This window comes from Rhizobium sp. 01T444, assembly GCF_056398305.1.
Genome location: NZ_JBFTPD010000015.1, coordinates 114,190 through 166,392 on the forward strand (window position 1 = coordinate 114,190; position 52,203 = coordinate 166,392).

Here is a 52,203-nt window from a genome sequence, read left to right on the forward strand (position 1 = left end):
CAGCGAAATATCCTCATTGGCCTGGATGGCGCCAAAGCGCTTGCTGATGCCGGCAAGCTGAAGCACGGGAGCTGATGTCATGGGGCAAGTCCCGCAATGGCATGGGGATGGATCCAACGTTGCTCGGCTTCCAGCCGCGAGGCAAGGGCAAGCAATATGGGTTCCCCGCCCATTGGTGCCATTAGCTGAAGGGGAAGCGGCATTGCGTCCGCATCGTGTCCATAAGGCAGGGTCAGCGCCGGAAAGCCGGATATATTGGCAAGGCAGGCGAGCGGCGCAAAGCGCGCCATGCGGTTCAGATGCAGCTCCGTGTCGTGATGATCGGTCGGAAAAGAGCCGATCGGCAGCGGCGCTGTGGCAAGCATGGGTGTGAGCAGGCAATCGATGCCGTCGAACAGCCGCCAGAGATCATGGCTGACTTGCGGCATGGCGCTGAGGGCCTGCCAGAGCGCGGTCGGCTCAAGGCCTGCGCCACGCGCCGCAAAGGCGGCGGTCAGCGGCTCGGCTTTCGAAACGTCGAGATGCAGGCTTTCGACGAGCCATGCCAGATTGATCGAAATGATATCTGCGAAAATGGCGGCACTTGCAGCGACGCTTGCTGCAAGCCGCTCCCATTCAACGGTGACGATCTCATGCCCGTCCTGTTCGAGGCTGCGGGCCGCGGCTTCGACGGCTTCCTGGCGTGCCGGCTCGGTGGGGAAATCGCTGCTGGTCTGCGTCAGCAGGCCGATGCGCAGGTGGAGTTTTTCGTTCTTCTCGAGGGCCGGTTCCGCATAGGGACCGGCGGGTTTTCCGCGCAAGGCTTCGAAGATCGCACCTGCGTCGCGAACGGAACGGCAGACGGCGAGCTCGCTGGCGATGCCGCCGAGATGATTGCCGAAACTCGGACCGCCGGGAATAGCGCCGCGGCTGGCTTTCAGGCCGACGAGCCCGCAGCATGCCGCGGGCACGCGGATCGAGCCGCCGGCATCCGTTGCGTGGGCGATTGCGACGATACCGGCTGCGACGGCCGCAGCCGCACCGCCGGAAGAGCCACCCGCCGTGCGGGAGGGATCGAGCGGATTGCGACAGACGGGCCCGCGCACCGGCTCGCTTGCAAGGGAAAGGCCAACTTCCGGGCTGGTGGTAAGGCCAAACAGGCTGAAACCGGCCTGCCGGAAGCGCGCCGCGAGGTCGGAATCGGCCGACGGATCGAGCATCCCGTCGAAGAGCCGCGAGCCGGCACGAACGGCCAGCCCCTTGAATGGGCCACCGAGATCCTTGGCAAGCGTCGGCACGCCGGCAAAGCGCCGGGCGGAGAAAGTGGCGGGATTGTTTCTGAATTCGTGGTCGAGCGCAGCGGCATCCGCCGTGCCTAGCGCTTCGTCGATATGACAGATCGCGCCAAGCGCCTCGTTGGCCCTGGCGGCTGAAATCGCCTGCTTCATCGCCTCGGCACAACCAAGTGCACCGCTCCTGATCCGGGCGGCGAGCGCTATCGCGTCGCCGCCCGGTATCGAGCCCTTGCTTGCATCAGACCCGTTCATGCGGCTGCCGGCTTATTTCGGCTCCTCGGGCATGATGGGCACTTCGAAGGCGCCGGACTTGATGGCGGCGCGCTTGGCCTCCATCGCCGCTTCGGCGTCCGCCGGTGCGACGCCCTTGACGTAGACGATATCGCTGCCGCCTTCCTTCATCAGGCCGAAGCGCGTGTAATTGTTGCCGGTCGGCTTGCCGGCCTTCACATCGGCGATCGCGGCATTGAGGATCGGRCGGAAGCCCCAGATGGCGTTGGCAAAGACGGTGTCCGGATAACGCGGCGTATAGTCGATCAGCGAGCCGACGGACTTGATGCCGCGCTCCTTGGCGGCGTCCGCCGTGCCGATACGTTCGCCGAACAGGATGTCGGCGCCGGCATCGATCTGGGCGAGGCCCGCTTCGCGCGCCTTCGGCGGATCGAAGAAGGTACCGATGAACGCGACCAGATGCTTTGCGTTCGGGCGGACTTCCTTCACGCCGGCGGCAAAGGCATTCATCAGCATGTTGACCTCGGGGATCGGCAGCGCGCCGACCGAGCCGACGATGCCGGACTTCGTCATTTTACCGGCGAGCATGCCGGCGAGATAGGCGCCGTCATGGTTCCAGGTGCCGAAGACGCCGAAATTGTCGCCCGATGCTTCGCCGCTCGAACCCAGCATGAAGGCGGTTTTCGGATAATCGGCAGCAACCTGGCGGGCTTCCCGCTCTACGGCATAGGCCTCGCCGACGATCAGCGCGTTGCCCTGTTCGGCATATTCGCGCATAGCGCGGGGATAGTCGGTGCCCGAAACGCCTTCCGAGAAGACATAGTCGATCACGCCTTCGGAAGCGGCATCCTGCAGCGCCTTGTGCAGACAGGAATTCCAGGCATTTTCCACCGGCGAGGCATGGATGCCGGCAACTTTGAGTTTTTCCTGCGCCCAGAGCCTGGGTGCAAAGGCGGTCGCGCCGAGTGCCATGCCGGAGGCGAGCACCGTGCGGCGGGAGATAGTGATCTGATTTTTCATGAGTTCCCCTCTTTTTTACCAGATGGATAAAACTCTATGGATCGCCCAAAATTGTGTCAAGTAATGCTGCTGCGCAAAAACTAGACAATGGGTGTGAGCGCCCGCGCTCTGAGGCCAGAGAGAGGAGAAAAGGCCCGCTATTATTGGTGCTGCATGACACTCAAGCCGCCGTCGATCGTCAGGCAAGTGGCATTCATGAAGCTGCATTCGTCCGAGATCATGAAGACTGCGGCCATGGCGATTTCCTGCGGCGTGGCGATACGCCCACCAGGATGCAGCTTCATCGTATCGGCCTTGGCCTTTTCCGGATCAGGGAAACTGTTCCAGTAATCGATGACCTTCTGGGTCGAGACGTAGCCGGGAGCAATCGCATTTACCCGCACGTTTTGGGGGGCATATTCGATGCCGAGAGACTTGGTCATGCCGAGCAGCGCATGTTTGGCGAGCGGGTAGGGGAAGGTGTGGGGAATGATGGTGAAGGCGTGCGTCGATGCGATGTTGAGGATCACCCCGCCGCCTTCCGAAATCAGGTACGGCAGAACCGAACGGCAGCAGTGCCAGGCGCCCTTGAGATTGATGTCGAAGCAGCGCTGCCACTCTTCGTCCGTCGTCTGCAAGGGTTCGGCAAAGACGTTGACGCCGGCATTGTTGACGAGGGCATTGATGCTGCCGATCTGCTCTTCCGCCTTGCCAACGGCCGCCTCTATAGCCGAAGCATCGCTGATGTCGGCCGCCTGAAAGCCAAGTACAGTGCCCTTTGATGCGAGTGCTGCGGCTGTCTCTTCGAGCAGCGTTTCATCGCGGTCGACGAGGAAGAGGCGGGCATCCTCGGCGGCATATGCTTCAGCGATCGCCTTTCCGATCCCTTGCGCGGCACCCGTGATGAAGACCCGTTTTCCGGAAAGGCGGTTTGTCATCGTCTGTCTCCTCTTTACGCTCGTTCTCTTGTGATCAGGATATGGCCTGCGGCTGCAGGCGGATCGAGCCTTCCAAGCTTTCGCCCGGCTGCAAGACCTTGAGATCGCCCAATCCGGGAAGATTATGCCCGTTGGCGAGATGGGACATCGGTTCGAAGCAGAAATAATCCTGGCGGAATCCGGGGTCGAAGCGCTCGTCCGACAGGAAGACGACCGCGTGGCGGAAGATCGGGTCTGCCGCCAGGTCAAGCGCGGCACGGCTCTCGGGCCAGGTAATGCGCGCATTACCGCTCCAGCCCTCGAAGCCGTTATTGATCCAGCGCCGCGGCAGGGGCGCGGGCTGCGAGAAATCGAGATCGGCAGGGATCTCGGCCGGTTCGCCTGGCAGCCAGCCCTCCGTCTCGGTCCAGAAGCGCTGTGCCTTGGCAAGAAGCGTCGTCTGTTCCGTTAGCGGAAAGAACGGGTGCCAGCCGAGCCCGAAGGGCAGGGCGGCCTCACCGGTATTCTCCACGCTCATATGCAGCTTTAGCCCCTTGCCCGACAATCTGAAGCTCTGCTTCGCCTTATAACTGTAGGGCGAACCGTCCGCCCGGTGGCGGAAACCGAGCTCAGCCTCTGTGGCACTCTCGGAAAGAAGCGCCCAGTCGGCAAGCCAGCCATCTCCGTGGAGGTAGTGTGGGTCCCAGAACGTGTTCGGCTGAAGGCTGTAGTCGCGTCCTTCGAAACTGAAGCGATTGTTCCTCATCCGATTGCCGAAGGGCACGAGCGGATAGCAGGCCGACGACAGTGCATCGACGTCATCGGCTGCCGACCTCAGAAGCGGAATTTTCCGGCCATCCCGCATCCAGGAGAAATCAAGGAGCACACCGCCGGCCGTCGAGAGACGGGCCGAAAGTGCACCGTCCTGCAAATCGATGATCGCCATGAAACAATGCCTTCCCCACGGATCGAGGCTGATCCGGACTGAGGCGGCACCCTATAATCGGTCGATTGATTGTCAATATAGATAGGATTTATTTTGCATACCCGGCGGCGTTCGAGCCTAAGTTTCTGGTGATTTCGACGAGTTGAGCCGCGCCAATACGAATTTAGTCGGCTTTTCACCCGCTGAATCGCATAAATAATCATACACAAATCTTGACTGGTATGATGTTTCTTTTTATTCAATGGCTGCTGCCGAGTGAGCGGCAGATCGAGATTTTAGGGAGAGAGATTATGCGCTTCTTCAAAGCAGCCATCCTCGCTGGCGCCTTTGCCGTTCTGGCCGCCGGCTCCGTCCTGGCGGAGGATGTCAAGATCGGTTTCATCGTGAAGCAGCCGGAAGAGCCCTGGTTCCAGGACGAATGGAAATTCGCCGACCAGGCCGCCAAGGAAAAGGGTTTCACCGTCGTCAAGATCGGTGCCGAAGATGGTGAGAAGGTCCAGTCGGCGATCGACAATCTCGGTGCGCAGGGCGCTCAGGGCTTCATCATCTGCACGCCTGACGTCAAGCTCGGCCCCGGCATCGTCGCCAAGGCCGCCGCCAACCAGCTTAAGCTGATGACGGTCGACGACCGTCTGGTCGGTGCCGATGGCAAGCCGCTGGAAGACGTGCCGCATATGGGAATTTCCGCTACCAAGATCGGCGAAGGCGTTGGCCAGGCAATCGTCGACGAAATGAAGAAGCGCGGCTGGGACATGAAGAATGTCGGCGCAATCCGCGTCTCCTATGACCAGCTCCCGACCGCCGTCGATCGCGTCGAAGGCGCGATCTCGGTGCTGAAGGCCGCCGGCTTCCCGGCTGAAAATATCTATGACGCGCCGCAGGCAAAGACCGATACGGAAGCAGCGCTCAACGCCGCGACGACCGTTCTCAACAAGCATGCCGACGTGAAATACTGGGTCGCCTTCGGCCTTAACGACGAGGCCGTGCTCGGCGCCGTGCGTGCCTCGGAATCGGTCGGTATCCCCACCGACAACATGATTGGCGTTGGTATCGGCGGTGCGGAATCGGCGATCAACGAGTTCAAGAAGCCCTCGGCCACCGGCTTCTTCGGCACGGTCATTATCTCGCCGAAGCGCCACGGCTATGAGACCGCGCTCGACATGTATGACTGGATCGCCAACGGCAAGGAGCCGGCAAAGGTGACGTTGACCTCGGGTTCCCTGGCGTTGCGCGGCGATTATGAAAAGGTTCGCAAGGACCTCGGCATCGAATAGTCATCCTCCCCTGGCGATTTCATCCCGGCGGCATTTTCGGCCGCCGGGCATATTCTCGACGGAGCGATGATGGCTTTCTTCGAATTCAAGACCATTTCCAAGGGCTATCCGGGCGTCCAGGCGCTCTCCAACGTCTCCTTCGGCGTCGACAAGGGTGCCGTGCACGGGTTGATGGGCGAAAACGGCGCCGGCAAGTCCACCCTGATCCGCGTTCTCTCGGGCGACCAGTCAGCCGACGAAGGCAGCATTCTCATCGATGGCCTCGAGCAGAAATACAGCTCCGTCCGCGATGCCTTCCACGCCGGCGTCATCGTCATCCATCAGGAACTTCAGCTCGTTCCGGAACTGACGGTTGCCGAAAACCTCTGGCTTGGCCGCTTTCCAGGCAAGGCCGGCGTCATCAACGGCAAGACGCTGATCGAGACGGTGAGCGCCAGGCTCGACGAGATCGGCATCGACGTCGATCCCACGGCAAAGGTGTCTTCTCTTTCGATCGGCGCCCGCCAGATGGTGGAGATCGCCAAGGCCGTCATGCTCGATGCGCGCGTCATCGCGCTCGACGAGCCGACCTCGTCGCTATCCTCGCGCGAAAGCGAAATCCTGTTTTCCCTGATCGGCAAGCTGAAAGCCAAGGGCATCGTTATCCTCTATGTCTCTCATCGCCTCGACGAGATCTTCAGGCTCTGCGACAGCCTGACCGTCCTGCGTGACGGCAAGCTTGCCGCCCACCATCCAAAAGTCGCCGAGACGACGCGCGAGCAGATCATCGCCGAAATGGTGGGGCGTGAGATCAACAATATCTGGGGCTGGCGCGAGCGCCCGCTTGGCGAGACGCGTCTTGAGGTCAAGAACCTCGCCGGCTCGAAGCTCCGTAACCCCATCAGCTTTTCCGTCCGCAAGGGCGAAATCCTCGGCTTCTTCGGCCTGATCGGTGCCGGGCGAAGCGAAATGGCGCGCCTGCTCTACGGCGCCGACCGCCGTCATCAGGGCAGTGTTGCGATCGATGGCGTTGCTGTTTCTCCCAACAATCCGAAGGCGGCGATCAATGCCGGCATGGTTCTCTGCCCGGAGGACCGCAAGTTCGACGGCATCATTCAGGGCCGCTCGATCGAGGAAAATATCGCGATCTCCTCGCGCCGGCATTTCTCGCCCTTCGGTGTTCTGAACCCGAAGAAGGAGGCCGCCGTCGCCGACCAGTTCATCGCCAAGCTTCGAGTGCGTACGCCCTCGCGCAAGCAGGACATCATCAATCTCTCCGGCGGCAACCAACAGAAGGTCATTCTCGGCCGCTGGCTCTCGGAACAGGGCGTCAAGGTGCTGGTCATCGACGAGCCGACGCGCGGCATCGATGTCGGCGCCAAGTCGGAAATCTATGAAATCCTCTACGAACTCGCAGCCGGCGGCATGGCGATCGTCGTCATCTCAAGTGAACTGCCCGAAGTCATGGGCATTTCCGATCGCATCATCGTCATGTGCCAGGGCCGCGTTGCCGCCGACGTGGCGCGCGCCGATTTCAACGAACGCAGCATTCTGACCGCGGCCCTCCCCGACAAGAATGCCGCCGGTACCATCTAATTCAGGAACAGCAGTGATGAACGCGTTGAAAAAAGTCCTTCTCGGCGAACAGGGTCTGGTAGTGATCTTCGCGATCGCTTTCGTGATCGTCTCACTGACCGTGCCGAGCTTCCTGACCGAACGCAACATGCTGGGCCTGCTGCAGTCGGTGGTAACGATCGGCATCGTCGCCTGCACCATGATGTTCTGCCTTGCCTCGCGCGACTTCGACCTTTCGGTCGGCTCGACCGTCGCCTTTTCCGGCATGATCGCCGTCATGGTATCGAACGCGACCGGCTCCATTCCGCTTGGCCTGCTGGCAGCGCTTGTTTGCGGCAGCATCGTCGGCGTCGTCAACGGCGTCGTCATCGCCCGTTTCCGCATCAATGCGCTGATCACGACGCTCGCGACCATGCAGATCGTCCGCGGTCTGGCGCTGATCGCCTCTGACGGGCGCGCCGTCGGCATCAACGATCCGGCCTTCTACCAGCTGGCGCTGTCGCGCTTTTTGACGGTGCCGACGCCGATCTGGATCATGGCTCTGCTCTTCATCATCTTCGGCTTCGTCTTGAACCGCACCGTCTTCGGCAAAAACACGCTGGCGATCGGCGGCAATCCGGAGGCTTCGCGCCTCGCCGGCGTCAATGTCGTCACCATGCGCATCTGGATCTTCGCACTGCAGGGCTTCGTCTGCGCCATCGCCGGCATTCTGCTCGCCTCGCGCATCACGTCCGGCCAGCCCAATGCGGCGACCGGCCTGGAACTCTCCGTCATCTCGGCCTGCGTGCTCGGCGGCGTGTCGCTTGCCGGTGGCCGCGCGGCGATGACCGGCGTCATCGTCGGCGTGCTGATCATGGGCATTGCCGAAAACGTCATGAACCTGCTCAACATCCAGGCCTTCTATCAATATGTGGTGCGCGGTCTTATTCTTCTGATCGCCGTCCTGCTCGACAATATGCGCTCGTCGGCTGCCGGGCGCGGCAGTCGCGCGTGATGACCAGATTTCTTGGGAGAAGCCCACTGAGCCTATTGTTGCACATTGATGAGAAAGCATGGCGCTGCTCATGGTGACAACGAGACCAGCGGTACGGGGGACGTTATGAGCACGCGATCAGGACTTCTGCGAACGGGGACTACGTCAGCCAACCTGGAACAGGGGCGGCGCACGGTGCGCGAGGAGCTGTTGAAGAAGCTCATCGGGCAGATCGTATCCGGTGACATTGCCGAAGGCTCGCTGTTGCCGAACGAAGCGGAGCTTTCCGAGGTCTATGGCGTCAGCCGCACCAGCCTTCGGGAGGCGATGCAATATCTGTCGGCTCTCGGCATGATCCGCTCCCGCACGCGTGCCGGCACCAGCGTGCTGCCGCGCGAGAACTGGAACTATCTTGATCCGATGGTCCTCGATGCGACGCTCGAATTCAGCGACGACCGCAGCTTTTACGATTCGCTCCTCGATGCCCGTCAGCTTCTGGAGCCCGCAGCAGCCGCACAGGCGGCTGCGAACGCCACAGCCAAGCAGCTCGCCCAGATCGCCGAAGCCTTCGAGGACATGGTGGCCGCCAACGCCCGTGACAACGAGGCCTGGAGCCAGGCCGACCTCGAATTCCACACTGCCATCATCAATGCCAGCGGCAACTGGGTGTTCCGCCAGTTCGCCACCGCCATCCGCGCTGCCCTGCTCGCAAGCTTTCGCCTGACCAACCGGGCAAGCCAGAGCCATGACTATGCCATCGCCCGGCATCAGGATGTGCTCGACGCCATCCGTATGCGGCGGCCCGATGCGGCGCGTTTTGCCATGCAGCAGCTGATCGGCACGGCGCGGATGGAATTGAGCGACGCCTTGCGCGTCGGCAAGCCGGGCAAACAGGAATAGGCGCCCGTCTCCCGCCGAGGTAAAGGGAACATTCAAAATTCCATCTGCCGACAGAAAGTATATTAAGTTTGAAGTCCTTTTGCGGATTCGCTAGTAACTGGGTGTAAACTCGGCTGCTTGAAAGGACGATGGGCGCGTGGACGAGACCGAAAAACTGCAAACGCACAGGCGCGGCTCCGGCGTATCGACGGTCTATGAGACGCTTCGAAACGAGATCATCGAGCTGAAATTGCCGCCGGGCAGCCCGATCGATGAACAGCAGCTGTCGGATCGTTTTGCGCTGTCGCGCACGCCGATCCGCGAAGCCTTGGTGCGGCTTGCAGCCGAAGGTCTGATCACCACGCTCACCAACCGCGCGACGATCGTCTCGAACATCGATTTCCTCGGCCTGCCGGAATTTTTCGACGCGCTGACTTTGATGTACCGCGTCACGACGCGGCTTGCGGCTGCCAATCACGCCGAAGGCGATATCGCCGCCATCCTTGTGCAGCAGAAGGCTTTCGAGGCTGCGGTCACCAGCCGCGATGTGCTCGGCATGATTTCGACCAATCGCGACTTCCATATCGCGATCGCCCAGGCCGGCCGGAACAGATATTACGTCGAGCTTTTCACCCGGCTGCTGGATGAAGGTCGCCGCATTCTGAGGCTCTACTATTCCTCCTTCAACGATGTGCTGCCGCGCCAATATGTCGGCGAGCACGAGGAGATGATCCAGGCGATCATCAATCGCGACGTGACGCTGGCCGACAGGTTGGCATCTGCCCACGCTGATCAGATCGTCGGCCAAATCCGCTCCTACATCACCGCCGATTCCCGACACAACGCTAAGCTGGCGCTCTAAGCCGCCGGCAAAATTCTCGCACCACAAGAGCAGTGCCTCGTTCAGCAGTGAAGGAAAATTGCATCCTGTATTTTTCTTGTCGACAAGAAGTCGGCAAGATGCTACATGCCTCGTCAACCCCGCTGTCCGGGGAGTTTTCCAGAGAACGAGAGATTGGCGATGACTGGTTCCGTATTCCAAGGCTGCATCCCGGCGCTCATGACGCCATGCAATGACGACCGCACCCCAAATTTTGACGCGCTTGCCCGCAAGGGCAAGGAACTGATCGACCTCGGCATGTCCGGCGTCGTCTATTGCGGTTCGATGGGCGACTGGCCGCTCTTGACCGATGAGCAGCGTCAGGAAGGTGTCCAGCGCCTCGTCGAGGCAGGTGTTCCGGTTATCGTCGGTACCGGTGCCGTCAACACCAAGTCGGCCGTCGCCCATGCTGCGCATGCTGCGGCTGTGGGCGCCAAGGGATTGATGGTCATCCCCCGCGTGCTGTCGCGCGGTTCGTCCGTTTCGGCCCAGCGGGACCATTTCTCGGCGATCCTCGAAGCGGCCAAGGGCCTGCCGGCAGTCATCTACAACAGCCCCTATTACGGCTTTGCGACGCGCGCCGATCTGTTCTTCGATCTGCGTTCGCGCTTTTCGAACCTCGTCGGCTTCAAGGAGTTCGGCGGCAAGAGCGACATGACCTATGCCGCCGAAAACATCACGTCCGGCGATGATGCGCTGACGCTAATGGTTGGTGTCGATACCGGCGTCTACCACGGCTTTGTCAATTGCGGCGCGGGCGGGGCCATCACCGGCATCGGCAACGCGCTGCCGAAGGAAGTGCTGCATCTCGTTTCGCTCTGCGAACAGGCAGCCAAGGGTGATGCGGCCGCCCGCAGCGCCGCCCGCGAGCTCGAAGAGGCGCTGATGGTTCTGTCGACCTATGACGAAGGTCCAGATCTCGTGCTGCACTACAAGTATCTGATGGTGCTGAACGGCGAGACTGAATACACGCTGCATTTCAACGAGACCGACAAGCTGAGCAACTCGCAGCGCAGTCACCTCGAAAACCAGTATCGCCTGTTCAAGACCTGGTACGCTGCGCGTTATCCGAACGCCGCCTGAAGCTGTCAGGAACGCTTCGGCCTCGCAGCTTGCCTGCGAGGCCGCTCAAAGAAGGCGCGCCCCACCAGGTGAGCGCCGCGCGCAGGCAAATGGATTGCTGTCGGTTTTGCCGCTGGAGACGGGGTCAGTTCGCCACATCGGTGGCGGCCAGGGAGTGGATCAGCATCGTCAGATCGCGTCGGATCTTCAGATCCGTGATACGCTCGATTTCCCTGGCAAGATAGGCTGCCTCGTCCTCGACGCCAGCGCTCGCCTCGGTTTCGATGCCGTTGATGAACCAGCCGGCATCCACCTTCATGAAGTCGCATAACCGCAGCATGACCGCGACGGACAGGCGGTTTGTACCATTCTCGTATTTCTGGATTTGCTGAAACGCGACGCCGATATGCGCAGCGAGTTCGCTCTGGGTGACACCGCGAGCGGCGCGCACGGAGCGTAATCTCTGGCCGATTGCCAAATTCAGTTCCTGATCTTTCATGCCTCTCCTTGAGAATACTTCCGTCGACTGCAGATCTTGCAGGTTCTCTTTACATGATCGGCTTTTGAGATCCACCTCCATCTGTCAAAAGCGTCAGTTGTTCTTTGAGTTGGCGCTGTTCTCTCTCGGACAGATGCGCGATCTCATTTTCGACGAAGCTCGCAATGGCGCGTGGGTCGTCGCCATACCGGCGTGCCCCTTCCGCGCAGAGAGCGATGATGGTTGCCATCGGATTGGCAGGGTCCGTCATTTTTGAAATCCCCCCTGAAATCTTCGTCCTTCGCGCCGTAGTCGTTCTGCGGTTGAAGTGGGTTGTGCAGCAAAAGAGGCCGACCGATGGTGAACAAATATCCCAATCTTCGATGCCAAGTCGCAACGACCCCGGACCATGTTCGGGATGCGATGATCTTGAGAAGCATCTGCTTTGTCCATGAGCACGGTATCTCGCCCTCCTTCATCTTCGACGGTAATGATCACCAGGCCACGCATTTCGTCTTTTATGATGGCGAAGAGCCGGTTGGTTCGCTTCGCATCCGCTGGTTCGCCGACTTTGCCAAGTATGAACGAACCTGCTTCCGCGAAAAGTACCGACACCCTTTTACGGTTAAGCGTTGCATTCAGATGACCTTCGATCATGTCGCGCGCAAGGGCTATACGAAGGTTCTGACCCAGGCCGAGCAGCGTCTCGCGCGGCTGTGGACCATTCTATTCGATCTGGAGATCGTCGACAGCCCGCCGGTGGAAATCGCCGGCCATCCGGAGCCCTATCTGACCGTTGTCGGCACGATCCCCGCGTCATCTGATCCGATTACCATGGAAAGCAGCAGCGCCATGCTGTTGCGCATCGAAGGTCAATGGGACGCCCCGAGTTCGTTTGAGACAGCATAACAATGGCAGGTTTTGACAACGCGGGCGACATGTCTGCAACGGCTGCGCTGCAGGAGGAAATTCTCACGCGCACGAAACTACACACCGAAATGGTGCGTCGTCTCATCAATGATCCGACAGTGCAGCCGCTCGAGCTCGCCGGCTTCCTGGAAGATGTCGCGAATGCCTATCTTTCGATCTCCGAAGAGCTCAGCCAAATTGTGAAGGCGGCGGAGGAGCGATAGTTTCGAGCATTTTGCGCAAGCTCTCTTCCTGTTCGTGCCGCCCGGACGGGAAGGTCAATCTGCTTTCGAAAGACGGGTTGGTCCTGAAAATATCGACGATCCAGTCATAGACGGCGGCCACCGGTCTCGATTGCCGGCGATTGGCAACCGAGGTCAGGTAGACGGGCAAGGCGACATGAACGCCGAGTTCGAGCGGCACGAGTTCGGGATCTGCGAGCACGTAATTGCCGAGCAGCCCGACGCCTGCGCCGTTGCGAACGAGAGCAAAATAGGCAAGCGAATTCTCGCAGTTGTGGGTCTGGTGGCCGGCTTCGACGAGGCCGCGCCAGCCATCCCAGATCTCGCGTTCGGAAGCATAATAGTTGCACTGCACATAGACATGCTGGGAGATGAACTGGCGCTGCGGAACGCCGGATTTCTTCAGATAATCACGGCTCGCGATCGGAATGAGATGAAGAGTGCCGATCTCGACGCAATCGACATCCGCCCTCGAAATCGGAGAGAGCGAGATCATCAGATCGGCCTGGTTCTTCTCGAAATTGACGAGCGACACCTGTTCGCGAATATCGAGATTGAGGCGCGGATAGTTGTCGTTCAGCCGGGGCACAGCGGGAGCGACGATCGCGACGGCAAGGCCGGAGGTCACGCTGACGGCAACCCGTCCGGTGACGGCGTCCATCTCATCCTTCAGGTCGTTGGAAAGGGAAAACAGCTGGAAATCGAGCTCTGCAACCTGGATTGCGAGCTTGCGCCCGGTTTCTGTCAGCGTGACGCCGGAAAAGGTCGAGATGACGAGTTGCGAACCGATCTGGTCCTGAAGGCGCTTCACATCACGGCTGACGGTCGGCGCACTGGTGCCGAGAAGCTCAGCGGCTTGAGCAAAGGAAGGGCTTTTGGCGACCGCCAGAAAGGTCCTGAGTTCGCGCCAGATCGGCCGCGAAAGCAGGCCTCTGATTTCAAGTGGCGATTTATCCAGATCGGCGCGTTCGCTGCCGAATGGAAGAGGAGGGAAGGCTTTGTTCACGACCGCCTCGCGTATAAGTGGAGACGCAACAATATACTTAATCGGGGATTACGGGCAATTGTGGAAGAACGATAGCTTATAGGCCTTGAGAAGTCGCAGTTAACGATCGCGACGTCCATTCCGCTCGCTGGTTCCTTCGAAATACTACTCATAAGGTGTTTCTTTCAATTCCAATATTTCAATAAAGTGACGTTCACTTAGTGGCTTAAATCGATCTAATCTGGTCATTTACGCAACTGATGGGGTGTGTTAGCGTTTTTGCGGCGGGCAAGATTCGATTTCAACATTCCGTTTCGGGACTGATGCAAGGCGGACCTGCCCGATTGCGAAACTTTCGCCAAGCTCGGAGGCAAATCAAGGCGATGGCCGATGGAATTTCTGATATGATTGATAGCAATGGGCCGGTGGGATTCCTGCGGCTCTTCCGTCTTGTTTCTGCGGCAAGAGATAGTGCTTCATCACTGGAGCGCATGGATCTCGTGCGTCTGATGGATATGGCGCTCATGCAGACGGCGCTCGACTGGGAAGGGCTTGATGCCGAAAACCTGGATGAGCGCGCCTTCCTGAATCTCATCCGGGAGAAGCAGCAAATCGCTCACCAGACGCATATCCATGCCGTTCAAATTGAAATGGCATGATTACTGAGGGGATTGCAACGCCTATAGCCAGGTCGGAATTCCGTCAGACAAAAGACTAACGAGAGCATTCGTGGCACGGTTGAGCGAACCGAAATGGAAAGTCTGATGGTGCACCGGGTGATCCATTCTCAGGTTATTCCGAGGGCTCGGCGATACCAAACTCGATGAACGAGGCTCGATGATTGAAGAGGTTCGAGCGATTTTGGAGGCTGGCGCGCCAACTGTAGTGCCGCCTGAGGTCGGCGGCTTCAGCTAGGCGATTGGCTTTTTCTTACCCTGTCTCGTAATTCTTTATCCCGGCATGGCGATTGATTGATCGCCGGTCGAAACGCGGACGTAGCCAATCAGTTTTTTGGCGAGGGGAGGGGATAGACCTTCGTTGCTTCGCCATCGATTTTGCGGACCATTTTGGTGGCGTTCACAGATAAGGATGCGTGAAAAGGACCAGTTGCAAGCGTGTTTTATGCTCTGAATAGAAGGCCGCCAGACTCAAATCATCGCCCGAGACGCGCAACGTTGCGTCCATATAGACAAGCGCGTGCCAGCGGGCTTCTGTGGCGGAAATGCCGGAAACGCGGGGGTTTTGGGGACTGCTGTGGAAGCAAGAGCCTGCTGCGAGGCGCGGGAAACTCAATTCCGCAGAAGAGGAGGGCCATGCGCGCGGCCAGCGGCCGTCGAATTCTGCTTGGGGCAGTCCGGTCATCCCGGGTGAAGTCGCCCTAGAAGCCCGGAAAACCGGGCATTTCCGGTGATCCAGGACGACCGACAGCGTGATTTGCGGCGCGAAATCGATCTACCATCGATAACCTATACGGAAATAAGCGGGCCGGCGGTCGAGCCCCTTCAAGAGCAGCGATCTGAATAGCGCCTAATCAGTTGCTGTCGCGGAGAAGCAGACGCTTAATAATGAGTCGACTGAATCGACCCGAGAGAGGTCACCAAGTTGATCAAATCCCGCATGTTTATAGCTCATCTGCCGCCATGACAGGCAGTTGGCGAATTTTATTCGCTTCTGCTCGGAAGTGAGCGGCATCTCCATCGCGCCATTGGCATGCAGCCGTGTCTTCTGGAGCACGTCGCCATTTCTTAACGACAGGGTGACGATGTGTGGAAGACGTTCGTGCCCACGCTCCTCTTCGGCCGTGTAGGCGTGCATGCTGATCCTCTGCATCAGGGCCTGACGGCCGGGATTTTCGAGTGCAGCCGCTGTGAAATCCGCAAGCGAAAGTGAGCCTTTCTCCAGCGCGGTCGCTAGGCAATATTGCATCGAGAAACGCGCCTGCATCGAATCTGCAGGAGAGGGGTAGGCAAGGTTTTTCACGGCTGAAATGCCGACCTTGGTGTCGATCGCTGCGATGTCCTCAGGGTCAAGCGCGTGCTCCTGGACGAGATCTAGAAGCGCATCGATCGCCCGATGTGTCGAGGCGCAGCACGGATGAAGTTTCGTGACGAGGCCGCGGCTTTCTATGACAGGCGTCTCGTCAGGCTGCCAATCCGACCAGCCCCGTGCCTCGTCACCGCCGAATAGGTCGAGAAAGCCTTGTGGCCGTTCCAGAATGTCGAGACGGCCCGCGACTCCCGATAGCGCCAGCATCGCCGCCTCGACCGCGTTGCGGGCGGCGAGGCCTGCATGGATCGGTTTGGCGAGTGTTCCGAACTGACCTTTCGGCCCGCCCGCCATCGATGTCGCAAGGCTCATCGCCTGCGCCATTTCATCGATGCCGGCCCCGAGAAGATGCGCCACGCCGGCAGCCGCGCCGATCGCGCCGACGGTCGACGTGCCGTGCCAGCCCCTGTTGTAATGGGATGGATTGACGCCGTAGCCGACAGCGGCCTGGGCCTCCAACCCGACCAAATAGGCGTCGAGGAATTGAATGCCGCTGACAGCGCGGTCGGCGGTCGTCACGGCCATGAGCGCGGGAACCAGAACGGCAGATGCATGCGCCCGCGCCGGGTGAAAATTGTCGTCGAAATCAAGTGCATGGGCGGCTGTCCCGTTGACCAATGCGGCGATCGAAGGCGTTGAATGCTCTCCAGTCACCAGCACGCTACTCCCTCCTGGACCTGCACTTGGAAATGCCTCGGTCACCGCAATAACGCTGTTGTCCTCGGCGCCAGCGATCATGCATCCGAGTGTATCGATAACGGCATCTGCGGCCTTCTTCCGCGCCGAAGTCGAAAATGTTGCCCGCCGGGAAAGCGCGCCTGCGATATTAAGAAGAATGYCGGTCATTGACGAATGTCTCTCGCTGCGATTGCTTGAGCGCAAAATGTTCGAAGCCGGATCAAACCGCAATCTTATGCGGTTTCCGGATAGGTCTAGCGAAGGTGATGCAGTCCATGGTGAAAGCGACAAGCGCGGCGATTAGCCTGAAGCATATCGAGGCATATGACGCGATCGCTGCCACTGGCTCCACGGTCGCGGCCGCGCTCGAACTCGGCGTTTCCCAGTCGAATGCAAGTCGACTCCTGCAGCAGCTGGAAGATTATCTCGGGGTTCGCCTTTTCGAGCGCGACAAGAACCGGCTTGCCGCCACCCGCGAGGGCCTGCAGCTCGGGCCGGAAATCCGCGCCATATCGGATCGTCTGCGGGCCTTGAAGACGGCGGCGATCGAGCTGGAGAACGGCCGGTCGCGCGACATGCTTCTGAGGATCGCATTTCCGGGCAGCCTGTCATCCACGCGGGCGCCAAAGATGATCTGCGATTTTATGGTCGCGAACGGTCCGGTTCGCGTCGAACTTGCCTCGGGAAGCTATCTTGCGATCGAGCGCATGGTGGCTGATGGCGAGGCCGATATCGGTTTTGCGCGCCTGCCGCTTGCCACGCCTGGCCTGAAGCAGGAGCGGCGCTTGCCGTCACGGATCGTCTGCGCCCTGCATGAAGATCACCCCCTTGCCGGTCGCCCGTCGCTGACGATCGCCGAGCTGAAGGGCCACGATCTCATCGTGCTCAACCGCGAAAGGCCGGTCCGCCACCAGATCGAGGCGCTATTCTATCAGCATGGAATCCGGCAGCGACCCTTGCTGGAAGCCCATTCGGTGGCGAGCGCCTGCGCCCTGGCCGCGGAAGGACTGGGGATCGCACTGGTCGGCGAGCTGATCGCACGCGAATATGCCCACAAGCCACTACGCTTCTTGGCGCTTGAGCCAGATCTGCCGGTGACCTATTGCCTGATCAGCGGCGAAAAACACCCGCTTTCGAAGACCGCTGCCCTGTTTCTCGAAAACATCGCCGGCTGGTCATGAGGGCGAGATTTGAAATGGGGGCGAGCGGGCAATGAACATCAGGCAGCTGGAAGTCCTGCGCACGCTTCTTGCGACCGGCTCGACGATCGCGACCGCAAAGGCGATGGGGCTCAGCCAGTCCGGTGTCAGCCGCATGCTGCAGCAGCTGGAAAGCGATCTTTCGATCTCGCTTTTCGTGCGCGACCGGGGACGGCTGATCGCGACGCCGGAAGCGGCGGTTCTGGCGCGGGATGCGGAAAACGTACTGCTCGCCGTCGAGCGCATGGCCGGCCATGCCGAGGATTTGCGCAACGGCGCACAGGGGCCGGAAATCGTCCGGATCGGCCTGCCGAGCAGCATGTGGGAAAATTTCGCGCCCGCCATGCTGATCGATTATATCCGCGATTTTCCCGGCGTCCGCATCGAGACATTTTTCGAAACGACGACGGCGATCAACCGGCTGGTCGAGGAGCGCGTCATCGATATCGGCTTTTTGCGCATGGAGGGTGAAAGCGGGCCGGGCATCGAAATCGACAGGGTGGCGACCGGGGAAAGTGTCTGCGTCGTGCCGCAGGACCACCCGCTGGCCGAACTCGAAGAAATCACCGTCAAGGATTTGCGCAACGTGCCGCTGATCCTGATCGGCCGCCAGCGGCCGAACCGCATGGCGCTGGATCAGGCGTTCAAGCGGGCGGGCGTCAAACAGATGGTCAAGATCGAGACCCATACGAACAGCTCGGCCTGTTCCTATGTCGCCCATGGTCTCGGTGTGACGATCATCAGCAGCTTTTACGCCAATCTCTACCGCGACCTGCCGGTCGTGCAGCGGCCCTTCCTGCCCCGTTCGAAACAGGAATTCGGCTTGGCGCGTGCAAGCGGCGTTCCTTTGTCCATTGCCGCGCAGGGGCTCAGCGATGCCTTGAAAAAGCAGATACTGCTTTCGCAAAAAGCCGTTTGATATCGTGAGTATGGTGTTCTGATTCACGGTACGGGCCTTGCCCGTCACGGCTGCGGACTCTGCATAGACATATGACGAAACTGCATAATATTGCGCGCCTTTCTTCAAACCATCATAGTCTCATTCAACGAAACCGATGGTGTCCGAGGGAAAAGCGGGCGCCAATCGTGGGGATAAAATGCTGAGATTCATCCTGAGCCGTCTTCTGATGGCGCTTCCGACGATCGCGCTCGTCTCCGTGACGGTCTTTGCGCTGATCCGCTTCATTCCCGGTGATCCCGCAGTGCTGATGCTTGGCGACATGGCGCAGCCCGACCAGATCGCTGCCATGCGCACCGAGCTCGGCCTGGACCAGTCCCTCCCGCAGCAATTTGTCATCTGGGCCGGCAATGTCCTGCAGGGGGATTTCGGCAAGTCGATCGTCAATGGCGAGGCGGTTTTGCCGCTCGTCGCGTCGCGCTTTCTTGTCAGCGCCGAGATTGTTGTGTTTGCGGTTCTGCTGGCGAGCCTGATTGCGGTGCCGGCCGGTGTCATCGCCGCCTGGAAGCAGAACAGCCTGACCGATCTTGCGCTGGTCGGCACGGCAACGGTGCTTCTGTCGATCCCGACCTTCTGGCTCGGCCTGCTGCTGCTCCTGTTTTTCGGCCTTTCGCTCGGCTGGCTGCCGGTCCTCGGTTACGTCTCGATCGGCGACAATCTAGCGGGTGGCCTTCTCTATCTCGTGTTGCCGGTGATGACGCTCGTCATCCACGAAATGGGTGTGCTGATCCGCATGGCGCGGGCCTCGACGCTGGAAGTGCTGCGTCTCGACTATATCACCCATGCCCGCGCCAAGGGGCTTTCCGAAGGCGCTGTCCTCTGGCGTCACACGTTCAAGAATGCCTTTGGCCCGACCTGGACGATGATCGGCCTGATCCTCGGCAACCTGCTCGGCGGCATTGCGGTCATCGAGACGGTGTTCACCATTCCAGGCCTCGGCCGGCTGATGGTCGACAGCATTTTTGCGCGCGATTACCCGGTGATCCAGGGATGCCTGCTGTTCGTGTCGCTGTCCTATGTCTTGGTCAATCTCGTCATCGACCTGCTCTATCCCCTGTTCGATCCGCGCGTGGTGGCCGAATGAAAAAGTTTGCTCTCAACGGGCTGATCGGCGGCATTCTCGTCGCGGTCCTGCTCATCACCGCCGCGATCGGTCTCGTCTGGACGCCCTTCGATCCGATGAAACTCTCCTTCACGGCGCGCCTTGCCGCGCCGAGTGCCCAGCACTTGCTCGGCACCGACGAATTCGGCCGTGACGTGCTGAGCCGCCTGATGATCGGCGCCCGCGCCAGCGTCTGGATCGGCGCCCTGACGGTGTTCTTCGCTACGCTCTTCGGCGCGCTGATCGGCCTCGTCAGCGGTTATGCCCGCGGCTGGGTGGATGGCGTGATCATGGCGGTCAACAACGCGCTTCTCGCCTTTCCCGGCATCCTTCTGGCGCTCGGACTGCTCGCGGTGTTCGGTGCCAATCAGTACGGCATCATCTTCGCGCTCGGCATTGCCTATACGCCCTCCATGGCGCGTGTCGTGCGTGGAGCGGTCCTGTCCGTGCGCGAGCGGGAATTCATCGAAGCCTCGCGGGTCATGGGCAATGGCGAGCTCTATACGATGTTCCGGCATGTCCTGCCCAACTGCCTTGCGCCGATCACCGTGCTCGCCACCTCCATGTTCGGCTGGGCCATCCTCTCGGAAAGCGCGCTGTCCTTCCTCGGCCTCGGAGTTCCGCCACCGGCGCCGACCTGGGGCAATATGCTGGCGGCGGGCCGCCCGCTCATCCAGCAGGCTGTGTGGCTCGGCCTTTTCCCCGGCCTCTGCATCGCGCTGACGCTGCTCGGCATCAATCTTCTGGGTGACGCGCTCCGCGACAAGCTCGACCCGCGCATGAGGGGCTTGAAATGACCAACGAACCGCTCATCACCGTTCGCGACCTGTCGCTCGAAGTCGCAGGGACAGGCCATCAGGTGGTCAAAGGCATCAGCTTCGACATCGCTCCCGGCGAGATCTTCGGCATTGTCGGTGAAAGCGGCTCGGGCAAGACGCTGGCGACCCGCGCCCTGATCTCGCTTCTGCCACCGGCGATCCGCGTCACCGGCGGGTCGGTCACCTACAAAGGCAAGGATGTCATGTCCATGCCGGATCGGGCGCTGCGCCGCCTGCGTGGTGCCGAGATCGGCGTCGTCTTCCAGGAGCCGATGACTTCGCTCAATCCGTCGATGACGATCGGCCGGCAGCTGGAGGAGGGGCTTGTCCTTCACACGAAGCTTTCGCCGGAAGAGCGCCGGACCCGCATTCTCGACATGCTCCGGCGTGTCGGCATCCGCGATCCCGAGGGCGCGCTTACCGCCTATCCGCACGAATTTTCCGGCGGCATGCGCCAGCGCATTATGCTTGCCTGCGTCATGCTGCTCAAACCGGCGCTGCTGATCGCCGATGAACCGACGACAGCGCTTGATGCCGTCATCCAGCGCGATGTCATGGAACTGATGGTCGAGCTGACGCGGGCCGAAGGCGCGGCCGTGCTTCTGATCAGCCACGACTTGCCAATGGTCGCACGTTACACGAGCCGTATCGTCGTCATGGAAAAGGGCACGATCGTCGAACAGGGCCGCACCGAGGATCTGCTCGATGCGCCGCAACATCCCTATACGAAAAAGCTCCTCTCTTCGCTGCCCTTCCGCRGTGCTGCGCGTGTGATCGAAACGGCAAAGGCGCCGATGGTCTCGGCGCAGAATATCGTCGTCGATTACCCGGGCCGCAAATCGCTGTTCAAGACGGCAAAGCCGAAGCGCGCCCTGCATGGCGTCAGCATCGAGATCCATGAAGGCGAGGTCGTGGCGCTGGTCGGGGGGTCCGGTTCCGGCAAGACCACGCTTGGACGCACGATCGCCGGCCTCGTCCGGGAAAGCGAAGGCGAGATCCGCTTCCAAGGCCGCACCCGCGACGCGGACTGGACCGATTACCGTCTGAACTGCCAGATGGTGTTTCAGGATCCCTATTCCTCGCTCGATCCGCGCATGACCATTCTGGCCCTCGTCGAGGAAGCCCTGCGGCTGGTGCCGGGCCTCGACGCGGCTGCCAAGCGTAAGCGCGCACTGGAGACGCTGGAAGAAGTCGGGCTCGGTGCCGATTACGCCCAGCGTTATCCGCACGAACTTTCGGGCGGCCAGCGCCAGCGTGTGGCGATTGCCCGCGCCGTTGCGCGCCGGCCCCGCTTCTTGATCGCCGACGAGCCGGTGTCTGCCCTTGATGTCACGGTGCGGGCACAGGTTCTCGACCTCTTCTCCGACCTGCAGAAGCGCTACGGCTTTTCCTGCCTGTTCATCAGCCACGATCTCGGCGTCGTCGAACAGGTGGCCGATCGGGTCGTCGTCATGCAGGACGGCCGGATCATCGAGGAGGGCGACCGCGATACGATCTTCGACCAGCCGAAAGAGGCCTATACGCGCCGGCTTCTCTCGGCCATTCCCGCCCTCGATCAGAACGACAAGGGCGGCGTGACACTGAAATGGCGCCTGGAGAACTGAGATGCGAGCTGAGATGGATACGATATCCAGTGCCAAACCGGTCGCTGGGATGCTGGCGGAAATCTGCGACGCACAGCCGTTCGTGACGCGGTTTTCGGTCCGCAACCTTCTGACCGGCGAGACGATCGAACGCGGTGCAGACGAGGAGACGCCGTCTGCCAGCACGCGAAAAACCTCGATCATGATGGCGGCCCTGAAGGCTGTCGAGGACGGTCGTCTCGATCTTAACGAGGCGATCACCTACGAGGCGCGCTTTGCCGAGGAAGTGGCAAGCGGCATGTTCCGCTACCTGACGCCGGGTATCGTCATTTCGCTGCGCGACGCGATTACCGGCATGATGGTCTTGAGCGACAATGTCTGCACCAAGATGGTGTTCGAGCGGTTGACGCTGGAAGAGGTGGATGCCTATTGCAAGTCGATCGGACTTTCCGGCACCCATCACCGCTTCCTCATCCCGCCGCTGGCATTGTCGCCGGACCATACGCTGAAATCTGTGACGACGACGACGGCGCGTGACCAGACGGCCCTTCTGCAGATGATCCTCGATGCACAGTCCTCGGGGGATGTACGCCAAAAACTAGGCGTCTCCGGTGAGCTGGCGGCCTATGCGTTCCAGACGCTGAAGAACCAGATCCTGCGTTATGCCATCCCCTCGCGCCTGCCGTTCGGCACGGTCGTCGCGCATAAGGGCGGCACGGGCAAGCGCGGGCGGATGGATGCCGGCATCGTCTATCGGGATGGCGCGCCCTTCTACATCATCTCGGCTTTCACCGACGATGTACCGCAGGTGATGCCGGGTGGCACGCCGGGCTACACGATATCGCTCGAAACCATCGGCAGGCTGTCGCGCGCCTGCTGGGACGGATTCTCCAGATAAAGATGAACGATCAAAAAGAGGGTAGAACAGTGAAAAAGCTTCTTCTCGCAGGCGCCGCCCTGCTCGCCTTGGCAAATGCATCTGCCGCGCGTGACATTACGGTCGCCCAGAGCTCGGACCTGCGCAGCGCCAATCCCGGCGTCAACCGCGACGGCAATACCGATGGCGTCATCCTACACATCGTCGAGGGCCTCGTCGGCTACAATAACAGCGGCGAGGTGAAGCCGCTGCTCGCAAAAAGCGTCGACATGTCGGCTGACGGCCTGACCTATACGTTCAAGCTAAGGACGGACGTGAAATTCCACAACGGCAAGCCGATGACGGCCGACGACGTGGTGTGGAACTGGAACCGGTACCTGAAGCCGGACACGAAATGGACCTGCCTCAGCGATTTCGCCAAGGGCGGCGCCGCGGCTGTGGCCGATGTGAAGGCGACCGATGCCTCGACCGTCACCATCACGCTCGAAAAGCCTTCCGCCGTCTTCCTCGGCCTCATGTCACGCCCGGAATGCGGTTATACCGGCATGATCTCGCCGGAAAGTGTTGCCGCCGATGGCAGCTTTGCCAAGCCGATCGGCACCGGCCCCTTCATGTGGGACGAGTGGAAGAAGGGCGAATATATCCACCTGAAAAAATTCGCCGACTATGTCTCGCCGGAAAATGACGGCAAGCCGGACGGAATGGTCGGCTCGAAGCGGCCGCTCGCCGATGGCATCAAGTTCATGGTCATTCCTGATCCGTCGACCATCAAGGCGGGCCTTGAATCGGGCGTGCTCGACACGGCCGAAGTTTCGCCGGACCTGATCCCGGAAATCAAGACGAACCCGAAAATGCAGCTCATTGTGGCGCGCAACAACGGCAAGAACCTCTTCTATATCCAGACGCGCGACAAGGTTCTGAGCAATCCGCATATCCGCCGCGCGATGGCAATGGCGCTCGATCTGGACGAGCTCGTCGCCGCCGCTTCGAACGGCACCGGCGAGGCGAACGGCTCCATGGTTTCGCAGGACAGCGTCTATTTCGACGAAACCCAGAAGAAGCGCCTGCCTTACGATATCGAGGCGGCGAAGAAGGAACTGGCCGCTGCCGGCTACAAGGGCGAGCCGATCTCCATCATCGCCAACAAGCGCGGCAACGTGCCGAGCTTCCCGGCAGCCGTGATGGCGCAGGCCATGATGCAGCAGGCCGGGCTCAACATCCAGATCGAGGTTCTGGACTATGCGACGCAGGTGGATCGCCGCCGTTCCGGCAATTACCAAGTCATCTCACAGTCCGTTGCGCCGCGCCTCGACCCGGCACTGATGTATTCCTTCTATGTCGGCGACAAGGACAAGAATGCCTCGCTGATGTGGGATGATCCGAAGGCCGTCGAACTGATGAAGACCGCCTATGTCGAGGCCGATCAGGCCAAGCGGCAAAAGCTGTTCGACGAATTCCACGAACTGATGCTGAAGGAAATGCCGGGCATCTTCCTCTATGACATGGTCGACGTCTGGGGCGCGGCGAAGACGCTTAAGGGGCAGCCTGTCTGGCAGTCCAACGCCCGCCTCTGGGAAGTCTCTGTCGACTGACCGCATGTCCGCGCCATCGGCAAACGATGGCGCGGCTTCTTTTCTTATCGCCAGAAGCAGCAGCGGCGGCATCGCCACTGAGCGAGAACCTTTGCCCGTTTCAGGGCTTCGTTTGAGGAAATGCCATGAGCCACGACTCCGTGAACGCGATTGCCGCCCGGATCGAAGAGATGAAACCCGACTTTGCCCGGCTGAGCGACAGGATATGGGATTTCGCCGAGTTGAAGTTCGAGGAGCAGCGCTCTTCGGCGGTTCTGGCCGAGGTTCTGGAGGCAAACGGCTTCTCGGTGTGCCGCGGCGTTGCCGAGATGGAAACGGCATTCATCGGCGAGATCGGCTCAGGCAAGCCGGTGGTTGCCTTTCTCGGCGAGTTCGATGCGCTGGCCGGCATGAGCCAAGTCGCGGGCCTCGCAAAGGCTCAGCCGCTTGACGTCGATGGCACGGGCCATGGTTGCGGCCATAATCTTCTCGGCGTCGGATCGCTGATGGCGGCAATCGCATTGGCGCAGCACCTGAAGGAAAACGGTCTGTCCGGCACCGTGCGTTATTATGGTTGCCCCGGAGAAGAGGGTGGTTCCGGCAAGACCTTCATGGTGCGCGCCGGCCTTTTCGATGATGTCGATACCGCGCTCACCTGGCATCCGGCCCCCTTCAACGGCGTCCGCTCTACGAACAATCTCGCGGTCATCGAATACTATTACCGTTTCAAGGGTATGGCGGCGCATGCGTCGAATGCTGCTCATCTCGGCCGTTCGGCGCTGGATGCCGTCGAACTGATGAATGTCGGGGTCAATTTCCTGCGTGAGCACATGCCGCAGGATTGTCGGGTCCATTATGCGATCACCGATGCGGGCGGCAAGGCTGCGAATGTGGTTCAGGCAAAGGCGGAAGTGCTTTACTTGATCCGGGCACCGGAAATGCCGCAGGCATTGGATCTCGTCGAACGTGTCCACAAGGTGGCACGCGGTGCCGCGATGATGACCGAGACCGAGGTCGAGATCGTCTTCGATACGGCAGCGACCAATCTCCTGCCCAATATCGCCCTTGAGACGGCCATGCATGAAAACATGGTTTTGCTTGGCCCGATCCGTTTCGACGAGGCCGATATCGCTTTTGCCCGGTCGATCCAGGACACGTTTACCGACGAGGCGATCAAGAGCAGCATCCGGCTTTACCAGATCAAGGGCGATGCCTTTTCCCACGCAAGGGTCGATGGCTCCACCCCGCTGCATCTCGGCCTCAGGGATTTCGAAAGGCAGTCGCATTTTCGCGCAGGTTCGACCGATGTCGGCGATGTCAGCTGGGTTGTGCCGACGGCGCAATGTTGGACGCCGGCCTGGGCGATCGGCACCAATCCGCACACATGGCAGGTTGTTGCACAAGGCAAGAGCCCGGCGGCTCACAAGGCGATGGCACACGCCGCCAAGACGCTGGCCGCGACGGGGCTATCTCTGATTGAATCACCTGAGCTACTGGCTGCGGCGAAACACGAATGGGCCGAGAAAGCCGCGGGAAGGGCATATGTCTGCCCAATTCCACATCACATCAAACCGGCAAAGCCGTGAGTCATAATTGGTCCAAGATACATTTGACGTTGGCTCTATGATCGGCTTTCAAAGCACATGTGCTAACTAATGACACAGTACCCTGGGTGGAGGTTGAAAACACCAGAAATTCAATGATTTCCTTTTCTTGTCTCGAGATTTCAGGGTCACATCCGTTCAAGGCGAAGGCGGCGCCTCTCAGGTGCGCGCGAATTCTAGCAGCGGCGCGATATTATGGTTGTCGGCTGCGCGAAGGGCCGCGGCGTAGCGAGTGCTTAATTCACCAACGTCGGCGAGCGTTCCACCGCCCCAACTGAAACGCTCGCCGCCAAGACGTTCGACCAGAAGGTCAGCTGCCAAGCGAGCGTGACGACCATTTCCGTTTGGAAAGGGGTGGATGGCGACCAGGCGATGGTGAAACCTGATGGCCACCTTTATTGGGCTCAGGTTTCAATCGGTCATTCCTTGACTTTCAATCGGTCATTATCATAGTTTCAAACGGTCATCAAAGGAATGAAGCTATGCCGCTGTATCCAAGGCTCGTTGAGCAACGCATTGCCGACGCCATGTTAGATACGCGGGTCGTGCTGATCGTGGGTCCTCGCCAATCCGGAAAAACGACGCTGGCCAAGAAGATGGCCAACGAGGGGATGGAGTATTACACGCTGGACAATGCGACGACGCTCAACGCCGCGCGACGGGATCCAGTTGGCTTTGTAAGAGGAATGGATCGCGCCATTCTCGACGAAATTCAGCGCGCTCCCGAGCTGTTGTTGGCGATCAAGGAAAGCGTGGATACCGACGAGCGTCCAGGGCGTTTCCTCCTGACCGGCTCAGCCAATCTCATGACGCTGCCACGCGTGGCAGACTCGCTCGCAGGGCGCATGGAAGTCGTCCGATTGCTGCCGCTCGCTCAAAGCGAAATTCGAACCGCCGCTGGAAGCTTTTTGGTCGACGCCTTCCGAAACGAAGCTAAAGCCGGAGAACCAATCATCGGCGGCGACCTGATGGCTGCGGTTCTGGCAGGTGGGTATCCCGAGGCACTAGATCGCAAAAACTTAAACCGCAGACAGGACTGGTATGCGGATTATATCCAAGCGATCGTTCAACGCGACGTTCGCGATGTTGCGCAAATCGAGCAGATCGCGCAGATGCCGCGTCTGCTACGCATACTAGCAGAACATTCGGGACAACTCGTGAACTATTCCGGAATTGGCTCCGTCATCGGGATGAACCACATCACAACGCAAAAATACGTTGGCATATTCGAGAGCCTATTCCTCGCCAGAACGATCCAACCCTGGTTTTCCAACAAACTGAAGCGCCTGACCAAGACCCCCAAAATACATTTCCTCGATTCTGGTCTTCTCGCCTCCCTTCGTGACCTCTCTCTCGAGAGACTCCGGGATGACAGGGGGCCGTTCGGAGCGCTGCTGGAGACTTTCGTCTTTGGCGAGATCCTTAAACTCGCAAGCAGCGGACAAACCCGCTTTGAGTTTTCGCACTTTCGTGACAAGCAGCAGAACGAAGTCGATATTGTCATCGAAGACAGAAGAGGGAGGGTCGTCGGTATCGAGATAAAAGGGGCAGCATCCGTCTCAACTTCCGATTTTTCCGGATTGCGAATGTTGGCCGAAGCATGTGGGGAGCGGTTTGTTTCAGGCATTGTCCTGTACGACCATGACAAGGTGGTCCCGTTCGGGGAACGCCTGTCCGCCGTACCAATTTCGGCGTTGTGGCGTTAGCGCGTGGGAATTTCTCTTCAGTTCCAGACTCGAACATCCATGAAGCTTCGACCGCTTCGATAAAAAATGGGTCTCCGGTTCATATCCCTGCAAGGCGACGTATCGGCGTCTCAGGTCCCACCAACAGCCTTTCAAGACTGAGGTCGACGCCTTGGACCCGGTTATGACGAGGAGCCCCGCACTTGCCGGGACATTCCTCGCCGTTCGAAAATGCCGCTTGAGGCGGATGGGCCGGCGTCCATCGAAAGATGCGGCTTGTATGTCGGCCGGATGCGAACAGGATTCCATGGTCGGCGGTGGTATCCCTGGCCGAGACCGCTATCTGCGTTCTCGACGAAGACGGAATTATTGTTCGGGAAGGAACCGCACCTTCTCATCCTGAGGACATCGCGGCATGGCTTGGGAAGCTGGACGTGGATTTTTCGCGGGTCGGTTTGGAAGCCGGAAGCACCGCCTCATGGCTATACAACGGGCTCAAATCACGAGGCTTGAACGCGATCTGCATCAACCCTCGACGGCTGCGAGCCATGACCAAAACCATGCCGATCAAGAATGACCGAAATGATGCCAGGGCGATTGCAAGCTGCATGCGGGTCGGCTGGGTCTCCATCGTTCACGTGAAGAGCGACGAGAGCCAGGAAATACGAATGCTTCTGACCAATCGACCTACCCTTCAGACGAAGCAGATTGATATCGAGAACGAGATTCGTGGCACGCTCCGGGGGTTCGGGATCAAGCTCGCGGGACGGATTACAGGCGGTCCGTTTGAAGCCCGTGTCTTGGAGGCAATCGAAAATCTGCCCCGTCTCGGCGCGATGATCAAACCTATGTTGATCGCACGAGCTGCTCTCCGCCAGCAGTGTGCTGTCCTCCACAAAATGTTGCTTGAAACGGTTAGGAAAGATCGTACCTGCCGTCGATTGATGACTATTCCCGGCGTTGGAGCAATCACGGCGGTCACCTACGTTACCACCATCGATGATCCAGCCCGCTTTGAACGATCTCGGGATGTCGGGCCACACCTTGGTCTCACGCCCAAGAAGTACGCCTCCGGTGAGACAGACCGAAACGGCGGCATCTCGAAAACTGGCGATTGTGATGCATCGCGTATGGGCGGACGGAACTGAGTATCGCTGGGGAGATGCCGCTGCATAAGCCAGATACTGCCGTGCTACGTTAGGCAGGATGATGTCCCGCAAGGACCTGGTGGAAGTGACTGCGCTGCAATCTTTGTATGAGACTACGCGCTAGGTAGACAGCAGCCTTCGACTATCGGACCACCATCTTGAGGTGATCAAGCATCGACCTCGTAGACAAGGGCGAGCCTCGCGGGTTTCAGCTCGCCTTCTATGCAGTTGGCAATATCTGCGCAAAATGACGGCCATCGTGCCGAACGGCATTCCTCTGCCTGCGCTGGCAAAGTTTGGCGGCACTCCTGAAGCGGCCGCTGTGAGAAACCGGGTTGAATAGCCGTTCGCAATCAGACAAAAGATTGCACATAGTGGCTATCTACTCGCTTGAGCTCGAACGGCGGACAATCTAGCGTATGGCGCTGATTGCGCTAGTCGAGCCGGAAGACGTCGGCATTGTCCTGGCGTTCGCAAGCCCTTGTAGGATGGATGGCGAAGTTTCCCGTCTGTGTCGAGGCACGAAACTCGATCTCGGCGATCAGGGTCGACTCGACCCAGACAATATCGGCACTTCCGGAATAGGGCAGGGGCGGCTGCTTTCGCTTCCATCGCAGCTGGTCCAGCATCTTCCGCAATCGGATGGCCTCGGCTTGCCTGAATCCCGTGCCGACACTTCCGACGTGGACGAGATCGGCTCCGCGATAGGCAGCAAGTACCAACGAGCCGAAGCCGGCAGGGGACGCCGATGACATCTCATAGCCGACGATGAGGAAAGCCTCGCTCTGGACGCATTTGATCTTAACCCAATCCTCGGTCCGGCCGGAACGATAGGGTCGATCGAGGTGTTTGCCGACGATGCCTTGCAGGCCGAGACAGCAGACATGCTCAAGCAGGACGGCTGGTTCGGTGTCGAATGTTTCCGACAGCCGAGCTCTGCGTGAACTGGCAGATGGGCGATCTCGTAAATCATGGGTTGCGCGTGCCGAGCTTCAATGCAAATCGCAGGAATCCCTTCGGCCGTCAGCGCATGATAGAACCATGTCGACAGTGGACCTGTCTCGAAGACAACGAGCTACGCGTGCAAAGCGTGCTTGCGGATGATCTGCGATAGAATTTTCGGATCAGAAGGGCATTTCCCTCGCCAGATCCGTTTCCTATCCTCTCGGATCGAGACCGCAGTATTTTTCAACGAAACATCAAGCCCGATATATTGGTCCATGGTCGCCTCCCGTTTGATATGTAGGCCCGGTTCCAATCGTGAGCCCGTATTTCCATCCTACCGGGGGCAACCACCCATGTCAGATATTGCTGAGGCAATGGTTTTAGGGGAACCGTCCGCGATTACCCCATGCTCAAGAGCAAACCATGCCGGTATTCCTCCGCCATATCAGAAGATCACTAAAAGAGGGCGTGTCCTGAATTCTATCGCAGCAACGGCAGCAATTGCTCACCCTGCCGCTTGATCTCCTGTAAATACGGAGTGTCAGACAGAATGAAATGGGTAATGCCGAGCTCCCTGTATCTTCTCAGCGAGCCGGCGACGTCTTCAGCCGAACCGACCAGCCAAGTCGTGCCGGCACCACCGCCACCGAACTTGCCGGGAGTAGTATAAAGGTTGTCGTCCAGCACATCGCCTCGCTTGTGCAGATCGAGCAACCGCTGCTGGCCGACTGCACCTGCTTTGTGATCGTTCCAGCTACCGCTTTTGCCGTCGGCCATCTTGGCAACGCGCGCTTCCGCATCGGACCATGCCTTTTCCCTCGTGTCACGCACCAGGGTTGTTATCCTGAGTCCAAACTCCAGGGGCGGGAGATCGCGGTCCAAGTCCTTGCTGAGTGTATTCAAGCGTTCGATCCGCTCCCGTACGCCATCGAGAGGCTCTCCCCAGAACAACTGCACGTCGGCTTCTGTCGCCGACACTTGTTCAGCCGCCTCTGATGCGCCGCCAAAATAGATCTTGGGATGACGGCGCTCGATGCGCACATCAAGCCGTGGCGCAGCGGTAGAGCCGGTTACCTGGAAATGCTGTCCGTGGAATGTCACATTCTCCTCGGTCCATAGCCGGCGGACCAGTCGCATGAATTCCTTCGTGCGTGCATAGCGCTGAGACTGGTCGCCTTCCTCGTCGCCATAGGCGGCGAGGTCGTCCTGACCGGAGACGATGTTGACCCGAACCCGGCCGCCAGTCAGTTGGTCAAGCGTTGCGGCAGCGGAAGCGAAGTTCGCAGGCCGCCAATAACCAGGTCGGGCAGCGATCAAGGGTTCGAATGTGGTGGTGCGTGCAGCAAGGGCTGCTGCGATCGTAAAGGTGTCGGGGCGGCCCCATCCGGTGCCAATCAGAGCCCCTTTCCACCCATGCTCTTCCAGTGCAACTGCGTGTGCCGTTATCGCTTCCAGACTGTTGTGATTTTCGGCGGCGGCATCGCCTCTATGGCCCGCCTTGACGTCGTTTGGAATGTACCACAGGAATTCGGAGCTATTGGTCATGGTTGTGCCTGGATCGTTCGGATCGGATCGTGGAAAGTCGCAAAATGATCAGGCCGTAACGCGGTTTCGCAACCGGCCTTCTTCAAGCAGGATTTTGACCGTCCGCGCCGCATTGGTGCGCATTTCGACGGCAGCGTGGTCGGAATAAAAAGCGTTGTGGGGCGTGATGACAAGCCGCCCGGCAAGCCAGTCCTCATGGTCTCGCCACGCAGACAAGAGGGGATGGTGGCCCGGTGGCTCCTGTGTCAGCGTGTCGATCGCCGCTGCCGCAAGATGACCGCTGCGCAAAGCCGCTTCGAGCGCGTCGAAATTGCTGAGAAGTTCTCCGCGAGCGGTATTAACGAGGATTGCCCCTGGTTTCAGCCTTTCAAGACCCTCGGCATCCAGCATGCCGCGGGTATCGGCTGTTGCCGGACAATGCAGTGTGACGACATCTGACTGGGCGAGAATGTCGTCAAGGCGGTCCACACGCTCATAACCGACAGCCTTCTCATGGCCGGGCGGCTGACCTGGATCGTAGCCGAGGATACGGAAACCGAACGGCTTCAGACGGTTGACGACCGCGGTGCCAATCCGGCCGACGCCAATGATGCCGACGGTTGCGCGGTTCGACCGGGAAAGCGGTTTGAGGCTGTGGACCTGCCAACCGGATGTATAGCCGCGAGCACGGGCATCATGTTCCCAGAGGCGGCGATGGAGCGAGAGGATCATTGCGATCGCGTGATCGGCAACTTCTTCGGTGCCGTAATCGGGATTGTTGGCAAAGGGGATGCCGGCATTTGCCAATGCCGCAAGATCGATCTTCTCGTAGCCGACGCCATAGCGGACCACGCCGCGGCAGCGATGAAGGTGAGAGATACTGCGCGAAGTCAGCCGTGCGCCCCAGACCATCAGCGCGTCAAGTCTTGCCAGGCGATCGGCGTCAAATAGCGTCTCGTCTGTGGTCGCGAAAAAATCGATCTCGATATCACGACCCAGCACTTCGGCTTCTAGGTCGGGATGACCGATCATGTGATCGGTGATGCCGACGATATATTTTTCCTGTGTCATTGTCGTTTGCCAGCCATGCTATCGCGTCATACCCCATTTCAGAATCGTGCGCCTTTCCAACTGCCGGAACAGGACATTCTCGACGAGGAGACCCAGCAGGATGACCGTCATCAGGCCGGCGAACACCCGGTCGGTGTAGAGCTCGTTGCGGTTCTGGAAGATGTACCAGCCGAGCCCGCCACGGCCCGAGGATGCGCCAAAGACGAGTTCCGCGGCAATCAATGTCCGCCACGCGAAGGCCCAGCCGATTTTAAGGCCCGCGATGATCGACGGCAGGGCTGCCGGCACAAGAATAAGGAAGACGTAGCGCAATCCGCGCAGGCCATAATTGCGGCCCGTCATGCGCAGGGTCTCCGGCACACTGGTGAAGCCCGTATACATGTTGAGAGCAAGCGGCCAGAGCACCGAATGGATCAGCACGAAAATAAGACTTCCCTGGCCGAGCCCGAACCACAGAAGCCCGAGCGGCAGAAGTGCGATCGGAGGCAAAGGATTGAGCATGGAGGTCAAGGTCGACAGGAAATCRCGCCCGAGTTGGCTGGATACGGCGAGCGACGTCAGGACGAATGCCAAAACGACCCCCGCGACATAACCTTTCAGCAGAATATCGATGGAGTTCGCTGCGCGGCCAGGCAAAACGCCATTGGCAATATCGTCGAAGAAAGCTTGAAGTGTCTCCGTGAATGACGGCAGGAGAAGGTCATTGCCCTGAATTCTTGCGACAATCTCCCATAAGATTGCGAGAAAGATCAGGAGAAGACCTTTTCGCAGCCATGCCTGCTGCCAGAGTCGCCGCGGCAGCGACGCGCGCCGTTCGATGGAGCTTCCGGCGATTGGCTCAGGCATCAGCTCGTATTCAGGTCGGATCGGCGGCGTCGGCCGTATTATAACAGGGCCAGCGGTAGCAGTGTCACGCATGATCGCTTTCTGTTGCAATGGGCGCCTCGTCAAACAGAAGGCGATGAATGCGGGTTGCGGCTGCCTGAAACTCAGGGCTTCCGCCGCTTTGCAGGTCCCATTCATGGCTATTGATCTCGGCACGCATGCGGCCCGGATGCGGAGACAACAGTGCGATCCGATTGCCGACGACCAACGCCTCTTCGATGGAATGGGTGACGAAGAGCAGGGTGAAGCGGACTTCTTCCCACAGTGCCAGGAGTTCTTCCTGCATCTTGCGCCGGGTCAGCGCATCAAGCGCTGCAAAGGGCTCATCCATCAGCAGGACACGTGGCTCCATCGCAAGGGCCCGTGCGATTGCAACACGTTGCTTCATTCCTCCCGACAAAGCGTTCGGATAGGCCCCGGCAAAACGAGATAATCCCACCTTTTCCAGATAGTAGTCAGCTCTTTCGAGAGCCTCTTTTCGGCCAAGGCGACCGGAGACCCGAACAGGAAAGGCCACGTTCTCTCGAATGGTCTTCCAGGGCGGTAACTGGTCGAACTCCTGAAAGACTACCACACGATCCGGTCCCGGTCCGTTGACCGGACGACCATCCAAAAGGACCTGTCCTTCAGTCGGCGCAATAAAGCCGCCGACGGCCTTTAAGAGGGTGGATTTGCCGCAGCCGGAAGCGCCGAGTAGAATAAAGCGATCCGCTTCCCAAACATCGAAGCTGACATTCTGCGTCGCGCGCACGATCCGTCCGGGCGCCGCATATTCCAATGTAACACCCTTCACCGAAAGAAGCGGTGGTTGCGTTGAGGGGGCCGCGCGGCTCAAGGCTTCGGTGGATGTGCCGTCCATTCTATCTCGCAAATCTTCTGCGCGGCCTATAGGGCCGCGCTATCGCAGGATCAGGTTTATCCGATAAATGTCAGCTGCCGTTATCGCCCTGCGCTTCCGGGAAGAAGTAGTCCTTCCAGGACCCGGCCTCATTTTTCAGGACGCCGATCTTGTAGAGTTCCGAAGCGTATATGAAAGTGTTTTTGGGCACGATCGAAAAGTCGTTTTCCGGATCGTTGATGATATCGAGGACGAGTTTGGGCGAGAGCTTCGATTTCTGCTCGCRGATAAAGGTATCGGCGGCTTCTGTCTTGTGCGTGCTGATCCAATCCGCGGCATCACGCAGCGCTGCATAGAAGGCAGCATAGGTCTTGGGATTTTTGTCATGGAAAGCGCTGGTGGCATAAAGGACATTGAAGGTCGCCGGCCCTCCAAGAATATCATAGGAACTGATGACCTTGTGAACTGCCTTGTTGCCCTGCAGCGCCTGATAATAGAAGGGTGCCGAGGAGAAGTGCGAGTTCACTTCCGTTCCGCCTGAAATCAGTGCCGCGGTTGCGTCGGGATGCGGCAAGCTGATGGTGATATCGTCGAGCTTCTGGAACTTGTCCTTGCCAAAGACCTTTGCAGCTTCGATCTGAAGCGTGCGGGACTGGAAACCAACGCCGGCCGCAGGCACCGCGATCCGGTCGTCCGGCCCAAAGTCTTTCAACGAATGGATATTTGGATTGGTCGTCAGCAGGTAGTTGGGCTGGGCGCCAAGTGCTGCGACCAGTTTGACGTCCTGATGTCCCTTGGTTCGGTCCCAGGTGGTGAGCGCCGGCGGCACGCCGGCGGCTGCGATATCGAGATTCTCGGAAAGAAGCGCTTCGTTCATTGCCGTTGCGCCGGACACCGTTGCCCATTCGACCGTTATGTCGAGACCGGCTTCCTTGCCATGTTTCTCGATGAGCTTCTGATCGCGGACGACATCGAGCGTCAGGTAGGAAATCCCAAACTGCTGCGCGATGCGGATCTTGCCCTCGGCCGCAGCTTGCCCGGGCACCAGCATGGCGATGAGACCGAGAGAAGCCGCAACTGGGAATAACGCATTAGGCCAATTGAGATGGCGGCGGCTTTTTGAAATTTGACGCTGCGGCATGCGTGCTCCTGTATCAGGCGTTGCGGTGTCGAAAAGCCATGCATGCGCACAGCTCTTCACGCACTCCCCCGGAAGAGGTGCGTGAGATCAGTCGAGGGTATTAATCTCGACCAAATCGATCAACATGCTCGCGTTTCGTTTTCAGGCACGCATTGAGATCAGAATCCTTCGAAAGCCCCTATTTTTGCAAATTAATCGGCGCGCCTCGTAACCACGCCGGTGGCAAATTGCCGATACCTGCGTTTGCGAGCGCCTTTGTGTTGGAGCGTTTCATTCGGCCGCGGCACGATTGGCCTCGCCGATCGGCAAGAAGGTGCCAATCTCGTCGATCGCCTCGCCGATGCGTTTGAGGAGTTGTTCTGATGAGACGGTGTAATCGACAAAGTCACGATCCGACGCGTAGACCGCGGTTGGCAGCGTGTGGGCCATGAAGAACCCGAACAATGGGCGAAGCTGGTGCTCCACCATCAGCGCGTGGCGATCGCCGCCGCCCGTGGCCGTGATGAGGATCGGTTTCGACCGTAGCTCATGAGGATCGATGAGATCGATCAAATGCTTGAAGAGACCCGAGTAGGAGCCCTTATAGGTCGGTGCGCCGATGATAAGGATGTCGGCATCGACAATCTCTTGAATGACATGGTCAGCCCTGTCGTCGAGCTGTTTGCGCCAGAGAGCAGTACCAAGCGATGGTCCGACATCGACCATGTCGTAAGTCACGCTATCAAAGCCGTAGCGATCGCTTGCGCGTCCGGCGACATGCTGCACGAGCGCCGTGGTTTTCGAAGGCCGGCTGAAGCTGCCCGATATCGCAACGACCCTAGGGGTTCCCATATCTTTCCTTTCGATCGGCTTGCTTTCCGCAGGCACGCCGAGCGCTGCGCCATCGGCGATGACGGGATAAAACTCGCCAATATCTCGTGTACCTGGGGGACGGCCATCGATCGCAAGCCTCGCCGCAGCCTTCTGGAAGGCCGCGTTGAGAGGTGCTGCAACCCCGTGAATTCGTCCGAGACGGACGATTTCACCGTTCAGATAATCGACTTCGCTTGAAGTGCCGCGGGTGAAACTTTGCCAGGTCGATTGCTGACCGGGCTTGATGCCACTCTCTGGCGCGACCCGCCAGGTTGAGATGTCGATCTTCCATTCCGAGGGCGCTGCGGGATCGTATCCGGCGGCTAGGAGAACGGTGCGTGCCTCTTGCGCCAGGCTGGCTGCGGCTTTTGAGCGGACTTCGGGAGGACCTGCGAAAAGCTCGACGGCATTGGTGACGTTGTGCTCGAGCTTGGCCGCCTTCCATCGCCGGATGTCGGAGCGCGCTTCGGCCAGGTAGCCCGCCTTTGCAAGATCGGCGACGATCGACGAAGCCGTGTCGTCGAGCCCTTCCGGGTAGCGGCCGAGGGCGACGATGCCGACATTCGGCTCGCCTCCGACGACGACCTCGCCGGTGACGGTATAGCGCGCCGGAATGCGGATACTCGCCGCATAGACACGATCGAAGCGCCGCAGCGCAATGTCTTCCGCAGCCAGCCCGTTTTGCAACGTCACGAGTGGCAGTTCGGATGCAAAGCCTGCACCCTCGACCTGCCGCCAGGCCCAGAATTCTGTGGTCGCTTCGACATCCTGTGCCTTGACCGCAAGGACCAGAATATCACCCGGGCGAAGCGCCGGTGGCGAAGCCGTGTCGGCGGTGTTGAGCCGGAGCATACTGTGTCCGTCCGGCCGGCGATACGAGAGACCGCGGGCGGCGATATGGGCAATCTGGGTGCCGCGACCAACGAGCAAATAGGGGATGCCATGCGTCTCGAACTCGGCCGCGAGGCTAGCGCCGACTGCACCGGCACCGATGATGATGTAGCGTGTCATGATCAGGCCGTCTTCAATGCCGTGAGATTGACCGGAGGTGCCAATGGCGCCGCCCTTTCGCTCTTCCAACGTTCGAAGGCGGCGCGCCCGAGAATGGAGATTGACGTGTCCTCCTGCGGGGCATGGACGAGCACCGACTGAATGTCCCTGAAATGGCGTTCCAGCCCCAATTCGTTTCCGAGGCCAGGATTGCCGATGCCGCGCACGGCAATCTGCACCGCGTCGCGCAGCTGCCGGCCGGCAATAAATCGGGCTCTTATGTGCTTTTCAGCGTCGGCATGATTGTCCTTCAGGGCATCGAAAATGATCTGCCGGGCACCGGAGACCAGCAGATCGATTTCACCGGAGAACGTCACGAACCGTTCGGTGCGGGCGATCGGATGGCCAAGGTTTGTAGGAACACGCTCATGCGCAAAACGGATGAACGCCTCCTGAGCAGCTTCAGCCACCCCAAGATAGAGCGCGGTCAGCGCCAGCGTGATTGCCGCATGGGCACGGTTGTCCTGCTGCGCAACGGAGGGGTCAACAAGATCGATGACATTCTCCAGCGGGATTTCCACATCGGTGTATTCGACATCGTGAGATCCGGAGGCGCGCATGCCAAGGCTGTTCCAGTTCTCGATGACGCGAATGCCCGGGTGCTTGTTCGGCACGACAAATGTTCCGACGCGGGCCTTCGCCTCATCGGTGTGTGCCCACACAAGAAAATGGGTCAGACCGTGTGCGCCTGTGACGAAGCGCTTGCGGCCGGTGATCGACCAGCCGGATGCGGTACGCCGGGCAACCGTCGCCGGCAGGCCGCCACGGGCCGGCGAGCCAAGTTCCGGTTCGACACGCGCGGCATTGAGCAGCAGCGGATGCTGCTTGGTCTGAGCAAGCAGGCGCTTGTAGAGGTCCTCGGGCCAATGGTTTTTGGTTGCCTGGCCGAGGTGGTTGAAGATCGTCATGGCGCTGATCAGGGCGACCGATGGATCACCGCGGCCGAGGGCCGCAAGGATCGTTGCGGCCTCGTGGAGCGTTGCGCCGGCGCCGCCGTATCTCGCCGCGACAGTGCTTTCGAGCAGGCCGCTTTGATGAACCGCCCGGATGCCAGTCCAGGGAAAATCCCCGGTCCGGTCCGCCTCGGGAGCTGCGTCCGCAAGAGCGCGCGTCGTCGCGCTCAGCAGGCTTGGATCGAAAGCCGTATCGCGCGCGATCATCAGGCGGCGGCCTTCTTCTTTGCCTCTTCCCGCTCGCGGATGCCTTCGCGCACCAGCGGCAGAATATAGCGGCCGTAATCGACGGCATCGTTGAAATTGTCGTAGCCGCGGATGGAGATCAGGTCGGCGCCGAGATCGATATAGTCGAGGATGGAATCGGCAATGGTCCGCGGTGATCCGACGAGCGCGGTGGTGGCGCCGGAGGCATTGGTCGCCGTGACCGTCGGATACCAGAGGGCGCGATCGTGAACGTCGCCACGCGCGGCAATATCAAGGAGGCGCCGCGATCCGACATTGGCCGGGCGCGGGGCGGAGGGCGGGGCGCGATGAAGGCCCTTTTCCCGGTTGTCCTTGAGACGGTCGAGCACCCGGTGGGCCTTTTCCCAGGCCAGTTCGTCGGTTTCCGCGACGATCGGGCGGAAGGTCACCCAGATACGCGGGCGGTCCGTCCTGCCTGCCTTAGCCGCCTCGGCGTAGATGCGTTCGATCTGTTGCTTGGTTTCCGCTAGCGGTTCGCCCCATAGCCCGAAGATGTCGCCGAGCGAGCCGCCGATCCGGTAGGCGGCATCCGACGATCCGCCGACAGAGATGGGGATGGTGCCATTCGTGGGCCGCACTGCGCTGCGGAACTGCTTGAACTGGTAATATGTGCCATCGAAATCGAAGGGCTCAGTCGAGGTCCATGCGAGGCGCAGAATACGGATATATTCCTCCTGCCGCTCGTAGCGCTGCTCCTTGTTGAGGAAGTCTCCCTCGCGCGCCTGCTCGTCATCGCTGCCGCCCGCAATGAAGTGGACGACGACGCGGCCGCCGCTCAATTGATCGAGAGTGGCAAGCGATTTGGCCGCGACCGTCGGGTACACCGTGTTGGGCCTGAGCGCGACGATGATCTTGATGTTCTTCGTGTGCGCCAGAACTGTGGCGCCAAGGGTAAAGGGATCGAAGGAGGACGATGAGTAGGGGATTAGCGTGTAGTTGAAGCCGTAGTCGTCGAGGGCGCGCGCGTAGCGCTCGAGATAGCGTGGATCGACCGGAGCGTCCGGGATGGGATGGAGGTCGTTCGAGGCGTTGGGAAAGCTGACGCTGATGAATTCCGCGGACATGGGAGCTCCTCTGATTGTCGATGGTGGTCGAAGGTTAGGTGGCAGACATAGGACGAGGAAGACAGGTCTTTCTATTTCCACTGAAACTATAGAAAAATATCTCTAATTCGCGGCTGCCGGTGTTTGAGATCCAGTGTAGGTTCTACCAGTCCGGCGACCAGCCAAGGCTCGGGGCAAGGGTCCCGGCAAGGTCGGTGAGCAGCTGGATATTTTCGGCAAGGCCGAAGGCCGGCGGCAGGAAGAGAACGATTTCGTCGGCCGTAGCGAGCCCGGGATCAGCAAGCACTGCCTCGATCACCTGATCCGGTGTGCCGTGGAAAACCGGCGAAATCTGGCTTCCCGGCGGTTGGTTGGTCCGCGAGCTCGGCTCAAGAGCGCCTTTCGGTCGCGATGCGGCGATACCCTGAGTGCGGCGCTCGAGATCATAGGCTGCGTATTTCTCCCGCAGCTCCGGCGTCGAGCCAACCAGGACCGAAGCCGCCACGGCGACGGGCGGCGGCTCGCTTGTCCACTGCTTCCGCCAGTTGGAGCGGAATGCCTCGATGCAACGGGCCTGGTAGCTTCCGAAGCTCTCGCCCTCGGCGTGGTCGTGCTGTACGGTTCCGGCGATCAGGCCGATGCCGAGTTCGGCGGCCTGGATCGCGGACCCGAGGCTAGCGGAACCTTGACGGATGCGTGAGCGAAGCGTCGGACTGTGCGGTGTTACCCTCAGCTGGCTGCCTTCCGCGGCCCCTTGGCCAGATTCCGCGACGGTGTGCAGAACCTCGCCTGAGATCGCGGACAGAAAGCGCGCCTGACGGCGCTTGGCTTCCGTCCTGGCATCGCTCTCGACCGTGCCGAAGACGGCATCGAAGGCTGCGTTGGCGCCGGTCGAGATCGCCAGTTCCAATCTGCCACCAATCAGGAGGTCGGTGGTGCCTGCGGCTTCCGCCAGCAGGATAGGGTCCTGATAACGCATTGGAATGACTGCCGAACCCAGGACGATATGGCTGGTATGCTGGCCTGTCGCGGCGAAGAAGGGCAGAGGCGAGGATAGATAGTGATCGAAATGCCGCTGATAGGCCCAGCCTGACTGATAGCCCAGGCGTTCGGCGGCCTTGAAGAGCTCGATTCCCTCCCGCAAACCATGGGTTGGGCCGGATTCATCGTTGAACGCGACACGCGTGTTGAACCCGAGGCGCTTCTTCGGACGGAATGACGCTGACGGTGTCGGGGCGGGGGCAATCACGCTCATGCGATCTTTTCCTCATTGAAGATCTGTCGCTGCTGCAGGGGCTGGCTTCGCGCAAAACGCGCGGCCCCTGACGGGATCGATTCCAGCAAAGAGCGGGTATAGGGCTGCCGGGGCGTGTCGAAGATCTCTCCGACAGTACCGTGCTCGACGATGCGGCCGCGCTGCATGACCGAGACCGTGTGAGCAAGCTGGCGCACCAGCGCCAGGTCATGCGACACGAAGATATAGGTGAGGCCGAGCTTCACCTGCAGCGAAAGCAGCACTTCAACGATATCGGCCTGAACGCTGACGTCGAGCGCCGAGGTAGGCTCGTCAAGCACGATCACATCGGGTTTCAGGACGAGCGACCGGGCGATAGCAACGCGCTGGCGCTGGCCGCCGGACAAGGCGGCGGGCTTTCGGAACAAGAGATGCTCGCCAAGCCCCACATCCGCGAATGCCTTGCGCACCGCGAGTGCCCGTTCCTGGTGTGTCCCTATCTTGAAGCGGTCTAGAGGCTCGCGCACGATTTTCTCGGCGGTCCAGGTCGGGTCGAGGGACGTGAACGGGTTCTGATAGACAAGCTGCAGGTGCCGCCAGATAGAGCGAAGCTGCTCGGGGGACCGGCCAATTACCTGTTCGCCGCCAACGGCGATCTTTCCAGTGTCGGGCTGTTCAAGCCCGAGCAGAAGCCGGATTGCCGTTGTCTTTCCGGATCCGGATTCCCCGACTAGCGCATGCGTCGTTCCCGCCTGAACCTCGAACGAGACGTCGTTGACGGCGGTCAGAACCTTGCCGTCGACGGTGAAGTTCTTCGTTACGCCGCTGACCTCGATCTTCGGTGTCTTTTCGCGCCTCGCGACAAGGTGCCGGAAACCGGGCTCTCGCAACGGCCGGTACCGGTCAGGATTGAGTGCCGGCACATCCCCATGGAGCTTTCTGGCGTAGGACGAGGAAGGGGCGGAGAATACCGCAGCCGTGTTTCCGGCTTCCTGGATGACGCCGTCCTTGAGGACGACAATGGAATCCGCGCGCTCGGCTGCGATCGCCAGGTCATGGGTGATCAGGAGAAGGCTGATTTGCAGCTCCTCCTGCAACTTCGACAACAGGTCGAGAATACGCTTCTGGATCGTCACATCGAGTGCGGAGGTCGGCTCGTCTGCGACCAGCAGCGACGGTCGCGGCAGAACGGCGAGCCCGATCAGAACGCGCTGGAGCATGCCGCCGGAAAGCTGGTGGGGGTAGGAATCATAGACACGCTGCGGATTGTCGAGCCCGACCTGCGCAAATGTCTCCAGAATGAGCGCCTTGCGAAGCGGCCTGTCCGGTTCGTCCAGGAGTGCGGCAGCTTCCATTGCCTGCGCGCCGACGGTGCGAACCGGGTTCAGGGAGTTGCCCGGATCCTGCGGCACGAAGCCGATCCTGCGTCCCCTGAATGGGCGGAAGCGGCGCTCGGGAAGCCCCAGAAGCTCCTGGCCCTCGAATTCGACGCGGCCGGAGGCGTGTCCCTTTGCGGGAAGCAGCCGCAGGACGGCGCGGGCGATGGTGGATTTGCCCGATCCGGATTCGCCGATCAGCGCGAGACTTTTGCCGCGTCCAAGCTCGAAGCCGACATTGGTCACGACCCTGTGGGTGCCGTAGGCTACCGACAATCCTTCGGCCCGCACTAACGGGGACGATGGGCGATTCAAAAACGTGGTCAGTCTGTCTTGCGGAGCCATCGGCTGATCCTGTTTACAGAGAGAACGGTTGCGATCGTGACGAGGGCTGGGGCGTAAACCAGCCAGGGCCATTTGAGGTAATCCTTGCCGATCGAGATCAGCAGGCCCCAATCGGAAGCAGGCGGCGGGTCGCCGTAGCCAAGGAAGGCAAGGCTGGCGATCACCAGGATGGAATCGCCGAACTGCAGGACGGCAAGCGGAAGCACCGATCGCGATGCGTTCGGCAGCACGTGGCGCCACAGAATGTGCCAGCGCGAGCCGCCGAGAAGGAAGGACGATTCCACGAATGTCGCAGCCCGTGTCTTGATGACTTCGGCGCGCATCACCCGGGCAAAAAGGGCGACGGCGGAGACGCCTGTTGCGATTGCCGCATTCGTCGTGTCGAAACCGATTGCGGTGACGACGATCACTGCCAGCAGGAATTTGGGGATTGCCAGCAAGACATCGACGAGGCGGGCAAAGACCGTGTCCACCCAGCTGCCGAAGAAGCCGGCCAGCAGTCCGATAATGCCGCCGGCGACAACGCCGATCACGACCGCGATCAGCGCGCTGGCTACCGATGAGGCCGTGCCATAGATGACACGGGCGTAAAGATCGCGGCCGAGATGATCGGTGCCGAACCAGTGCGCCGCACTTGGGCCGAGCAGCTTCTGGGCGGGGGTGCCGTTCACCGGATCGTAGCTTGTGAAGAGGCTAGGCGCCAAGGACCAGGCGATCGCCAGAGCGACGACCAGGAACGAGAGGATGACGACCGGCGGCACACGCAGGCCCGTCAGACGACCGACCAGCGTCGTGGGCGTGAAAGAAAGAGAGGCGAGCGTCATGGGGTCACCGCCTTGGAGATCGGGACAGAGCTGTCATCAGTGGTCGTCGGCCGACGCTGCTGCGTGCCGAGGAGCTTCACGCGGGGATCGAGCAGCGGGTAGGTCAGGTCGGCGATCAGGTTTACGACAACAAAGACCACCGCCGCGAGCGAAACGACCGCCTGTAGGACCGGCAGGTCCTGGGTGCTGACCGACCGCTGCACCAGGCTGCCGAGCCCATTTCGGCCGAACACGGTCTCGGTAATCAGCGATCCGCCGAGCAACTCGCCRATCGTCAGAGCGACGACAGTGATGACGGGCAGCGATGACGGCTTCAGCAGGTGCATGACGAAGAGCCGCATCTGGCCGAGCCCGCGTCCGCGTGCGACGGCGGCATAGTCCTGGCCGGACTCATGGTCGAGATTGACAATCAGGACTTCGGCAATCTGCGCGGAGATCGGAATGCCGAGGGCGATCGCTGCGAAAAGCGTTGCCCAGAAGCTGTCGGGCTCGATGACGCGAAAGACGCCGAGCTGGAAACCGAAGAGGTGGATCAGCACCAACCCGATGACGAAGTTCGGAACCGACAGGAACAGCGAGGGAAAGCCGCGCAGCAGGCCCTGTCCGTAGCGTCTGGGCAAAAATTGTGTGCCGTAAGCGATGATCGCTGCCAGGAAAAGCGCGACCGCAAGGCCGGCCGAGGCAAGCACGAGCGTTGATGGCAGAACCTCGCCGATCAGCGTCGCCACCGGCCGGTTAGTCCGCATCGACAGGCCGAGGTCGCCGGTCACGAAGCCGGAAAAGGCGTTCCAGAGCTGCTCGGGGATCGGCTTGTCCAGTCCCTGCGCAGCGATGATCTCTTTGATTTCATCCGGCGTGAAGCCGTTTTGAGGGTTGTTGAGAACGTTTGTGATCGGATCGCCGGGCAGGATGCTGACGACGACAAAGGTGAAGACATAAGACAGCAGGATCACGACGATCGCCTGCAGCAGCCGCTTTCCGGCGTAGTTGAAATAAGCTTTGCTCATGCCCATCACCTCTGTGTCTGTCGATTGGCCGGGCTATTCGCTCTTCGTTGCCGTGTAGTAGCTGGCATAGGCGACGCCGTTGTAGACTTCGCCCTTGAGCTTCGGCGACTGCACGTAGATGCGCTGGACGATCTGCGTTCGCGGAATGAAATAGCCCTGGTCGAGGACGTATTTCTGCAACTCGTCGAGAAGAGGCTTGCGAGCTTCGATGGAGCCGGCGCCGGCGATCTTGTCGCGCAAATCGTTGAGGGTCTTGTCACTCTCGTCGAGCGCAAACCAGTTCTCGCCATTGTTGGCGTTGGTGAGGATGCCGGCGACGGTGCCGGCGTCGATGAAGGAGCGCGTCACCTCATAGGCCGGCACTCCGGCGCCGCCATACTTGACCTTCTGGCCGAAGGTGACGACGTCATAAGCGCGAATATCGACCTTCCAGCCGATCTTGCCGAGTTGCTGCGAAATCAGTTCGTCGATCGACTTCGATGTCGCGAGGTAGGGGTTCGAGTTCAGCGTCAGCAATAGTGGCTTGCCATCCTTGACGCGTATACCGTCCGGACCCTTCTTCCATCCGGCCTCGTCGAGAAGCTTCTCCGCCTTGTCAGGATTGTAGGCGAGGAGTGCGCTCTGGTCGGTCGCGCCGGGAACATTGCTCTGGATGAACGACGTCGCAAGCTTCCAGTCGGGCGTATAGACGGTGTCGATGATTTCCTGGCGATTGATGCCTGCCTGAAGTGCCTGGCGAACCTTCACGTCGTCATAGGGGGCAAGCTTGGTGTTAACAGCCCAGCCGTTGACGAAGCCGAGATAGCGGGGCGTCGCCACAGTGAGGCCTTCCGACTTCAGAGATTCAAGCTCCTGGGGCGATGCGTTATAGGCGACGTCCGCCTGGCCGGACTGGACTGCCGCAACGCGCAGCGATGGTTCCGAAACGAGCTTGTAGGTGATCGTATCGAGATGGGCAGGGCCAGTCTGGCCGACCGCTGCCGGCCCCCAGTTGTAGTCCTTGCGCTTGGCGAGCTTGACGTAGTCGCCTTCCTTCCAGGACTCGACGACATAAGGGCCGCTGCCGGATGTCCTGCTCAGGTCCGCCTGGGCGCTTGCCGGCGAGGCGATGGTCTTCGGGGAGATCAGGATCGAGCCGTGGTAGCCGAGTGTCGGGATGAAGCCGAGGGTCGGCTTCTTGAAGAAAACTTTCACGGTTGTTGCATCGACCGCTTCGGCGTGATCGTAGGTTTTGGGGAAGAGGCCGATCGGATTGATACCCTCGCTTTTGCGACCGGCGTACCAGATGTCGAGATTGGCAACGACGGCCGCCGCATCGAGCGGGCTGCCATCGGAAAAGGTTACGCCGGTCTTCAGATGCAAAGTGAACTCTGTCGCATTGTCGTTCTGCTCCCAGCGCTCGGCGATCCACGGGCTGACCTTGCCATCGGCATCGACATAGAGAAGCTTGTCGGTAACATGGCCCCAGATATGGCCCTGAAAGCTGGAGATTGCGCTGTTGTTGGGGATCCAGGTGTCTCCGAGGGAGTCGATCAGGAAAACGACGTCTCCGCCATCATGCGCTCCGTCCTCAGCCACGGCCGGGGTTACACCAGCAGTCGCGACCAGAGCGGCAAATGCCAGTGCAGAGGCGGCGGTCAGCAGACGACGCCGGGAAAAAAGGGAGCGGAAAGAGCGGTCGTTCATGAAGCGGTCCTGTTTGGTTGTCGGGCTATCACGAACAGGAGCCTATGGGAGCGGATCGGTTTCGAGAAAGACTGGTTGTTCTTTTTCTATCAAATTTGTAGATTATTTTATCGGCGCGATCTGAAGCACGAGGATCAGGATTTCCGGTCACCGCTCGGCCGCTAAAGGTGTTGCCAGTGCCGGTCCATTACTCGATGAACGCCATTCCGTCGAGAATGCGCACGGGTGGCAATTCTCCGGCATAGCGCTCGACATCGACCTTCGTCAGCTGTCCGGTCGACGCCTGTGCAAGTTGCGAGGTGCCCGTATCGCGGGTCAGGATATTCGGGTTGCCGTGAATGCACATGGCGATCTCGGCACCGGTATCATCAGGCTCGAACCAAGCCCCGGTGGCAAGCTGCATCACACCAGGTTTCACATCGGCACTGATCACCGCAGCCGCCAGGCAGCTGCCGCGGGCGTTGAACAGCCTGACGATATGGCGATCCGAAATGCCACGCTCGGCTGCATCGGCCGGATTGATTCGCACCGGTTCGCGGCCATTGATCTTGGTAGAGCGGCTGAAGTCACCATAATCAAGCTGGCTGTGAAGGCGCGAGTGCGGCTGGTTGCAGATGAGATAGAGGGGATAGCGGCTCTCCGCCGCCTCCCTCGTCGGTTCCGGTTCAAACCAGCGCGGATGGCCCCGGCAATCGTCATAACCAAAGCTCTCGATCGTTTCAGAGAAGATTTCGATCTTGCCCGATGGCGTCGGCAGCGGATTGGCGCCCGGATCGGCCCGGAATGCGCGCGCTGGGCCACCATCGTCCGGCTTTATCGGCAGTTGCAGTTCGCCTTTCTCCCAGAACGTTACGAAATCCGGCGCCGGGTGACCAGCGGCGGTGAGTGCCGCACGTGTTGTCTCGAATAGGAAAGTGAGCCACTCGCGGCTCGACCGGTTCTCGGTGAATTCGCCACGCTTGCCGAGGCGCTCTGCAATATCCGCGAATATCTCGTAGTCGTCGCGTGCCTCGCCGACCGGTTCGATCAGCCTCTTCATCGCGATCATCATCGAATCGCGATCGGCCGCACCGATATCGTCGCGCTCAAGCGTGGTGGTCGCGGGCAGGACGATATCGGCGTGGCGTGCCGAGGACGTCCAGGCCGTTTCGTGCACGATGATCGTCTCCGGCTTCTTGAACGCCTGGCGAAGCCTGTTGAGATCCTGATGATGATGGAACGGGTTGCCGCCTGCCCAATAGACAAGGCGAATGTCAGGATAGCGCAAAGCCTGGCCATTGTAGTGGAAGGGTTCGCCCGGGTTCAGCAGCATGTCGGCGATCCGTGCGACGGGTATGAAATCCGGCACGGGATTGTGGAATTGCTTGAGCGTCGGCAGAGGAACGGCGAGCTGGCTTTTGCCGATATTGCCGAGCGCGCCGAGCGAATAGGAAAAGCCGCCGCCATCGAGCCCGATCTGGCCCAGCATGGCCGACAGCACGATCCCCATTCAGACGGGCTGTTCGCCATGGTCGGCGCGCTGCAGGGAGTGGCTTACGGTGATCAGTGTTCGGGCGTCCGCCATGTGCCGCGCCAGATCCACGATCGTATCGGCAGCGATACCGCAGATGCTGGCTCCCCATTGCGGGCTCTTCCCGATGCCATCCTCGTGCCCCAGCAGATAAGCCTCGAAGCGCGGATAGCCTGTCGTATAGCGGTCGAGAAATTCCCGATCGTGTCGTCCCTCGCTGACCAGGACGAAGGCGATCGCCAGCATGAGCGCAACATCTGTTCCGGGGATGACCGGCAGCCATTCCGCATCCAGGTCGGCAGCAATGTCATCCTTGAGCGGGCTTATGAGCACGAATCGCGCGCCGCGCGCACGGGCGCTGCGCAGCGCGGGGCGCACGACGTGCCGGCTGATGCCGCCGCCATGGACGTCGGTGTTCTTGACCGCCATGCCGCCGAAAGCAACGATCAGCTCGCTGCTGCGCTCGATCGCTTCCCAGGTAACGCTCTTTCGGTCGAAAGTGTCGTAAGGACCGAGCACATGCGGAATGATGACCATCGCCGCGCCCGAACTGTAGGTATTGACCGATCTGACATATCCGCCGAGCACGTTGAGGAAGCGGTGGATCTGACCTTGGGCATGATGAAACCGGCCTGCGCTGGACCAGCCATACGAGCCGCCGAAAATGGCGCGCGGTCCAGCTTCGGCGTGAACCCGCCTAAGCTCGCTGGAGACAAGATCGAGCGCTTCCGACCAGCTGACCTCGACGTAGCCGTCGCTCCCACGTTTCCCGGCATTGTCGGGACCGCTTTCAAGCCATCCCCGTCTGATGGCCGGGCGCCGGATGCGAGCTGAGCTATGGGCGATTGCGGGTAGATTGCCGAGCAAGGGAGATGGGTGAGGGTCGGCGGGATGCGGACGGATTTCGAGCGCTTCGCCCTGATGCCGTCCAAAGAATGCGCCCCAATGAGAGCTGTGGGGTTTGAAGCCGTCCATCACACAGTCTCCCGTGAACAAGGCTGATAAGTTCGGCAACACTCACACCGGCAGGATCTTGCCTGGGTTCATGATGCCCTGGGGATCGATGGCGTGCTTGAGCAGGGCCATCAGCTCGACGGCGTCTCCGTGTTCCTGACGCAGATAGCCGATCTTGCCGGTGCCGACGCCATGTTCGCCGCTCGACGTGCCGCCGACGGAAATTGCGTGTTCGACCATCGCCTTGTTGATGGCCGCGACCTCGGCGAGCTCCGCCTTGTTCGCGGGATCGACGGCGAAGACCACATGATAATTGCCGTCGCCGACATGACCGAGAATGGCAGCCGGAACACTGCAGTCCTGCAACAATGCGCGGGTCCTGAGAATGCAGCCGCTGAGTTCCGATACCGGCACGCACACATCGGATGACCAGCCCTTCGCATTCGGTCTCTGCGACACGACTGCGTAGAAGGCGTTATGCCGGGCCTTCCATAGGCGATTTCGTTCCTCAGGCGCATTGGCCCATTCGAAATCCTTGCCGCCATGATCCTTGACGATATCAGCAACCAGTTCGACCTGCTCCTGAACCGACGCAGGAGACCCGTGGAATTCGAAGGCGAGTGTGTCTTCGATCTTAAGCGAAAGGCCGGAATAGGCGTTGGCGGCAGCAATCAGGCCGCGGTCCATCAGCTCCATGCGCGCGACCGGGATGGCAAGCTGCACGACCGCGATCGCGGCGCTGACCGCCAGCTCCACGCTCTCGAACGAGCAGAGGGCTGCCGAAGTGGTTTCCGGAACGCCGTGGAGCCGCAAGGTCACTTCGGCGATGATGCCGAGCGTGCCTTCCGAGCCGACGAAGAGGCGTGTGAGGTCATAGCCGGCGGACGATTTTCGCGCCCGACCGCCCGTGCGGATGACCTGACCCGTCGGCAGTACGACGGTCAGCGACAGCACATTCTCGCGCATGGTGCCGTAGCGCACGGCGTTGGTGCCCGATGCCCGTGTCGCCGCCATGCCCCCAATTGACGCGTTGGCGCCAGGGTCGATCGGGAAAAACAGGCCTTGGTCGCGCAGATGCGCGTTGAGCTGCTCGCGCGTGACACCGGCCTGGACGGTGCAGTCTAGATCCTCGGCGCTGACGCGAATGATCTGTGACATTCGCGAAAGATCGATTGAAACGCCACCGCGCACCGCGCTCAGGTGCCCCTCGAGCGAGGTCCCGGCGCCGAAGGCGATGACCGGCACGCCTGCCGCGGCGCAGAGCCGGACGGTTTCAGCTACGTCGGCGGTGCTTTGCGCGAATACCACGGCATCCGGGATTGCCGGCGTGTGATGGGATTCGCCGCGGCCATGCTGCTCGCGCAGTGCTTGCGAGATCGAGAAGCGATCACCGAACCTTGCCTGCAATTGGCTCGATAGCTCAACGGATAGGATGCCCATCTTTCACGTCCTCTGTCGTGTTGACCGTGCCAGCCGACATCGTGCCATGCCGTCACGATAAGGCGCGGATGCAGACTGATCGGCACCAAGTCTCACCAGGCTAGCTGTCAGACGGCGATCTTCTCGCCGTTCAGGTGGCGCTCAAGGAAAGGCAGGCTATCCTGCCCCCAGTAAAGTTCGTCTTCGTAGCGAAACGTCGGAAGGCCAAAGACGCCGGCGGCCCTTGCGCTTTCGATATTGGATCTCCAGATCGATTGGGTGGCCCCGGCCTGGGCGCGTTCTTCCAGCGTCGCCCCGTCGATCCCTACGGAACTGGCGATCGCCTGACGCACCTCGCTCCGGCCGATATCCGCCGAGTCGCTCCAGAATGCCGTCTGCAGCGCGCGTGTCAGCTCGAGCCAGTCCAGGCCGTCCTCGATGGCCGCGATGACCATGAAGCCGGCGGGCGTTGGATCGGACAGGGCAGCGCGATTTTCAAAGTTCAGCGTCCTGCCGCGCAGGAATGCCCAGCGCTTCAGGTCCTTGGTCCAGTAGGCGCGTCGGGCTTCCGGCCGATTACGCGAATAGATGCCGCCATTGTCCTCGATCAGAGAGATGACGTGCGGCCGGATCACCGCGCGATGCCTGGAGGCGAGTTCCGAGAACGGGTCAAGGCCGATGAAGGCCCACGGGGAGCCGATGCCGAAGAAGTAATCAATAACCTTTGCCATGTTCCGCCTGTTTAGGATTTCGTTGAAGGACGCGCTGCGTCGAACACGAAAAGCGCGCAGTCCCTGGCGGTGAGCACAGCTTGCGGGTCTCGCCCAACCGCAACTGTTGCAAGGGCGCCTTCATAGAGAAGAGAAAGATGAGCAGCCGGCTGGGCGGTACCGACACCTGCCCGTTCCATCAGCGCACGAAACATCTGACTGACGGCCGCCTTGTGGGCGCGCGCGACAATAACAACGCGTTCTGAATCGCCATGCTCGGCTACAGCGAGGGCAAACGCACATCCGCGAAACTCGGGGCTATCCGCCTTCTCATGCAGCCGCTTAAAGATAAGATCGAGCTGGTCCCGCGGGTTCTGGACTTCGTTCAGAACCTCTTCCAGCGAACGGATGACACGCTCGTGACGGTCCTGAAGATATGCCGCTACAAGATGATCTTTGGATGGAAAATGCCGATAAAGAGTCGCCTTGGCGACCCTTGTTTCCTCGATGATGCGGTCGATGCCGACAGCGCGGATGCCCTCGCGATAGAAGAGCGCGCCGGCGGACGCGAGGATATGATCTGAAATGGAAGCTTTCATCGAACTGCTTAGCTAGAGCTTATTTGACGCATGCCGTGAGCACGACATTGTAGTCGGATGCGTTTTAGAGACGCAATCCATTTCAAGAAAGACAGGTCATTCCTCTTCTGCCGAAGATGCAGGAATGTTTTTGCGTCGTGGCTTTGCCATAGTGGCGCCGGTTCAGTGTGCCGACGGAAGCGCCTGTCCAGCTTGCAGTGGCCGATGCCTTCCTAGCCTGGCTCAAACTCGAACGGCGCGATGCCCTCTGGGAAATCAAGGCCGCTGCGCGACGAGCCATTGCCCTTGTTTGCAGCGGCGGCCGACCGCGAGAAGGTCGCAATTGCCGAGCAGCAGGAGCCGGAGGTTGCGCTTCGCAAATGACGGACGGGCACAACGTCATTGAGGATTACAGCCATATCGGATTGACGCTCAGACAGCGTCCCGTCGCCTTCCTGCGCAAGGACTTGTCGGAGCGCAGCTCATCACATGTGCCGGGCGATGAATGCGCGGGATGGGCGGTGGGTTTATACGTCAGGTCTTGTGCTGGTGCGGCAGAAGCCAGGATCGGCCAAAGGCGTCATGTTCATCACCATCGAGGACGAGACGGATCCGGCCAACATCGTCGTCTGGCCCAGCTTGTTCGAAAAGCGGCGGCGCGTGGTGCTAGCGTCCTCGATGATGGGGATCAATGGCCGAATCCAGCGGGAAGGGGAGGCCGTGCATCTCGTGGCACAGCAACTGTTCGACCTTTCAGCGGACCTCGTCGGTTTGACTGATCGGGATAGCGAGTTCAAGCTGCCAACCGGGCGGGGCCACGAGTTTGCCCACGGCGACGGCGGGTCGGATTCGAGAGACGAAGCCGGTTGTCCCGCGGGACATGTTCATCCCGTTATGCCGAACTCGGCATAACGGGATTTATCCCGAGCCGGATACTATGCCGAGCTCATTCCCTAAAGCCCGAGATTTCCGGTAAACCAAGCTCAATGGCTCGGCATAGTAGCTCGCACTGAAAGGCAGGATTCGGCCCAAAGCCGTCATTGCTTGCCACGAAAGATATGGGTCGTGTTATCGCGCTCAATTGGGACAAATCCAATCGTTGGCCAGAATGCTTCCGCCTCTGGGCCTGCGGTATAAAGT

Annotated in this window: 46 protein-coding genes and 5 pseudogenes (1 of these 51 only partly in view); 20 read left to right on the plus strand and 31 right to left on the minus strand. The window is 60.2% G+C overall.

Annotated elements, in window-relative coordinates; genetic code table 11:
• The 5 genes from AC1DTN_RS20595 to AC1DTN_RS20615 all read right to left on the minus strand — a co-directional run.
• Positions 1-81: the 5' end (the start) of an ABC transporter ATP-binding protein gene (locus tag AC1DTN_RS20595; protein WP_477922384.1), read on the minus strand. Its footprint begins 1,449 nt before the window's first position; 81 of the gene's 1,530 nt are visible here — the first part of the coding sequence; the start codon lies at positions 79-81; its stop codon lies beyond the left edge, outside the window.
• Positions 78-1,526: an amidase gene (locus AC1DTN_RS20600; protein WP_477922385.1), complete on the minus strand. Its 1,449-nt coding sequence runs from the start codon at positions 1,524-1,526 to the stop codon at positions 78-80. The genes AC1DTN_RS20595 and AC1DTN_RS20600 overlap by 4 nt, the downstream gene beginning before the upstream one ends.
• Before the next feature lie 12 nt (positions 1,527-1,538).
• Positions 1,539-2,525, minus strand: a complete 987-nt coding sequence (locus tag AC1DTN_RS20605; RefSeq protein WP_477922387.1) for a BMP family protein — start codon at positions 2,523-2,525, stop codon at positions 1,539-1,541.
• 140 nt (positions 2,526-2,665) lie between these two features.
• On the minus strand, positions 2,666-3,442 hold the full coding sequence (locus AC1DTN_RS20610) for an SDR family oxidoreductase (protein WP_113324316.1): 777 nt from the start codon (positions 3,440-3,442) through the stop codon (positions 2,666-2,668).
• A 34-nt stretch (positions 3,443-3,476) separates the two neighbouring features.
• The gene (locus AC1DTN_RS20615) at positions 3,477-4,367 is read right to left on the minus strand and encodes an aldose 1-epimerase (protein ID WP_477922390.1); all 891 of its coding nucleotides are present in this window, start codon (positions 4,365-4,367) and stop codon (positions 3,477-3,479) included.
• Between the two features lie 290 nt (positions 4,368-4,657).
• Between AC1DTN_RS20615 and AC1DTN_RS20620 the strand changes: the two genes are divergently transcribed.
• The 6 genes from AC1DTN_RS20620 (at position 4,658) to AC1DTN_RS20645 (ending at position 11,010) form a co-directional block, all read left to right on the plus strand.
• The gene (locus AC1DTN_RS20620; protein WP_113324318.1) at positions 4,658-5,641 is read left to right on the plus strand and encodes an arabinose ABC transporter substrate-binding protein; all 984 of its coding nucleotides are present in this window, start codon (positions 4,658-4,660) and stop codon (positions 5,639-5,641) included.
• Between the two features lie 69 nt (positions 5,642-5,710).
• Positions 5,711-7,216, plus strand: a complete 1,506-nt coding sequence (gene araG / locus AC1DTN_RS20625) for an L-arabinose ABC transporter ATP-binding protein AraG (protein ID WP_113324319.1) — start codon at positions 5,711-5,713, stop codon at positions 7,214-7,216.
• Between the two features lie 16 nt (positions 7,217-7,232).
• A complete protein-coding gene (gene araH, locus AC1DTN_RS20630; protein WP_162748085.1) occupies positions 7,233-8,189 on the plus strand; it encodes an L-arabinose ABC transporter permease AraH in 957 nt (318 codons plus the stop codon).
• 105 nt (positions 8,190-8,294) lie between these two features.
• On the plus strand, positions 8,295-9,068 hold the full coding sequence (locus AC1DTN_RS20635) for a FadR/GntR family transcriptional regulator (RefSeq protein ID WP_477922391.1): 774 nt from the start codon (positions 8,295-8,297) through the stop codon (positions 9,066-9,068).
• 136 nt (positions 9,069-9,204) lie between these two features.
• Positions 9,205-9,909, plus strand: a complete 705-nt coding sequence (locus AC1DTN_RS20640; RefSeq protein ID WP_477922392.1) for a GntR family transcriptional regulator — start codon at positions 9,205-9,207, stop codon at positions 9,907-9,909.
• Positions 9,910-10,068: 159 nt separating this feature from the next.
• Positions 10,069-11,010: a dihydrodipicolinate synthase family protein gene (locus AC1DTN_RS20645; protein WP_477922394.1), complete on the plus strand. Its 942-nt coding sequence runs from the start codon at positions 10,069-10,071 to the stop codon at positions 11,008-11,010.
• Positions 11,011-11,134: 124 nt separating this feature from the next.
• Here the strand turns inward: AC1DTN_RS20645 and AC1DTN_RS20650 are convergent, their stop codons facing one another.
• On the minus strand, positions 11,135-11,488 hold the full coding sequence (locus AC1DTN_RS20650) for a helix-turn-helix domain-containing protein (protein ID WP_477922395.1): 354 nt from the start codon (positions 11,486-11,488) through the stop codon (positions 11,135-11,137).
• Between the two features lie 49 nt (positions 11,489-11,537).
• The gene (locus tag AC1DTN_RS20655) at positions 11,538-11,738 is read right to left on the minus strand and encodes a hypothetical protein (RefSeq protein WP_442207279.1); all 201 of its coding nucleotides are present in this window, start codon (positions 11,736-11,738) and stop codon (positions 11,538-11,540) included.
• A 152-nt stretch (positions 11,739-11,890) separates the two neighbouring features.
• Here AC1DTN_RS20655 and AC1DTN_RS20660 point away from each other — a divergent pair, with 152 nt between their 5' ends.
• Both AC1DTN_RS20660 and AC1DTN_RS20665 read left to right on the plus strand, forming a co-directional pair.
• On the plus strand, positions 11,891-12,376 hold the full coding sequence (locus tag AC1DTN_RS20660; protein WP_113182666.1) for a GNAT family N-acetyltransferase: 486 nt from the start codon (positions 11,891-11,893) through the stop codon (positions 12,374-12,376).
• Positions 12,377-12,378: 2 nt separating this feature from the next.
• Positions 12,379-12,600: a hypothetical protein gene (locus AC1DTN_RS20665; protein WP_442207280.1), complete on the plus strand. Its 222-nt coding sequence runs from the start codon at positions 12,379-12,381 to the stop codon at positions 12,598-12,600.
• On the opposite strand, the gene AC1DTN_RS20670 is transcribed toward AC1DTN_RS20665, so the two are convergent.
• The gene (locus tag AC1DTN_RS20670) at positions 12,566-13,624 is read right to left on the minus strand and encodes a LysR family transcriptional regulator (protein WP_007825339.1); all 1,059 of its coding nucleotides are present in this window, start codon (positions 13,622-13,624) and stop codon (positions 12,566-12,568) included. The two genes, AC1DTN_RS20665 and AC1DTN_RS20670, sit on opposite strands and share 35 nt — an antisense overlap.
• Before the next feature lie 362 nt (positions 13,625-13,986).
• Here AC1DTN_RS20670 and AC1DTN_RS20675 point away from each other — a divergent pair, with 362 nt between their 5' ends.
• Positions 13,987-14,262, plus strand: a complete 276-nt coding sequence (locus tag AC1DTN_RS20675) for a hypothetical protein (protein ID WP_477922397.1) — start codon at positions 13,987-13,989, stop codon at positions 14,260-14,262.
• A 418-nt stretch (positions 14,263-14,680) separates the two neighbouring features.
• On the opposite strand, the gene AC1DTN_RS20680 is transcribed toward AC1DTN_RS20675, so the two are convergent.
• Together AC1DTN_RS20680 and AC1DTN_RS20685 are read right to left on the minus strand one after the other, a co-directional pair.
• The gene (locus AC1DTN_RS20680) at positions 14,681-14,965 is read right to left on the minus strand and encodes a hypothetical protein (RefSeq protein ID WP_477922398.1); all 285 of its coding nucleotides are present in this window, start codon (positions 14,963-14,965) and stop codon (positions 14,681-14,683) included.
• Positions 14,966-15,130: 165 nt separating this feature from the next.
• The gene (locus tag AC1DTN_RS20685; RefSeq protein WP_477922399.1) at positions 15,131-16,495 is read right to left on the minus strand and encodes an MmgE/PrpD family protein; all 1,365 of its coding nucleotides are present in this window, start codon (positions 16,493-16,495) and stop codon (positions 15,131-15,133) included.
• 107 nt (positions 16,496-16,602) lie between these two features.
• Between AC1DTN_RS20685 and AC1DTN_RS20690 the strand changes: the two genes are divergently transcribed.
• The 8 genes from AC1DTN_RS20690 (at position 16,603) to AC1DTN_RS20725 (ending at position 26,021) form a co-directional block, all read left to right on the plus strand.
• Positions 16,603-17,508, plus strand: coding sequence for a LysR family transcriptional regulator (locus AC1DTN_RS20690; RefSeq protein WP_477922400.1), 906 nt, complete (start codon positions 16,603-16,605; stop codon positions 17,506-17,508).
• Between the two features lie 31 nt (positions 17,509-17,539).
• On the plus strand, positions 17,540-18,445 hold the full coding sequence (locus AC1DTN_RS20695) for a LysR family transcriptional regulator (RefSeq protein ID WP_442207284.1): 906 nt from the start codon (positions 17,540-17,542) through the stop codon (positions 18,443-18,445).
• Positions 18,446-18,623: 178 nt separating this feature from the next.
• Positions 18,624-19,568 (plus strand): ABC transporter permease, encoded by a 945-nt coding sequence (locus tag AC1DTN_RS20700; protein ID WP_477922401.1) that lies wholly within the window; start codon positions 18,624-18,626, stop codon positions 19,566-19,568.
• A complete protein-coding gene (locus AC1DTN_RS20705) occupies positions 19,565-20,383 on the plus strand; it encodes an ABC transporter permease (protein WP_442207285.1) in 819 nt (272 codons plus the stop codon). Before AC1DTN_RS20700 ends, AC1DTN_RS20705 begins: the two co-directional genes overlap by 4 nt.
• Positions 20,380-22,008 carry an ABC transporter ATP-binding protein gene (locus AC1DTN_RS20710; protein ID WP_477922403.1) on the plus strand — a complete coding sequence of 543 codons (1,629 nt, stop codon included), beginning with the start codon at positions 20,380-20,382 and terminating at the stop codon, positions 22,006-22,008. The genes AC1DTN_RS20705 and AC1DTN_RS20710 overlap by 4 nt, the downstream gene beginning before the upstream one ends.
• A gap of 13 nt (positions 22,009-22,021) precedes the next feature.
• Positions 22,022-22,885, plus strand: a complete 864-nt coding sequence (locus AC1DTN_RS20715; RefSeq protein WP_477922419.1) for a serine hydrolase — start codon at positions 22,022-22,024, stop codon at positions 22,883-22,885.
• Between the two features lie 29 nt (positions 22,886-22,914).
• Entirely contained in the window at positions 22,915-24,456 is a 1,542-nt protein-coding gene (locus AC1DTN_RS20720; RefSeq protein WP_113324353.1) for an ABC transporter substrate-binding protein, read from the plus strand.
• A gap of 125 nt (positions 24,457-24,581) precedes the next feature.
• Positions 24,582-26,021 carry a M20 family metallopeptidase gene (locus AC1DTN_RS20725; protein WP_442207288.1) on the plus strand — a complete coding sequence of 480 codons (1,440 nt, stop codon included), beginning with the start codon at positions 24,582-24,584 and terminating at the stop codon, positions 26,019-26,021.
• 177 nt (positions 26,022-26,198) lie between these two features.
• Here the strand turns inward: AC1DTN_RS20725 and AC1DTN_RS20730 are convergent.
• Positions 26,199-26,441 (minus strand): annotated as a pseudogene (locus AC1DTN_RS20730) (Fic family protein); the annotation flags it as partial.
• 80 nt (positions 26,442-26,521) lie between these two features.
• Here AC1DTN_RS20730 and AC1DTN_RS20735 point away from each other — a divergent pair.
• Both AC1DTN_RS20735 and AC1DTN_RS20740 read left to right on the plus strand, forming a co-directional pair.
• Positions 26,522-27,745, plus strand: coding sequence for an ATP-binding protein (locus AC1DTN_RS20735; protein ID WP_477922405.1), 1,224 nt, complete (start codon positions 26,522-26,524; stop codon positions 27,743-27,745).
• Between the two features lie 296 nt (positions 27,746-28,041).
• A complete protein-coding gene (locus AC1DTN_RS20740) occupies positions 28,042-28,872 on the plus strand; it encodes an IS110 family RNA-guided transposase (protein ID WP_477922407.1) in 831 nt (276 codons plus the stop codon).
• 434 nt (positions 28,873-29,306) lie between these two features.
• On the opposite strand, the gene AC1DTN_RS20745 is transcribed toward AC1DTN_RS20740, so the two are convergent.
• The 20 genes and pseudogenes from AC1DTN_RS20745 to AC1DTN_RS20840 all read right to left on the minus strand — a co-directional run bounded on the left by AC1DTN_RS20745 (position 29,307) and on the right by AC1DTN_RS20840 (position 51,084).
• Entirely contained in the window at positions 29,307-29,627 is a 321-nt protein-coding gene (locus AC1DTN_RS20745) for an ATP dependent DNA ligase (RefSeq protein WP_477922408.1), read from the minus strand.
• Between the two features lie 221 nt (positions 29,628-29,848).
• Positions 29,849-30,094 (minus strand): annotated as a pseudogene (locus AC1DTN_RS20750) (IS110 family transposase); the annotation flags it as partial.
• A 203-nt stretch (positions 30,095-30,297) separates the two neighbouring features.
• Positions 30,298-31,362 carry an LLM class flavin-dependent oxidoreductase gene (locus AC1DTN_RS20755; RefSeq protein WP_477922409.1) on the minus strand — a complete coding sequence of 355 codons (1,065 nt, stop codon included), beginning with the start codon at positions 31,360-31,362 and terminating at the stop codon, positions 30,298-30,300.
• Positions 31,363-31,410: 48 nt separating this feature from the next.
• A complete protein-coding gene (locus AC1DTN_RS20760; protein WP_442207292.1) occupies positions 31,411-32,412 on the minus strand; it encodes a C-terminal binding protein in 1,002 nt (333 codons plus the stop codon).
• 18 nt (positions 32,413-32,430) lie between these two features.
• Positions 32,431-33,330 carry an ABC transporter permease gene (locus AC1DTN_RS20765; protein ID WP_442207293.1) on the minus strand — a complete coding sequence of 300 codons (900 nt, stop codon included), beginning with the start codon at positions 33,328-33,330 and terminating at the stop codon, positions 32,431-32,433.
• A complete protein-coding gene (locus tag AC1DTN_RS20770; protein WP_442207294.1) occupies positions 33,323-34,156 on the minus strand; it encodes an ABC transporter ATP-binding protein in 834 nt (277 codons plus the stop codon). Before AC1DTN_RS20770 ends, AC1DTN_RS20765 begins: the two co-directional genes overlap by 8 nt.
• Positions 34,157-34,226: 70 nt before the next feature.
• The gene (locus tag AC1DTN_RS20775; protein WP_477922410.1) at positions 34,227-35,276 is read right to left on the minus strand and encodes an ABC transporter substrate-binding protein; all 1,050 of its coding nucleotides are present in this window, start codon (positions 35,274-35,276) and stop codon (positions 34,227-34,229) included.
• Positions 35,277-35,546: 270 nt separating this feature from the next.
• Positions 35,547-36,107, minus strand: coding sequence for an FMN reductase (gene msuE, locus AC1DTN_RS20780; protein WP_442207319.1), 561 nt, complete (start codon positions 36,105-36,107; stop codon positions 35,547-35,549).
• Positions 36,108-36,251: 144 nt separating this feature from the next.
• Positions 36,252-37,139 (minus strand): annotated as a pseudogene (locus AC1DTN_RS20785) (ketopantoate reductase family protein); the annotation flags it as partial.
• A 2-nt stretch (positions 37,140-37,141) separates the two neighbouring features.
• The gene (locus AC1DTN_RS20790) at positions 37,142-38,338 is read right to left on the minus strand and encodes an acyl-CoA dehydrogenase family protein (RefSeq protein ID WP_442207296.1); all 1,197 of its coding nucleotides are present in this window, start codon (positions 38,336-38,338) and stop codon (positions 37,142-37,144) included.
• Positions 38,338-39,441 (minus strand): LLM class flavin-dependent oxidoreductase, encoded by a 1,104-nt coding sequence (locus tag AC1DTN_RS20795; RefSeq protein WP_442207297.1) that lies wholly within the window; start codon positions 39,439-39,441, stop codon positions 38,338-38,340. Before AC1DTN_RS20795 ends, AC1DTN_RS20790 begins: the two co-directional genes overlap by 1 nt.
• Before the next feature lie 142 nt (positions 39,442-39,583).
• Positions 39,584-40,675, minus strand: coding sequence for an LLM class flavin-dependent oxidoreductase (locus AC1DTN_RS20800; protein ID WP_442207298.1), 1,092 nt, complete (start codon positions 40,673-40,675; stop codon positions 39,584-39,586).
• A complete protein-coding gene (locus AC1DTN_RS20805) occupies positions 40,672-42,375 on the minus strand; it encodes an ABC transporter ATP-binding protein (protein WP_477922411.1) in 1,704 nt (567 codons plus the stop codon). Before AC1DTN_RS20805 ends, AC1DTN_RS20800 begins: the two co-directional genes overlap by 4 nt.
• Entirely contained in the window at positions 42,354-43,199 is an 846-nt protein-coding gene (locus AC1DTN_RS20810) for an ABC transporter permease (RefSeq protein ID WP_442207300.1), read from the minus strand. The genes AC1DTN_RS20805 and AC1DTN_RS20810 overlap by 22 nt, the downstream gene beginning before the upstream one ends.
• Entirely contained in the window at positions 43,196-44,206 is a 1,011-nt protein-coding gene (locus AC1DTN_RS20815; protein ID WP_442207301.1) for an ABC transporter permease, read from the minus strand. Before AC1DTN_RS20815 ends, AC1DTN_RS20810 begins: the two co-directional genes overlap by 4 nt.
• 33 nt (positions 44,207-44,239) lie before the next feature.
• A complete protein-coding gene (locus tag AC1DTN_RS20820; protein ID WP_477922413.1) occupies positions 44,240-45,892 on the minus strand; it encodes an ABC transporter substrate-binding protein in 1,653 nt (550 codons plus the stop codon).
• Between the two features lie 187 nt (positions 45,893-46,079).
• A pseudogene (locus tag AC1DTN_RS20825) lies at positions 46,080-48,377 on the minus strand (molybdopterin guanine dinucleotide-containing S/N-oxide reductase).
• A gap of 42 nt (positions 48,378-48,419) precedes the next feature.
• The gene (locus AC1DTN_RS20830) at positions 48,420-49,796 is read right to left on the minus strand and encodes an FAD-binding oxidoreductase (protein ID WP_477922414.1); all 1,377 of its coding nucleotides are present in this window, start codon (positions 49,794-49,796) and stop codon (positions 48,420-48,422) included.
• A gap of 107 nt (positions 49,797-49,903) precedes the next feature.
• Positions 49,904-50,506: a 2-hydroxychromene-2-carboxylate isomerase gene (locus AC1DTN_RS20835; RefSeq protein WP_442207305.1), complete on the minus strand. Its 603-nt coding sequence runs from the start codon at positions 50,504-50,506 to the stop codon at positions 49,904-49,906.
• 11 nt (positions 50,507-50,517) lie between these two features.
• Positions 50,518-51,084 (minus strand): TetR/AcrR family transcriptional regulator, encoded by a 567-nt coding sequence (locus AC1DTN_RS20840; protein ID WP_442207307.1) that lies wholly within the window; start codon positions 51,082-51,084, stop codon positions 50,518-50,520.
• A gap of 152 nt (positions 51,085-51,236) precedes the next feature.
• On the opposite strand from AC1DTN_RS20840, the pseudogene AC1DTN_RS20845 reads away from it, so the two are divergent.
• A pseudogene (locus tag AC1DTN_RS20845) lies at positions 51,237-52,039 on the plus strand (OB-fold nucleic acid binding domain-containing protein); the annotation flags it as partial.
• Positions 52,040-52,203: the final 164 nt, after the last annotated feature.

Coding starts and splice junctions, on each gene's coding strand:
- AC1DTN_RS20600 (WP_477922385.1), bottom strand. CDS start 1,526: ATGAACGGGTCTGATGCAAGCAAGGGCTCGATACCGGGCGGCGACGCG.
- AC1DTN_RS20610 (WP_113324316.1), bottom strand. CDS start 3,442: ATGACAAACCGCCTTTCCGGAAAACGGGTCTTCATCACGGGTGCCGCG.
- AC1DTN_RS20615 (WP_477922390.1), bottom strand. CDS start 4,367: ATGGCGATCATCGATTTGCAGGACGGTGCACTTTCGGCCCGTCTCTCG.
- AC1DTN_RS20620 (WP_113324318.1), top strand. CDS start 4,658: ATGCGCTTCTTCAAAGCAGCCATCCTCGCTGGCGCCTTTGCCGTTCTG.
- araG (WP_113324319.1), top strand. CDS start 5,711: ATGGCTTTCTTCGAATTCAAGACCATTTCCAAGGGCTATCCGGGCGTC.
- araH (WP_162748085.1), top strand. CDS start 7,233: ATGAACGCGTTGAAAAAAGTCCTTCTCGGCGAACAGGGTCTGGTAGTG.
- AC1DTN_RS20635 (WP_477922391.1), top strand. CDS start 8,295: ATGAGCACGCGATCAGGACTTCTGCGAACGGGGACTACGTCAGCCAAC.
- AC1DTN_RS20645 (WP_477922394.1), top strand. CDS start 10,069: ATGACTGGTTCCGTATTCCAAGGCTGCATCCCGGCGCTCATGACGCCA.
- AC1DTN_RS20650 (WP_477922395.1), bottom strand. CDS start 11,488: ATGAAAGATCAGGAACTGAATTTGGCAATCGGCCAGAGATTACGCTCC.
- AC1DTN_RS20655 (WP_442207279.1), bottom strand. CDS start 11,738: ATGACGGACCCTGCCAATCCGATGGCAACCATCATCGCTCTCTGCGCG.
- AC1DTN_RS20660 (WP_113182666.1), top strand. CDS start 11,891: ATGATCTTGAGAAGCATCTGCTTTGTCCATGAGCACGGTATCTCGCCC.
- AC1DTN_RS20665 (WP_442207280.1), top strand. CDS start 12,379: ATGGCAGGTTTTGACAACGCGGGCGACATGTCTGCAACGGCTGCGCTG.
- AC1DTN_RS20675 (WP_477922397.1), top strand. CDS start 13,987: ATGGCCGATGGAATTTCTGATATGATTGATAGCAATGGGCCGGTGGGA.
- AC1DTN_RS20680 (WP_477922398.1), bottom strand. CDS start 14,965: ATGACCGGACTGCCCCAAGCAGAATTCGACGGCCGCTGGCCGCGCGCA.
- AC1DTN_RS20690 (WP_477922400.1), top strand. CDS start 16,603: ATGGTGAAAGCGACAAGCGCGGCGATTAGCCTGAAGCATATCGAGGCA.
- AC1DTN_RS20695 (WP_442207284.1), top strand. CDS start 17,540: ATGAACATCAGGCAGCTGGAAGTCCTGCGCACGCTTCTTGCGACCGGC.
- AC1DTN_RS20700 (WP_477922401.1), top strand. CDS start 18,624: ATGCTGAGATTCATCCTGAGCCGTCTTCTGATGGCGCTTCCGACGATC.
- AC1DTN_RS20705 (WP_442207285.1), top strand. CDS start 19,565: ATGAAAAAGTTTGCTCTCAACGGGCTGATCGGCGGCATTCTCGTCGCG.
- AC1DTN_RS20715 (WP_477922419.1), top strand. CDS start 22,022: ATGGATACGATATCCAGTGCCAAACCGGTCGCTGGGATGCTGGCGGAA.
- AC1DTN_RS20725 (WP_442207288.1), top strand. CDS start 24,582: ATGAGCCACGACTCCGTGAACGCGATTGCCGCCCGGATCGAAGAGATG.
- AC1DTN_RS20735 (WP_477922405.1), top strand. CDS start 26,522: ATGCCGCTGTATCCAAGGCTCGTTGAGCAACGCATTGCCGACGCCATG.
- AC1DTN_RS20745 (WP_477922408.1), bottom strand. CDS start 29,627: ATGTCATCGGCGTCCCCTGCCGGCTTCGGCTCGTTGGTACTTGCTGCC.
- AC1DTN_RS20755 (WP_477922409.1), bottom strand. CDS start 31,362: ATGACCAATAGCTCCGAATTCCTGTGGTACATTCCAAACGACGTCAAG.
- AC1DTN_RS20760 (WP_442207292.1), bottom strand. CDS start 32,412: ATGACACAGGAAAAATATATCGTCGGCATCACCGATCACATGATCGGT.
- AC1DTN_RS20770 (WP_442207294.1), bottom strand. CDS start 34,156: ATGGACGGCACATCCACCGAAGCCTTGAGCCGCGCGGCCCCCTCAACG.
- msuE (WP_442207319.1), bottom strand. CDS start 36,107: ATGGGAACCCCTAGGGTCGTTGCGATATCGGGCAGCTTCAGCCGGCCT.
- AC1DTN_RS20790 (WP_442207296.1), bottom strand. CDS start 38,338: ATGATCGCGCGCGATACGGCTTTCGATCCAAGCCTGCTGAGCGCGACG.
- AC1DTN_RS20795 (WP_442207297.1), bottom strand. CDS start 39,441: ATGTCCGCGGAATTCATCAGCGTCAGCTTTCCCAACGCCTCGAACGAC.
- AC1DTN_RS20800 (WP_442207298.1), bottom strand. CDS start 40,675: ATGAGCGTGATTGCCCCCGCCCCGACACCGTCAGCGTCATTCCGTCCG.
- AC1DTN_RS20805 (WP_477922411.1), bottom strand. CDS start 42,375: ATGGCTCCGCAAGACAGACTGACCACGTTTTTGAATCGCCCATCGTCC.
- AC1DTN_RS20810 (WP_442207300.1), bottom strand. CDS start 43,199: ATGACGCTCGCCTCTCTTTCTTTCACGCCCACGACGCTGGTCGGTCGT.
- AC1DTN_RS20820 (WP_477922413.1), bottom strand. CDS start 45,892: ATGAACGACCGCTCTTTCCGCTCCCTTTTTTCCCGGCGTCGTCTGCTG.
- AC1DTN_RS20830 (WP_477922414.1), bottom strand. CDS start 49,796: ATGGGCATCCTATCCGTTGAGCTATCGAGCCAATTGCAGGCAAGGTTC.
- AC1DTN_RS20835 (WP_442207305.1), bottom strand. CDS start 50,506: ATGGCAAAGGTTATTGATTACTTCTTCGGCATCGGCTCCCCGTGGGCC.
- AC1DTN_RS20840 (WP_442207307.1), bottom strand. CDS start 51,084: ATGAAAGCTTCCATTTCAGATCATATCCTCGCGTCCGCCGGCGCGCTC.